Origin of the sequence: Phytobacter sp. V91, from assembly GCF_965644225.1 — a bacterium.
Taxonomy (GTDB): domain Bacteria; phylum Pseudomonadota; class Gammaproteobacteria; order Enterobacterales; family Enterobacteriaceae; genus CBFFRJ01.
The window spans coordinates 1-51,865 of the sequence record NZ_CBFFRJ010000020.1 but is presented as its reverse complement, the minus strand read 5'-3'; the positions used below and the strand labels follow the sequence as shown (position 1 = coordinate 51,865).

The 51,865-nt window shown below is 53.8% G+C and carries 46 protein-coding genes, 4 tRNA genes and 1 pseudogene; 14 read left to right on the top strand and 37 right to left on the bottom strand.

Translation table 11 applies throughout. The annotated features are described in order from the left end of the window. Positions 1-109 precede the first annotated feature (109 nt). A complete protein-coding gene (gene metE, locus ACSZO4_RS06390; RefSeq protein ID WP_437888022.1) occupies positions 110-2,371 on the bottom strand; it encodes a 5-methyltetrahydropteroyltriglutamate--homocysteine S-methyltransferase in 2,262 nt (753 codons plus the stop codon). Positions 2,372-2,607: 236 nt separating this feature from the next. On the opposite strand from metE, the gene metR reads away from it, so the two are divergent. After that, positions 2,608-3,561, top strand: coding sequence for an HTH-type transcriptional regulator MetR (metR, locus tag ACSZO4_RS06385; RefSeq protein WP_437888021.1), 954 nt, complete (start codon positions 2,608-2,610; stop codon positions 3,559-3,561). On the opposite strand, the gene ACSZO4_RS06380 is transcribed toward metR, so the two are convergent. From ACSZO4_RS06380 to pldB, 3 genes are all read right to left on the bottom strand, one after another. Beyond that, positions 3,449-4,348, bottom strand: a complete 900-nt coding sequence (locus ACSZO4_RS06380; protein WP_437888020.1) for a carboxylate/amino acid/amine transporter — start codon at positions 4,346-4,348, stop codon at positions 3,449-3,451. The two genes, metR and ACSZO4_RS06380, sit on opposite strands and share 113 nt — an antisense overlap. Positions 4,349-4,427: 79 nt before the next feature. Further along, a complete protein-coding gene (gene yigL, locus ACSZO4_RS06375; protein ID WP_437888019.1) occupies positions 4,428-5,228 on the bottom strand; it encodes a sugar/pyridoxal phosphate phosphatase YigL in 801 nt (266 codons plus the stop codon). 25 nt (positions 5,229-5,253) lie between these two features. Further along, on the bottom strand, positions 5,254-6,249 hold the full coding sequence (gene pldB, locus ACSZO4_RS06370) for a lysophospholipase L2 (RefSeq protein WP_437888018.1): 996 nt from the start codon (positions 6,247-6,249) through the stop codon (positions 5,254-5,256). 105 nt (positions 6,250-6,354) lie between these two features. Between pldB and rhtB the strand changes: the two genes are divergently transcribed. Then, positions 6,355-6,975 (top strand): homoserine/homoserine lactone efflux protein, encoded by a 621-nt coding sequence (rhtB, locus tag ACSZO4_RS06365; protein WP_437888017.1) that lies wholly within the window; start codon positions 6,355-6,357, stop codon positions 6,973-6,975. 38 nt (positions 6,976-7,013) lie between these two features. On the opposite strand, the gene rhtC is transcribed toward rhtB, so the two are convergent. The 3 genes from rhtC to pldA all read right to left on the bottom strand — a co-directional run bounded on the left by rhtC (position 7,014) and on the right by pldA (position 10,477). Beyond that, complete coding sequence (gene rhtC / locus ACSZO4_RS06360) at positions 7,014-7,634, bottom strand: threonine export protein RhtC (protein WP_437888016.1); 621 nt, start codon at positions 7,632-7,634, stop codon at positions 7,014-7,016. Between the two features lie 60 nt (positions 7,635-7,694). Continuing rightward, a complete protein-coding gene (gene recQ / locus ACSZO4_RS06355) occupies positions 7,695-9,521 on the bottom strand; it encodes an ATP-dependent DNA helicase RecQ (RefSeq protein ID WP_437888015.1) in 1,827 nt (608 codons plus the stop codon). Between the two features lie 80 nt (positions 9,522-9,601). Beyond that, entirely contained in the window at positions 9,602-10,477 is an 876-nt protein-coding gene (pldA, locus tag ACSZO4_RS06350) for a phospholipase A (RefSeq protein WP_437888014.1), read from the bottom strand. Positions 10,478-10,637: 160 nt separating this feature from the next. Here pldA and yigI point away from each other — a divergent pair, with 160 nt between their 5' ends. From yigI to ACSZO4_RS06335, 3 genes are read left to right on the top strand one after another with little or no spacing between them, the layout of a single operon-like run. Then, positions 10,638-11,105: an acyl-CoA thioesterase YigI gene (yigI, locus tag ACSZO4_RS06345; RefSeq protein ID WP_437888013.1), complete on the top strand. Its 468-nt coding sequence runs from the start codon at positions 10,638-10,640 to the stop codon at positions 11,103-11,105. A gap of 51 nt (positions 11,106-11,156) precedes the next feature. Next, on the top strand, positions 11,157-12,044 hold the full coding sequence (gene rarD, locus ACSZO4_RS06340; RefSeq protein ID WP_437888012.1) for an EamA family transporter RarD: 888 nt from the start codon (positions 11,157-11,159) through the stop codon (positions 12,042-12,044). 44 nt (positions 12,045-12,088) lie between these two features. Continuing rightward, positions 12,089-13,120 (top strand): LacI family DNA-binding transcriptional regulator, encoded by a 1,032-nt coding sequence (locus tag ACSZO4_RS06335; protein ID WP_437888011.1) that lies wholly within the window; start codon positions 12,089-12,091, stop codon positions 13,118-13,120. 126 nt (positions 13,121-13,246) lie between these two features. Here ACSZO4_RS06335 and ACSZO4_RS06330 read toward each other — a convergent pair whose 3' ends face one another. The 10 genes from ACSZO4_RS06330 to lptM all read right to left on the bottom strand — a co-directional run bounded on the left by ACSZO4_RS06330 (position 13,247) and on the right by lptM (position 22,828). Continuing rightward, positions 13,247-15,091: a sulfatase-like hydrolase/transferase gene (locus ACSZO4_RS06330; RefSeq protein WP_437888027.1), complete on the bottom strand. Its 1,845-nt coding sequence runs from the start codon at positions 15,089-15,091 to the stop codon at positions 13,247-13,249. Between the two features lie 11 nt (positions 15,092-15,102). Beyond that, positions 15,103-15,711 carry a hypothetical protein gene (locus ACSZO4_RS06325; RefSeq protein ID WP_437888010.1) on the bottom strand — a complete coding sequence of 203 codons (609 nt, stop codon included), beginning with the start codon at positions 15,709-15,711 and terminating at the stop codon, positions 15,103-15,105. 180 nt (positions 15,712-15,891) lie between these two features. Continuing rightward, on the bottom strand, positions 15,892-16,842 hold the full coding sequence (gene corA / locus ACSZO4_RS06320; protein WP_437888009.1) for a magnesium/cobalt transporter CorA: 951 nt from the start codon (positions 16,840-16,842) through the stop codon (positions 15,892-15,894). Between the two features lie 152 nt (positions 16,843-16,994). Next, positions 16,995-17,051, bottom strand: coding sequence for a YsgD/CorL family protein (ysgD, locus tag ACSZO4_RS06315; RefSeq protein ID WP_437888026.1), 57 nt, complete (start codon positions 17,049-17,051; stop codon positions 16,995-16,997). A 148-nt stretch (positions 17,052-17,199) separates the two neighbouring features. Beyond that, positions 17,200-19,362 (bottom strand): DNA helicase II, encoded by a 2,163-nt coding sequence (gene uvrD / locus ACSZO4_RS06310; RefSeq protein ID WP_437888008.1) that lies wholly within the window; start codon positions 19,360-19,362, stop codon positions 17,200-17,202. A gap of 78 nt (positions 19,363-19,440) precedes the next feature. Then, entirely contained in the window at positions 19,441-20,157 is a 717-nt protein-coding gene (gene yigB, locus ACSZO4_RS06305) for a 5-amino-6-(5-phospho-D-ribitylamino)uracil phosphatase YigB (protein WP_437888007.1), read from the bottom strand. Then, positions 20,157-21,059 (bottom strand): tyrosine recombinase XerC, encoded by a 903-nt coding sequence (gene xerC, locus ACSZO4_RS06300; protein WP_437888006.1) that lies wholly within the window; start codon positions 21,057-21,059, stop codon positions 20,157-20,159. Before xerC ends, yigB begins: the two co-directional genes overlap by 1 nt. Then, positions 21,056-21,763 carry a DUF484 domain-containing protein gene (locus tag ACSZO4_RS06295; RefSeq protein ID WP_437888005.1) on the bottom strand — a complete coding sequence of 236 codons (708 nt, stop codon included), beginning with the start codon at positions 21,761-21,763 and terminating at the stop codon, positions 21,056-21,058. The genes xerC and ACSZO4_RS06295 overlap by 4 nt, the downstream gene beginning before the upstream one ends. Then, entirely contained in the window at positions 21,760-22,584 is an 825-nt protein-coding gene (dapF, locus tag ACSZO4_RS06290; protein WP_437888025.1) for a diaminopimelate epimerase, read from the bottom strand. The genes ACSZO4_RS06295 and dapF overlap by 4 nt, the downstream gene beginning before the upstream one ends. 43 nt (positions 22,585-22,627) lie before the next feature. Next, positions 22,628-22,828 carry an LPS translocon maturation chaperone LptM gene (gene lptM, locus ACSZO4_RS06285; RefSeq protein ID WP_437888004.1) on the bottom strand — a complete coding sequence of 67 codons (201 nt, stop codon included), beginning with the start codon at positions 22,826-22,828 and terminating at the stop codon, positions 22,628-22,630. Positions 22,829-22,965: 137 nt separating this feature from the next. Here lptM and cyaY point away from each other — a divergent pair, with 137 nt between their 5' ends. Beyond that, positions 22,966-23,289, top strand: coding sequence for an iron donor protein CyaY (cyaY, locus tag ACSZO4_RS06280; RefSeq protein WP_437888003.1), 324 nt, complete (start codon positions 22,966-22,968; stop codon positions 23,287-23,289). A gap of 96 nt (positions 23,290-23,385) precedes the next feature. Here the strand turns inward: cyaY and cyaA are convergent, their stop codons facing one another. Then, on the bottom strand, positions 23,386-25,929 hold the full coding sequence (gene cyaA, locus ACSZO4_RS06275) for a class I adenylate cyclase (protein ID WP_437888002.1): 2,544 nt from the start codon (positions 25,927-25,929) through the stop codon (positions 23,386-23,388). A gap of 315 nt (positions 25,930-26,244) precedes the next feature. On the opposite strand from cyaA, the gene hemC reads away from it, so the two are divergent. The 4 genes from hemC to hemY are packed head-to-tail and all read left to right on the top strand — an operon-like array spanning position 26,245 to position 30,301. Further along, positions 26,245-27,186, top strand: coding sequence for a hydroxymethylbilane synthase (gene hemC, locus ACSZO4_RS06270; RefSeq protein ID WP_437888001.1), 942 nt, complete (start codon positions 26,245-26,247; stop codon positions 27,184-27,186). Beyond that, a complete protein-coding gene (gene hemD / locus ACSZO4_RS06265) occupies positions 27,183-27,923 on the top strand; it encodes a uroporphyrinogen-III synthase (protein WP_437888000.1) in 741 nt (246 codons plus the stop codon). Before hemC ends, hemD begins: the two co-directional genes overlap by 4 nt. A 21-nt stretch (positions 27,924-27,944) precedes the next feature. Beyond that, positions 27,945-29,102: a uroporphyrinogen-III C-methyltransferase gene (gene hemX / locus ACSZO4_RS06260; RefSeq protein WP_437887999.1), complete on the top strand. Its 1,158-nt coding sequence runs from the start codon at positions 27,945-27,947 to the stop codon at positions 29,100-29,102. Positions 29,103-29,104: 2 nt separating this feature from the next. Then, positions 29,105-30,301 (top strand): protoheme IX biogenesis protein HemY, encoded by a 1,197-nt coding sequence (hemY, locus tag ACSZO4_RS06255; protein WP_437887998.1) that lies wholly within the window; start codon positions 29,105-29,107, stop codon positions 30,299-30,301. Positions 30,302-30,856: 555 nt separating this feature from the next. On the opposite strand, the gene ACSZO4_RS06250 is transcribed toward hemY, so the two are convergent. The 18 genes from ACSZO4_RS06250 to trxA form a co-directional block, all read right to left on the bottom strand. Continuing rightward, positions 30,857-30,933 (bottom strand) — tRNA-Pro (locus ACSZO4_RS06250). Between the two features lie 38 nt (positions 30,934-30,971). Continuing rightward, positions 30,972-31,057 (bottom strand) — tRNA-Leu (locus ACSZO4_RS06245). Between the two features lie 43 nt (positions 31,058-31,100). Beyond that, a tRNA-His gene (locus ACSZO4_RS06240) sits at positions 31,101-31,176 on the bottom strand. Between the two features lie 67 nt (positions 31,177-31,243). After that, a tRNA-Arg gene (locus tag ACSZO4_RS06235) sits at positions 31,244-31,320 on the bottom strand. A 102-nt stretch (positions 31,321-31,422) separates the two neighbouring features. Beyond that, the gene (gene thrP, locus ACSZO4_RS06230) at positions 31,423-32,808 is read right to left on the bottom strand and encodes a bifunctional threonine/serine APC transporter ThrP (protein WP_437887997.1); all 1,386 of its coding nucleotides are present in this window, start codon (positions 32,806-32,808) and stop codon (positions 31,423-31,425) included. 232 nt (positions 32,809-33,040) lie between these two features. After that, positions 33,041-33,781, bottom strand: coding sequence for a lipopolysaccharide N-acetylmannosaminouronosyltransferase (gene wecG, locus ACSZO4_RS06225; protein ID WP_437887996.1), 741 nt, complete (start codon positions 33,779-33,781; stop codon positions 33,041-33,043). 12 nt (positions 33,782-33,793) lie between these two features. Beyond that, positions 33,794-35,134 (bottom strand): ECA oligosaccharide polymerase, encoded by a 1,341-nt coding sequence (gene wzyE, locus ACSZO4_RS06220; RefSeq protein WP_437887995.1) that lies wholly within the window; start codon positions 35,132-35,134, stop codon positions 33,794-33,796. Beyond that, entirely contained in the window at positions 35,131-36,210 is a 1,080-nt protein-coding gene (locus tag ACSZO4_RS06215) for a TDP-N-acetylfucosamine:lipid II N-acetylfucosaminyltransferase (protein ID WP_437887994.1), read from the bottom strand. The genes wzyE and ACSZO4_RS06215 overlap by 4 nt, the downstream gene beginning before the upstream one ends. Further along, positions 36,207-37,457 carry a lipid III flippase WzxE gene (gene wzxE, locus ACSZO4_RS06210; protein ID WP_437887993.1) on the bottom strand — a complete coding sequence of 417 codons (1,251 nt, stop codon included), beginning with the start codon at positions 37,455-37,457 and terminating at the stop codon, positions 36,207-36,209. The genes ACSZO4_RS06215 and wzxE overlap by 4 nt, the downstream gene beginning before the upstream one ends. Before the next feature lies 1 nt (position 37,458). Continuing rightward, complete coding sequence (rffA, locus tag ACSZO4_RS06205; protein WP_437887992.1) at positions 37,459-38,589, bottom strand: dTDP-4-amino-4,6-dideoxygalactose transaminase; 1,131 nt, start codon at positions 38,587-38,589, stop codon at positions 37,459-37,461. Between the two features lie 4 nt (positions 38,590-38,593). After that, positions 38,594-39,271 carry a dTDP-4-amino-4,6-dideoxy-D-galactose acyltransferase gene (gene rffC / locus ACSZO4_RS06200; protein WP_437887991.1) on the bottom strand — a complete coding sequence of 226 codons (678 nt, stop codon included), beginning with the start codon at positions 39,269-39,271 and terminating at the stop codon, positions 38,594-38,596. Positions 39,272-39,281: 10 nt separating this feature from the next. Beyond that, complete coding sequence (gene wecC, locus ACSZO4_RS06195) at positions 39,282-40,544, bottom strand: UDP-N-acetyl-D-mannosamine dehydrogenase (protein ID WP_437887990.1); 1,263 nt, start codon at positions 40,542-40,544, stop codon at positions 39,282-39,284. Then, positions 40,541-41,671, bottom strand: a complete 1,131-nt coding sequence (gene wecB / locus ACSZO4_RS06190) for a non-hydrolyzing UDP-N-acetylglucosamine 2-epimerase (RefSeq protein WP_437887989.1) — start codon at positions 41,669-41,671, stop codon at positions 40,541-40,543. Before wecB ends, wecC begins: the two co-directional genes overlap by 4 nt. A 54-nt stretch (positions 41,672-41,725) precedes the next feature. Continuing rightward, on the bottom strand, positions 41,726-42,772 hold the full coding sequence (gene wzzE / locus ACSZO4_RS06185; RefSeq protein ID WP_437887988.1) for an ECA polysaccharide chain length modulation protein: 1,047 nt from the start codon (positions 42,770-42,772) through the stop codon (positions 41,726-41,728). A gap of 13 nt (positions 42,773-42,785) precedes the next feature. Next, on the bottom strand, positions 42,786-43,889 hold the full coding sequence (gene wecA, locus ACSZO4_RS06180; RefSeq protein WP_437887987.1) for a UDP-N-acetylglucosamine--undecaprenyl-phosphate N-acetylglucosaminephosphotransferase: 1,104 nt from the start codon (positions 43,887-43,889) through the stop codon (positions 42,786-42,788). A gap of 242 nt (positions 43,890-44,131) precedes the next feature. Further along, positions 44,132-45,391 (bottom strand): transcription termination factor Rho, encoded by a 1,260-nt coding sequence (gene rho / locus ACSZO4_RS06175; RefSeq protein WP_064327923.1) that lies wholly within the window; start codon positions 45,389-45,391, stop codon positions 44,132-44,134. 89 nt (positions 45,392-45,480) lie between these two features. Continuing rightward, the gene (locus ACSZO4_RS06170; protein ID WP_437888024.1) at positions 45,481-45,564 is read right to left on the bottom strand and encodes a rho operon leader peptide; all 84 of its coding nucleotides are present in this window, start codon (positions 45,562-45,564) and stop codon (positions 45,481-45,483) included. A 162-nt stretch (positions 45,565-45,726) separates the two neighbouring features. Then, positions 45,727-46,056 carry a thioredoxin TrxA gene (trxA, locus tag ACSZO4_RS06165; RefSeq protein WP_039077011.1) on the bottom strand — a complete coding sequence of 110 codons (330 nt, stop codon included), beginning with the start codon at positions 46,054-46,056 and terminating at the stop codon, positions 45,727-45,729. A gap of 135 nt (positions 46,057-46,191) precedes the next feature. Between trxA and rhlB the strand changes: the two genes are divergently transcribed. Together rhlB and gppA are read left to right on the top strand one after the other, a co-directional pair. Beyond that, entirely contained in the window at positions 46,192-47,457 is a 1,266-nt protein-coding gene (gene rhlB / locus ACSZO4_RS06160) for an ATP-dependent RNA helicase RhlB (protein WP_437887986.1), read from the top strand. Positions 47,458-47,463: 6 nt separating this feature from the next. Beyond that, the gene (gene gppA, locus ACSZO4_RS06155; RefSeq protein ID WP_437887985.1) at positions 47,464-48,948 is read left to right on the top strand and encodes a guanosine-5'-triphosphate,3'-diphosphate diphosphatase; all 1,485 of its coding nucleotides are present in this window, start codon (positions 47,464-47,466) and stop codon (positions 48,946-48,948) included. 39 nt (positions 48,949-48,987) lie between these two features. Here the strand turns inward: gppA and rep are convergent, their stop codons facing one another. Continuing rightward, complete coding sequence (gene rep, locus ACSZO4_RS06150) at positions 48,988-51,009, bottom strand: DNA helicase Rep (RefSeq protein WP_437888023.1); 2,022 nt, start codon at positions 51,007-51,009, stop codon at positions 48,988-48,990. Between the two features lie 112 nt (positions 51,010-51,121). On the opposite strand from rep, the pseudogene ppiC (ACSZO4_RS06145) reads away from it, so the two are divergent. After that, a pseudogene (ppiC, locus tag ACSZO4_RS06145) lies at positions 51,122-51,402 on the top strand (peptidylprolyl isomerase PpiC). A gap of 51 nt (positions 51,403-51,453) precedes the next feature. Beyond that, positions 51,454-51,735, top strand: a complete 282-nt coding sequence (gene ppiC / locus ACSZO4_RS06140; RefSeq protein ID WP_039055076.1) for a peptidylprolyl isomerase PpiC — start codon at positions 51,454-51,456, stop codon at positions 51,733-51,735. The last annotated feature ends 130 nt before the right edge of the window (positions 51,736-51,865 follow it).

The following is a 51,865-nucleotide window of genomic DNA, read 5'->3' as shown; positions in this document are numbered from 1 at the left end:
GTGCGGGCATCGTGAAAAATCTATGGCAAAGAAAGCCTTATGTTCTCATAACTGACGATTAAATCGCACCTTCCCTAGGCGATCGCTTTTTATTAACAAGAAATAATCCTCACGCCTGACGCAAATTCTGCGCCGCTTTAACCATGTTCGCCAGCGCGCTTCGGGTTTCCGGCCAGCCGCGGGTTTTCAGGCCGCAGTCCGGGTTGACCCACAAACGCTCGGCCGGAATACGCAGCGCGGCTTTAGCCAGCAGGGTTTCAATCCACTCCACACTCGGGACGTTTGGCGAGTGAATATCGTAGACCCCCGGACCGATTTCATTCGGGTAGTCGAATGCTTCGAACGACTCCAGCAGTTCCATATCGGAGCGCGAGGTTTCGATGGTGATCACGTCCGCATCCAGTGCGGCAATGGCATCCATGATATCGTTGAACTCGCAGTAACACATATGGGTGTGGATCTGCGTCTCATCTTTCGCGACCGCAGCATTAATGCGGAAAGCTTCCACGCCCCAGGCCAGATACGCCTCCCAGTCGCTGCGGCGTAGCGGCAAGCCTTCGCGCAGAGCCGGTTCGTCGATCTGAATAATGCCGATACCGGCGGCTTCGAGATCGGCCACTTCGTCACGCAGGGCCAGCGCAATCTGTTTGGCGATGGTCTCACGGCTCACATCTTCACGCGGGAACGACCAGCACAGAATGGTCACCGGACCGGTCAGCATACCTTTTACCGGCTTGTCGGTCAGAGACTGGGCATATTTCGCCCACTCAACGGTGATAGCCTGCGGACGGCTGACATCACCGATCACCACCGGCGGCTTCACGCAGCGGGAACCGTAGCTCTGTACCCAGCCATTCTGGGTAAAGACGAAACCGTCCAGATGCTCGCCGAAATACTCCACCATGTCGTTACGCTCGGCTTCACCATGCACCAGCACGTCCAGCCCCAGCCGCTCCTGCTCAATAATCGCCTGTTTGATGTGTTCGGCGATACCGGTGCGGTAGTGGCTGGCATCGAGATTGCCTTTTTTGAAGTCCAGACGCAGGCCACGAATTTCGGTGGTTTGCGGGAAGGATCCAATGGTAGTGGTCGGCCAGGCAGGCAGATTAAAACGGGCTCGCTGGGCTTCTGCACGCAGCGGATAAGCGTTATGACGCTGGCTGTCCTGAGCGGTGATCGCCGCCAGACGTTGCGCCACCGCGCTGTTATGCACCCGGGTGGAATGACGGCGAGCCTGAATCGGCGCGCTCCAGGCCTCAATCGCGGCGGTCTCACCGCTGTTCAGCGCATCACGCAGCAGGGCAAGTTCTTCACACTTTTGCAGGGCGAAGGCAAACCAGCTTTTCACTTCGGCATCAAGACGGGTTTCCACACTCAGATCGATAGGACTATGCAGCAGCGAGCAGGAGGAAGCGACCCACAGCGGACGTTGGCCACCGATCGCTGCAATTTGCCGATATTTTTCCGTCAGATCGGCACGCCAGACGTTACGCCCGTTGACCAGTCCGGCAGAGAGCAGCCAGTCAGCGGGCAGACGTTTATGCAGTTCGGCAACATCATCTTTACCCTGCACCAGGTCCACATGCAGCCCCTGAACCGACAGCGCCGTGATGGTATCGAGATTCGGCGTGACCCCTTCGAAGTAAGTGGTCAGCAGCAGTTTCACCTGCCCGGTTAAGGCATCATAGGCGGGTTTAAAGGCCTCCAGCCAGATCTCCGGCAGTTCCAGCACCAGCGCAGGTTCGTCGATTTGCACCCACTCGATACCGCGTTTTGCCAGCTCGGCCAGCACCTGTTGGTAGACCGGCAGAATATCGTTCAGCAGACTCAGGCGATCAAATTGTTCACCCTTTACTTTTCCCAGCCACAGGTAAGTGACCGGTCCTAACAGCACCGGTTTGACCTGGTGGCCCAGCGCGAGCGCTTCGTCTACTTCATCGAGCAACTGGGTCCAGCTCAGCGTGAACTGCTGGCCTTTGACGAACTCCGGCACCATATAGTGATAGTTGGTGTTAAACCATTTGGTCATTTCCGCCGCCGCAGCCGGTTCACCGCCTGGCGCACGTCCACGCCCAATGCGGAAAAGGGTATCGATATCGATGGCGCCGTCGCTGTTCTGATGACGAGCCGGAACGTTACCCAGCAGCAGGCTGGTGGTCAGAACATGGTCGTACCAGGCGAAATCGCCCACCGGAAGCAGATCGATGCCCGCCGCTTTCTGCTGCGCCCAGTGACGGGCACGCAGCTCGCGCCCTACTGCCAGCAGTTCATCACGGGAGGTTTTCCCCGCCCAGTAGCTTTCTTGCGCTTTTTTCAGCTCGCGACGCAGGCCTACACGAGGAAAACCGAGGGTGTGATTTAAAATTGTCATATGTGCTTCCTCTAAGAAATTGTAAATCCAATGGATTTTGAATTTAGGGAAGGCGGCAAGTTTGCTCATTCCCGGAAGCTTACTGGAGTAAGTGACCGGGGTGAGTGAACGCTGCCAACGCACCATAAATTTAAAAGACGAAGGATTTTAGCCGTCCAGATGTTTACACCGCTATAATTCGCAAGTACTGTATATTCCTCAAGCGCAAATTGTTCACGCCGAAGTGAAGGACTTTCATGATCGAAATTAAACATCTGAAAACGCTGCAAGCGTTACGGAACTGCGGATCGCTCGCCGCGGCGGCGACGACGCTGCATCAGACGCAATCGGCACTTTCTCACCAGTTCAGCGATCTGGAACAGCGCCTCGGCTTTCGGCTCTTTGTGCGTAAAAGTCAGCCTCTGCGCTTTACCCCGCAGGGTGAAATTCTGCTGCAACTGGCAAACCAGGTGCTGCCGCAAATCACCAGCGCCCTGCAGGCCTGTAATGAACCGCAGCAAACCCGGTTACGTATCGCGATTGAATGCCATAGCTGTATTCAGTGGCTGACCCCGGCGCTGGAGAGCTTTCACACCCAGTGGCCGCAGGTGGAGATGGATTTCAAATCCGGCGTGACCTTCGATCCGCAGCCCGCGCTGCAACAGGGTGAGCTGGATCTGGTGATGACCTCCGATATTCTGCCGCGCAGCGGACTGTTCTATTCGCCGATGTTTGATTTTGAAGTCCGTCTGGTGCTCTCGCCTGACCACCCGCTGGCGGCCCGCACGCGGATAACGCCGGAGGATATCGCCACCGAAACTCTGCTTATCTATCCGGTACAACGCAGTCGTCTGGATATCTGGCGTCATTTCCTGCAACCGGCGGGCGTCAGCCCTCAGCTTAAAAGCGTGGATAACACCCTGCTGTTGATTCAGATGGTGGCGGCACGGATGGGGATTGCGGCATTACCGCACTGGGTAGTAGAGAGTTTTGAACGCCAGGGCCTGGTGGTGACAAAGACCCTGGGCGAGGGATTATGGAGTCGGTTGTACGCTGCCACGCGCGATGGCGAACAGCGTCAACCGGTGACCGAAGCCTTTATTCGCTCAGCGCGGAACCACGCCTGCGATCATCTGCCGTTTGTTCGGAGCGCGGAGCGACCCAATGCCGATGGACCCACAGCGAGGCCATTATTACCGCAGCACCAATAATAAAACTTGGCCAGTGGGGCTGCTCCTGCCAGATGGCAAGGTTAACCAGCAGCCCGGCCGGAACATGCACGTTGTTCATGATGCCAAGCGTTCCCGCATCCACCTGCGTTGCCCCGTAGTTCCACATAAAGTAGCCCAGGCCTGAAGCCACAACCCCCAGCCAGATAAGCACGCCCCATTGCAGGTTGGTGGTCGGCAGTTTTTGCGGGTTGCCAAGGGCAAACCAGGCCGTCACCGCCACCACAAATGCGCCGAGATAGAACCAGGCAAAGGCATTGTGCTGCGGCATCGGGCGGGTTTCCATCAGACGCTTATAGCCCACCATACCGATGGCGAAACTGATATTGGCAAGCTGGACAAACATCAACCCCATCCAGAAGTGTTCGCTGACTTTGTCATAGCGAATAATCGCCGCCCCCACCACCGCCAGCAATGCACTCAGCGCATAGCCCCAGCGCAGTTTGCGCTTGCTCAGCAGGTCATAAATCAGGGTGATATACAGCGGCGTAAAGACGGTGAACAGCAGGAATTCAGATACCGTCAGGTAGAGGTACGCCCGGAAGCTGAACAGGTACATGATACCCAGCTGTAACGCCCCCACCAGCATATACAGCCCGAGGGTTTTGAACGGCAGCCCGCGGGTGCGCAGGAAGGGTAAAAAGACCAGCGCCGCCAGCCCGACGCGCATCAGCACCGAAAAATAGCTGTCAACGTGCCCGGCGAGATACTCGCCAATCAGGCTAAAGGAAAAGGCCCACAGGATCGTGGTGATGATGAGAAGCGCCACAATGAATGTCTCTCTGGATAAGGAGCACTCATTGTAGCGAAGTCTTCAGTTGACGACTGGTCAATAATTGATCTTTAGATCAACTAAGGAACAGTTTGCGCAGATAGTCAGGGACGGCGTTGTCCCCGTTGGTGCCAATCACTTCCAGCTCCGGATACAAATCTTTCAGACGCTGATGGGCATTGCCCATAATGCAGCCTTTGCCCGCCATCGAGAGCATCTCAGCATCGTTCATGCCGTCACCAAAGGAGATACACTCTTTCAGGCTGTAACCCAGCGCTGCTGATACCGCTTCCAGCGCATGCCCTTTCGACACGCCGCCGGCCATCACTTCCAGACAGGTCAGGGTGGAGAAACTCACGTTAACACGATCGCCCCAGCGGGCATTGATCGCCTGCTCCAGCGGTAACAGGGTTTCATGCTTCTCGCAGGTAAAGAAGACCTTGCTGACCCCTTCCGGCTCCAGCAGGCCCGGCTCGTACAGGGAGTACTGGAAAATCGCCTCTTTAAAGAAACGCATTTCATCCGGGCGATGACGGTTCATAAACCACTCATCATCGCGATAAACGTTGGTGATGATATCCGGGTTGTTATGCACCACGCCGAACAGATCGGTGGCAATATCGCGGTCAAGGTTGTGGGTGAAAACCAGATTGCCGTCGGTATCATGTACCCGCGCGCCGTTGGAGGTGATCATCCAGGCCTTGATCCCCAGGTTGTCGCGAATCTGGCCGACATCAACATGGTGACGTCCGGTGGCGAAAACAAAGTTCACTCCGCGTTCAGTCAGGAGCTTAAGCGTCTCTTTCGCATACGGGGAGAGAGTGTGATCGGGGGAGAGCAATGTGCCATCTAAATCAGATGCAACAACCTGATACATAAGAACCTTATACCTCAATAATTCATTAGTTATGCCGATCGAAGAATTCGACGATGGCGCGAAGCGCGACCGAGCGCATAGCGTCCTCTTCAAAGAGGATCTCATGGTACGCGCCCTTTATGACAAGCGGCTTACCCCCTTCGCAAGGAAAGCCCGCTGCGGCGCGGATATCGCAGAAACGATCGTGCATGCGGTTATCCACAACACGCTCTTCTTCTGCCTGAATAATTAACATCGGCGGCGTATCTGAAGCCGCATCTGCCAGGACCTGCTCACCGGCCAGAATACCTTCCCGCACCCAGTGCAGGGTCGGGCCACCAACGCGTAACTGCGGCTCGTCGGCGTAAAAACGCAGGTTACGCCGATAACGTTCACGGCTGTGGGTCAGCGTATTGAGCGCAAAAGGCAGGGCATGCCAGCGCCCGGTGCCAATGGCATAGGTTTCGCGAATACGCGGATAGCCTTCCGCCCAGTCCAGCAACGGGCGAACCATCCAGTCAGGCAGATGAATAATAATGCCAAACATGGGGGCACAGAGGGCAATGGCGTCACAGCCAGCCTGCGGATGGCGCTGCACAAACAAGGTTGCGATAGCGCCTCCCATCGAGTGCGCCAGAATATAACGTTGCCGCCAGGGGCCTGGAGCGACCTCCTGCTGCCAGAACGCCGCCAGATCATCCACGTAATCACTGAAGTTAACCACGTGGCCCCGGTGCGTATCTTCCAGCATGCGCCCGGAACGCCCCTGACCGCGATGGTCGATGATGAGCACATCAAAACCAAGATGGAACAGATCATATGCCAGCTCAGCATACTTCACATAACTTTCAATACGACCCGGACAGACCACGATAACCCTGTCGTGCATGGCAGCATGGAAGCGGACAAATCGCACCGGAACATTGTCCACCCCGGTAAATTCAGCCTCTTCGCGCTGACGCCAGAAGTCGGTTAACGGCCCTGTCGCAAACGCAGCAAACGCGCTTTCTCTGGTTTCCCAGTCCTTGTTGTGCCGGAACATTGAGTACGCCCTCACTCGCGCAACAAAAACGTTTTTGTGACCTGTAGCTAATTCCGCTGACAATAGCGTATTGTGGCATAAAAACAGACAACCAGGGAGTTTCTCATGACCTTCGAGTGGTGGTTCGCGTATCTGCTGACATCCATGATCCTCAGCCTGTCGCCCGGTTCCGGGGCGATTAATACTATGACCACCTCCATCAGCCACGGCTATCGCGGCGCAGCGGCGTCCATCGCCGGGCTACAATCCGGATTAGCCATTCACATTGTGCTGGTCGGCGTCGGGCTGGGTACCCTCTTTTCGCGTTCGGTACTGGCTTTTGAGGTGCTGAAATGGGCGGGTGCGGCTTATCTTATCTGGCTGGGTATTCAGCAATGGCGTGCCGCAGGCGCGATTGATCTTAATACCCTGGCGCAAACGCAATCACGCAGCCGCCTGTTTAAGCGCGCCGTGTTTGTGAATCTGACCAACCCGAAAAGCATCGTCTTTCTGGCGGCGCTGTTTCCGCAATTTATTGTGCCAAATCAGCCGCAGGTCATGCAGTACGTGGTGCTGGGCGTAACCACCATCGTGGTGGATATTATCGTGATGATTGGTTATGCGACCCTGGCGCAACGTATTGCTGGCTGGATCAAAGGCCCGCACCAGATGAAGGCGCTGAATAAGGTATTTGGCTCGTTGTTTATGCTGGTGGGAGCGCTGCTGGCATCGGCAAGACATGCCTGAGGATATGACCGGATGGCAAACGCCATCCGGCACAAATATTAGCGAGAAATAATCAGATGGATGCCGAAGCCGGCGAACAGCGCTCCGGCAAAACCGTCAATCCATTTAGCAAGACGCTGATAGCCGCGACGCATGATCGGTAAGGCAAACAGGCTGGCCACTACCGTAAACCAGGCAAAAGTTTCCAGCGCGATCAACGCAAAAATACCCCAGCGCGCGCTGGCGCCGACGCTATCACCGACAAACAGTGAAAACACCGATCCAAAATAGATAATCGCTTTCGGGTTGGCGAGGTTAGTCAGCAAGCCTTTCATAAAGCTACGCCCGCTGGAAGCCAGTTCTACCTGCGGCGCGTCCGGCGTTGCGACGTCTTTCTTCAGCGCACCGCGCAGCATCTGGTAGCCCATCCAGCACAGATAGAGCCCACCGCCGACCATAATAATGCTGTGCAGCCAGGCCATTTTCGCGAGGATCAGATTGAGGCCAAGCAGCGCGACACCCGCCCACACCATAACCCCTGCGGTGATGCCAAGCACGCCCATCATCGCCTCTTTACGGGAACGACTGACGGCGGTTTGCGATACAAAAAAGAAGTCCGGACCGGGGCTCATCAGCGCGACGATGTGCACCAGGGCAACGGTAAGAAAAAGCATTAACATATTGACCCGCAGATAACGAATAAACCAGGTGGCTATCCTGGCACTTTTAGCCCGCGATGACTACTCATCATCACCATCAATGTGCGAGCGGATAAGCGCCATAAACTCCTGCCCGAAGCGTTCAAGTTTACGCACGCCAACGCCGTTCACACCGAGCATTTCGCCTGGCGTCACCGGCATCTGCTCCGCCATTTCGATAAGCGTGGCATCGTTGAATACCACGTACGGCGGGACATTGTTTTCATCGGCAATGGCTTTACGCAGTTTGCGCAATCTGGCGAACAGTTTACGATCATAGTTGCCGACCGCCGCCTTTTGCATTACCCGGGATTTGAGCGCCGCCATACGCGGCACCGCGAGTTGTAAGGGGACTTCAGCACGCAGTACCGGACGCGCAGCTTCGGTCAACTGAAGAGCGGAGTGCTGGGCGATGTTCTGCGTCACCAGACCTAAGTGGATCAACTGGCGGATCACGCTCACCCAGTGTTCATGGGTTTGCTCACGACCAATGCCGTAAACCGGTAATTTATCGTGAGCCAGCTCGCGGATACGCTGGTTATTGGCGCCGCGCAGCACCTCCACCACATAACCCATACCGAAGCGCTGATTGACGCGATAAATGGCGGAGAGCGCCTTTTGCGCATCCTGCAGGCCATCGTACTGGCGCGGCGGATCGAGGCAGATGTCGCAGTTGCCGCAGGATTCCTGTCGCCCCTCGCCAAAGTAATTGAGCAGCACCAGACGACGGCAGGTCTGCGCCTCGGCAAAGGCCCCCATCGCATTAAGCTTGTGGCGTTCAATATCCTGGAGCTGCCCGGCCGGTTTCTCTTCCAGGCAACGGCGCAGCCAGGCCATATCCTCTGGCGCATAAAACAGCATTGCTTCCGCAGGCAGCCCGTCACGCCCGGCGCGGCCCGTTTCCTGATAGTAGGATTCGATATTGCGTGGAATGTCGAAATGCACCACAAACCGCACGTTGGGTTTGTTGATCCCCATCCCGAAGGCCACCGTCGCCACCACTATCTGCAGGTCGTCACGCTGAAACTTTTCCTGCACGCTGGCGCGCACATCGTTTTCCAGCCCGGCATGGTAGGCTGCGGCGCTAAAGCCCCGGCTTTGCAGGCGGGCTGCGGTGTCTTCCACTTTCGCCCGACTGTTGCAGTAGATAATGCCGGATTTACCGCGCTGGTCGTGCACGTAGCGCAGAAGCTGATCGAGCGGCTTGAATTTCTCCATCAGCATGTAGCGGATATTGGGGCGATCAAAGCTGTTGATCTGGATAAGCGGGTCATTTAACCCGAGCAGACGCTCAATATCGGCACGGGTCGTATCATCCGCCGTGGCGGTCAGCGCCATAAAGGGAACGGCTGGCAGATAGTGACGTAACTGGCCCAGGGCGGCATATTCCGGGCGGAAGTCATGCCCCCACTGAGAAATACAGTGCGCTTCGTCCACCGCCAGCAGGGTGAGATTCCAGTGGCGAAGTTGTTCAAGGAAATTGTCGAGCATCAGGCGTTCGGGGGCAATATACAGCAGGCGGATTTGCCCGCTACGACACCCGCTCATCACCTCAAGCTGCTGCTCGCGGGTTTGCGTGGAATTCAGACAGGCTGCGGCCACGCCGTTGGCGAGCAGTTGATCCACCTGGTCCTTCATCAGCGAAATCAGGGGCGATACCACCACCGTTAAGCCGGTAAGGATCAGCGCCGGGATCTGATAACAGAGGGATTTTCCGCCGCCGGTGGGCATCACTACCAGGCTGTCGCGACCGGCCAGCGCCGTGTCGATGATATCCAGTTGGCCCGGACGGAATTGCTGGTAGCCAAAGATTTCACGTAAAACCTTTAACGCTGCCGATTCCAGATTTAAGACTTCCGCCTGCGCCACATGTACCCCATTCACCCGCCAAAAAACAGGCGCTATTTTCAGCGCCTGCTCATAAAACTGCAATGTTTAAAACAGATTGTTTAAAACAGATCGTTAAGCATGACGCCGACGCCGACGCGCGTCTGATTGAAATTGTAGTCAATCAACGATTCGCCATAACCACTGTATACCTGGGTGTAGAAACGCACATGTTTGGTCACCGGATAGCTGACACCAACCTCTGCGCCGCCGTAGCCGGTGTTCCAGTTGTACTGTCCTTTGACGCTGAAAATGGCATCGCCGTACTGATAGCCGATCCGCGCCTGGTAATAGCCCATATATTTGGTGATATCCGGATTATCATCCGTATTCCCGACCACATACCAGGGTTTCACCTCCACCAGCCAGTTGCCGTTTTGCGCCATCAGGCGCGTATAAAGGCGGTTCCAGCTACGTGACGTCGGGTCTGAGCGGCCGTTGGAATCATGATTGAAACCAAACTCCATATCACGCAGCGTCCAGCCCGCAAAGCGGTAGTCGGTGGCAAAACCGAGGAACAGCTGCGGCTCATAGTTGGTTTCACGAAAAGGTGAAGAAGCAGGCTCATCTGTGTTGGAAAGCTGCCACCAGGATTTTTGCGTATAAGACGCCCCCAGCACTGAATTCGGCCCAAGCACGCCGCGCCACAGTGGGAAAGCCAGACTGAGCTGGAACTTCACTTCGTCTTTGCGCGCTTCATCGGCCCAGCTGTAAGAGCGGATCGCTTCTTTGTTGAGGTCACTGGTCCAGGTGTAAAGCAGATAGTTTGATTCATACGGGTAGAGCGTGAACGGATTATCATGCTCCAGCAGCATATTGGCGATGATGCTACCGCGCACGGCTGGCACATCGTGAACTTCTTTGACTGTCGCTTCCTGCGCAAATGCTGCAAAGGGCAACATGCACACTGCCACAAACCAACCCAGAAACGTCCGCATCGGCTCACTTCCTCTGAACAATATTGTTGAATTGAGTATTTTAACGCCGTCCATTCTACAGATTTATTGAAGTACTGCGCAGGTATCCTGTCTGAAACTGGAAATCAACAATTTTGAGGCATAAAATCAACAATTCATTAACTTTATGGGTAGAACCTGTATGTCAGCCATCCTCACAGCCGAGGCCGCGTTAAAACTGGTAGGCGAAATTTTTGTTTATCACATGCCCTTCAATCGCGCCCTCGGACTGGAACTTATTCGCTACGAAAAAGACTACGCCCAGCTCAGCTTTAATAATCAGCCGATGATGGTCGGCAACTGGGCACAGAGTATTTTACACGGGGGCGTTATCGCTTCCGCACTCGACGTAGCCGCCGGACTGGTCTGCGTGGGCAGCACCCTGACCCGCCATGACACCCTTACCGAGGATGAACTGCGTACCCGCCTGTCAAGAATGGGCACCATTGATTTACGTGTCGATTATCTGCGACCTGGACGCGGAAACCGCTTCACCGCCAGCAGCAGTTTGCTGCGTGCAGGCAATAAGGTTGCCGTCGCACGGGTAGAGTTACATAACGAAGAACAGGTCTATATCGCCAGCGCTACTGCGACCTATATGGTGGGTTGAGTCACAAAATCAGGTAAAGTAGCCTTACTTTACCGTAATGAGTTTACCGACATGGATGCAAAACAGACGCGACAAGGGGTTTTACTGGCCCTCGCGGCTTATTTTATTTGGGGCATCGCCCCGGCCTATTTCAAGCTGATTGATTTCGTTCCTGCCGATGAAATTTTAACTCACCGCGTTATCTGGTCTTTTTTCTTTATGATTGCCCTGATAAGCCTCAGCCACCAGTGGCCCCAGGTGAAGCAACTGCTGCATACACCGAAAAAAATCCTGCTGCTGGCACTCTCTGCGGTATTGATCGGCGGTAACTGGCTGCTGTTTATCTGGTCGGTGAATAATCATCATCTGCTGGAAGCCAGCCTGGGTTATTTTATTAACCCGCTGGTGAATATTCTGCTGGGCATGATCTTCCTCGGTGAGCGTTTTCGTCGCATGCAATGGGTGGCGGTGATCCTTGCCGCGACGGGGGTGCTGGTGCAACTGTGGACCTTCGGATCGCTGCCCATCATTGCGCTCGCGCTGGCCTTTAGCTTTGCCTTTTACGGCCTTATCCGTAAGAAAATAGCGGTCGATGCGCAAACCGGCATGCTTATCGAAACCCTATGGCTGCTGCCTGTTGCCGCTGTCTGGCTGTTCGGTATTGCTGATACGGCCACCAGCCATATGGGGCAGAACAGCCTCTCGCTGAATCTGCTGTTAATGGCGGCAGGCGTGGTCACCACTATCCCGCTGCTGTGCTTTACCGGCGCTGCAACGCGCCTGCGCCTGTCGACACTCGGTTTCTTTCAGTATATTGGCCCAACCCTGATGTTCCTGCTGGCGGTAGCTTTCTATGGCGAGCATCCCGGCGCTGATAAAATGGTGACCTTTGCGTTTATTTGGCTGGCATTAGGCGTTTTCATTGCGGATGCACTGTATACGCAGCGTCGTGGCCGATAAGATAAGCCACTTTTCTCTAACACTTTCTCACTGGTGAACCTTGTATGGCACCCCGTAAACAGGCTGTTTCAGGACTCCGCATCGCCGACGTGGCAAAAATGGCTAACGTCGCGCCTATTACGGTATCTCGCGTACTGAACCTGCCGGAGCAGGTCAAGGAATCCACCCGCAACCGGGTGCTGAAGGTTATTGAAGAGACGGGCTTTGTCCCCAACCAGAACGCCGGGGCGCTGGCTTCAAACCGTAGCCGTCTGGTGGCGGTGCTGGTGCCAATGCTGACCAACCCTATTTTCTCGGATACCTTCCAGGCAATTGCCGAGCAGCTGGCGGCCAATGGCTACCAGGTGCTACTGGGAATTTCAGGCTATGAAGCCGAACAGGAACAGGAGCTGCTTGACGTTATCCTGAGCCGTCGCCCGGACGGTATTATCCTGACCGGTACTGTTCATACCGAGCCCAGCCGCAAGCGCCTGCGCGCAACAGGCGTACCGGTGGTGGAAACCTGGGATATCAGCGACGCGCCCATTGATATGCTGGTCGGGTTTTCTCATGCGCAGGTCGGCCATAGCGTGGCAAACCATCTGCTTGATCAGGGCTATCGCCATTTCGCGTTGCTCTCGGTTGACGACCCGCGCGGTAAATTGCGCGCCATGGCATTTTTGGAAACCCTGCAGGCCCGTGGCATTACAGACATTGTGCATCAGAGCTTTACGGATCTGCCGGCACTGGAGCAAGGTCGCGAGGGTCTGGCCCGCATTCTGGCGACAGACGACACGCCACGCGTGGTGGTCTGCACTTCGGATACCGTTGCCCATGGCGTGCTGACGGAGGCCGCCAGCCGCCAACTTTCGGTACCCGAGCAGCTCTCAGTCTTCGGCTTTGGCGATATGAACTTTGCCGCGCACACTTACCCGCCGCTCTCTACCGTTCGTATTGATGGCAAATATATCGGGCAGCGGGCGGCTACCGCGCTGCTGCGCCGCCTGAAAGAGGATAATTACGAACCCGTCAATGATGATATCGGCTTCACGCTCGTTGACCGCTGCTCGACCCGCCAGCAAACTCCGCACGAGTAACGCGCGAAAAAGAGTAAGGTTCAGCGATGATACTGAACCTTTTTTATTTCCGGACTTACAGCCAGTTGCGGCGTTTGAAATAGAGATATCGCGCAAGGCCAGCTAAATCACGGTACGTGCGGTGTATCAGTCAGCCACCAGCACGCTAACGGCAATAGCTTTATCACGCGCACCTGATTTTTCATATTTTACCTCCAGCCCCACATCAAATAATGCGATATAGGGGCTGCCAGCGGGCAAACCATCCAGCTCAGATAACCGTATGTCCTGAGGCAGGTTTGTGAAACCCTTCCCACACTGTTCATCAACATTCCCCACAATGACATACATCAATGGAGTTAATTTTTCATCCATGGGATATTTTTTTATTAACGCCTCTAATTGAACAGGTCCTTGTTTATTATCGCAGACGGGCAGCGCGCCAAGTGTCTCCACGCTATAGAGCACTGAGCTATAGTGCGCTTTCTCTTTATTACGTAACACATATTCCTGGTCCAGAGTGTAGCTCACTCGCGTCAGGTACAGACCCGGTTCTTTAAACTCAGCGCCCTGAACATACGACGACCCAACAATAGCATCTGTTCCCCCAGCCCGAACCATAATCAGCGAATTCTGTAGCCCTTCCTTAATCTTCAAATTCAGACTATCCCATTGCGCCATGTTTTTACTGAACAGGTTCTCGCGCAGAACATTCGCCCGGGCCGTGGAAGCCCCGCTCTGATTATCAAAGATAAGATTGACCGTAACACCTGAATCGGCAATAAAGCCTGATGAACCCTCTGCAGCCAACGAACCATTATAAAAGCAATTACTCTCACGATATTTTTGCAGTCCCGTCGCCAGAGTCGAAATATTACGGCAGCGATCCACCCACAAAAAAAGCTGATTATTGCTTATCATTTTAGTCAGGTAAAAAGCGCCACTAAAGACATCCTGTTCGGAAATCGTCTCGGTGGGATACCACACGCCTTCAACTTTTCCCTCAGGGGTATAGCTGAGTAAAATGGGATATCTGAGAGAGGTATTGCCTGTCACGACTTCCTGTTTTTCGGTCTCAACGCGCAGGCTACCCGTTAACGCCGGATAGCCACTGAAGGTCATATCAATAATGCTACGCCATGATAATATTTTCTCATTCAGTAGCGCATCAGATATAAAATGTTCCCGTAGGGTCGGTTCTTCACCATTCATGTCACGACCCAGACCGATGGGGTGAGAGCCATAACCCAGGTAATTCAGGAGGGTTGATGCGATATCCAGTGAAGTACCTTTACGTTCATTAACACCCGGAACCACGCCAGACCCCGTGAGCATCATAAAATTATGCCGTTCAGCTTTTTCCAGCGTGTTGTAGGGTTTGACCTTCACCGGAGATAAATGATCGGAAGCAAAGATAACGACGGTATCATCGAGTATCCCTTCCTCCTTCAGCATCCGGTACATTTTCCCTACCAGATAATCTGTACATTGCGCCGCACTGAGCAATTTATCACTGCCGTCGCCATACTGTATTCCCTGGCATTCCCGGGACATATGACCCTCAGGCTGGTGGGTGCCGATATTAATCGAAAACATTCCCCATGGTTTCGACGACTTTTGCAGCGTCCTGATTCTATCCAGAATCAATGTATAAAGCGTATCATCATAAAGCCCCCAGCTATTTACATAGCTTGCATCTGCATCCGGGTTACTCTGCAGCAACTCTTTTGCGCCCTGGACGTTGGCAAAACCGTGGCTTTGATAAAAGAGTCCTTTACCGGCGAATTCAGTCTCAGCTCCTCCCATAAACTCAAGATGGTAGTCTTTGGCACGTAGAATATCCCCCAGACAGACAACATCCGGCATGAAAGTCTTCATAAAAAATTCATTGTTAGTGAAAACCGTCAATAGCGGTAACCCACACTGGCTGGCGACCATTCCCGCCATCGTCCAGCTCGCACCAACAACCTGCTTAACGTCGGTAAAACTAATGCTCTCTTGCTTTATTTTTTTAACTCAGGCATTAAGCCAGGAAATAACTCATCATTAAAGTAATTACGTTCCAGACCTTCCAGATAAAAATAGATAATGTTTTTAGGTTTATCGACAGCATCCTGGACTTGCGCACGTTTAAAATAGATCGAGAAATCCGTCGATGAAGCATTATTAAATAACCAGGATGTCAGATTAATTGTTGCGGGATTACAAAAAAACAGCTGCGCTGACAGAAAAAAAACCATGAAGGTATATTTTATACTCCACTTTTTGTTGCCATTTTTTATAACGCCGCGCACATAAAATATCACGGCAATAATAAAAACAAGTTGGATGCAAACAAATAGCACAATCAAAGGAATAAACTCACCGATCCCCGCGCCTTCTGCACCAAAACGTAAATGATAGAAAACGGAGTCATCAAATCCTATCCCCGTAAACCAGTTTGCTACCAGATACCCTGCGGAAATCAGGCTAAAAATCACCGAGCAAATAACAACAAATACGACTAATGGTATTTTTTTATATTTACCACCACCAACTCTTATAAAGAAATAAAAAGAGAGTAAAAATAACACAATGGAGAAATATGACATATAACCACTGTCTATATTCATAGTTGAACCATCCCTTTCATGAATACTTTATTATCCTTTAAAGTATAAAAGCTCATTACTTTATCATTAATTATATTTTAAACCAGAGATATTTTTTACCTTAAAAATGATAAATATAGAATTAATATATTAGACAGGCAGGAAAAGGCGGGCGATATAGTTTTCGCCCGCAACAGAATGCTACAGCCAGTTACGGCGTTTGAAATAGAGGTAGGGAGCGAGGCCGGCAAGCAGCATCAGGATAATGGCGCCTGGGTAACCAAAGGTCAGATGCAGCTCTGGCATAAACTCGAAGTTCATCCCATAGCTGGATGCCACCAGCGTCGGTGGCAGGAACACCACGGATACCACTGAGAAGATTTTAATGATGCGGTTCTGCTCGATATTGATAAAACCCATCGCCGCCTGCATCAGGAAGTTAACCTTCTGGAACAGGGATTCGTTATGCGGCAGCAGGGATTCGATATCGCGCAGGATCTCACGCGCCTGCTCCAGTTGACCGCCAGGCAGACGCGCTTTGCGCACAAGGAAGTTCAGTGCCCGCTGGGTATCCATCAGACACAAACGTACTTTCCAGCCGATATCTTCCTGCTCTGCAAGCGTCGACAGGGCTTCGTCATACTCATCGCCCTGTTGACCTTCCATAATAACCCGGCTCAGTTTTTCCAGATCGCTGTAGATGTTCTCGATTTCGTCTGCCAATTGTTCAATTTTGGTTTCAAACAGATCGAGCAGCAGCTCAAAGGCATTGCCATCAACCATCTCCTGGTTTCGGGCGCGCATGCGATACAGACGAAAGGCGGGCAATTCACGTTCACGCAGGGTAAACAGGCGGCCTTCACGAATGGTAAAAGCGACGGTTGAGTTGCCCGCATGATCTTCCGCATCTTCAAAAAAGAAGAAGGAGTGGATGTGCAAACCGTCTTCGTCTTCGAAAAAACGCGCGGATGCTTCGATGTCTTCCAGCTCAGGGCGTGTTGCCAGATTCTGACCAAGCTCGGTTTGTACGCGCTGTCGTTCTTCATCGTCCGGTTCGACCAGATCAACCCATACGGAACTGGCGAGGTGCCTGATTTCATCAGCCTCGAGGCGAGTTAAACGATTATTTTCCAGTTGAAATGCGCTCAGCATGACCGGGACTCCCAATACAAAAATGTCTGGACGTTCGGTTGGGCACACAAGAAACATAAGGCGTTTCAGACCATTAAACAGCCTGACTCAGCGCGACGGGAATAAAACAGATCGCTGACAACCACTAAGGCCATCAGTAAGGGGAGATAGCCTTAGGAGTTGTTCCTGGATGACAGGGATTTGAGCCAGTATGTACTGGGTGTGTCCAAGGCGAATGTCCTCTTAGCGTGATCGTGCGCGCATGTTACGCCAGCAAAAATAAGGCGTCAACTCGCAACGGAACGCTAAAGGGTAATATTTACCCCTTAGCGTATAAGGCTAGCAGATTATTGCAAAAAGATGATATTTTTCTGAAAGTTACACTGTTTCAAGCCGGGCGTAAGCGGCAACCAGCCATTTAATACCCTGCCCCTGAAACGCCACCTGCAACCGGCTATGCTCGCCGCTGCCTTCGAGGTTCACAATAGTGCCCTCGCCAAATTTGGCATGGCGAACGCGCTGACCGAGTTTATAGCCGGTATCGTTTTCCGCCATCGGCGTACCCAGTTGCTTATGGCTTACCGGACGGCTGACCGTGGCACGTAAACGTACTTCTTCGACGCAGGCTTCCGGCAGTTCGCCGATAAAGCGCGACGGACGATGGTAAACCTCTTTACCGTAAAGCCGACGCGTTTCGGCATAGGTGAGCGTCAGCTTCTGCATCGCACGGGTCACGCCGACGTAAGCCAGGCGGCGCTCTTCTTCCAGACGACCGCCCTCATCCAGCGACATCTGGCTCGGGAACATCCCCTCTTCCATGCCGACGATAAACACCTGCGGGAACTCCAGACCTTTCGCCGAGTGCAGCGTCATCAATTGCACCGCGTCCTGCCAGGTGTCCGCCTGTCCTTCACCCGCCTCCAGCGCCGCGTGGGAAAGAAACGCCTGCAACGGCATCAAATCTTCATCTTCTTCGTTGTAGCTGAACTGACGGGTTGCCGTTACCAGTTCCTCTAAGTTCTCAATACGGGTCTGGCCTTTCTCGCCTTTCTCCTGCTCATACATCATGCGCAGACCCGAATCTTTGACGACCCGGTCAGTTTGCACGTGCAGCGGCATCTCCGCCGTTTCCTGCGCCAGCGCGTCAATCAGCTCCATAAAACGTTGCAGCGCGCTTGCCGCACGCCCGGCCAGCGCTTTTTCCTGTAACAGCTCACGGGTGGCCTGCCACAGCGTCAGCTGGCGATCGCGGGAGGCCTGACGCACCACATCCAGGGTTCTGTCGCCGATGCCGCGCGTCGGGGTATTTACCACACGCTCAAAGGCAGCATCATCGTTACGATTGGCGATAAGACGCAGGTAGGAGAGCGCATCTTTGATCTCCTGACGTTCGAAGAAGCGCATTCCACCGTAAATACGGTACGGCATACTGGCCTGTAACAGCGCTTCCTCCAGCACACGCGACTGGGCGTTGCTGCGGTAGAGAATGGCGCATTTCTCAAGCTGACCGCCGTTGTCCTGCCAGGTCTTAATGCGGTTGACCACAAAACGGGCTTCATCAAGTTCGTTGAAGGCGCAATAGAGGGAAATGGGTTCACCTTCGACCCCATCGGTCCACAGCTTTTTGCCCAGACGTCCGTTGTTGTTTTCAATCAGGGCGTTCGCGGCACTCAGAATATTGCTGGTTGAGCGGTAGTTCTGCTCCAGACGGATGGTTTCGGCGCCAGGGAAATCCTTAAGGAAACGCTGGATGTTCTCCACCTGCGCACCGCGCCAGCCGTAAATCGACTGGTCATCATCGCCGACAATCATCACCTTGCCGGAGTCGCCTGCCAGCAGACGGATCCACGCGTACTGAATGTTGTTGGTGTCCTGGAATTCGTCCACCAGAATGTTGGTGAAGCGTTCACGGTAGTGCTGAAGGATATGCGGCTTGTTGAGCCACAGTTCATGAGCGCGCAGCAGCAGCTCGGCAAAATCCACCAGCCCGGCGCGATCGCAGGCTTCCTGATAGGCCTGATAGACTTTCTGCCAGGTCTGCTCAACTGGGTTGCCATAACTTTGAATGTGATGCGGACGAATGCCCTCATCTTTTTGACCGTTGATGTACCACATCGCCTGGCGCGGCGGCCACTGCTTCTCATCCAGGTTCATGGCTTTAATCAGACGTTTGAGCAGGCGCAGCTGATCTTCACTGTCGAGGATCTGAAAATCCTGCGGCAGCCCGGCGTCCATATGATGGGCGCGCAGCAAACGGTGCGCCAGGCCATGGAAAGTGCCAACCCACATTCCGCCCTGGCTGGTGCCCATCAACTGGGCAATACGGTGGCGCATTTCCGCCGCCGCTTTGTTGGTAAAGGTCACCGCCATGATGGAATAAGGCGAGCAGTTTTCCACGCTCTGTAGCCAGGCAATGCGGTGGACCAGCACACGCGTCTTACCACTGCCCGCCCCTGCCAGCACCAGCATATTGGAACGCGTTGCGGCAACGGCATCACGTTGTTTGTCATTAAGGCTGTCGAGCAGGTAAGAAACGTCCATTGGCACCGCCGGAAGTCATTTGCCCGGCGGCGCGAAGCTTACCGGGCATACTGTGAATTTATACATTACTGCTGGTGATTATATCAGCGTGGTGAGGGATGCCAACCGCGAAATTTCCAGATGTGGCAGCAAACGGCTATCAGCCACCGTTAGCAGGTCTGCGCCTTCAGGTTTGATCCAGCAAGCCTGCATGCCACAGCGAATGGCGCCCGCCACATCGGTGGTCAGGTCATCACCCACATGCAGGATTTCACCCATTGGGATCCCTAAGCGTTCCGCAGCAAGGTGGTACATATCATTAAACGGCTTCGCCCGTCCGTCGGGGCCGGCACGCAGCACAAACTCAAAATAGCTATCCAGGCCGAACAACTCTGGCTGGGCATTGCCGTTGGTGATCGCCACCAGCGGCCACTTGCTGGCCAGTTTTGTAAGCGTGTCGTGGGTTTCCTGGGGGACATCAACCCGGCTACGCCAGCTGGCGAAGTGCAGCATCGCGGCTTCTGCGCCTGCCGTTGCCTCGAGGCGCGCCAGGCCGACATCGAGCATGGCACGCTCAACGGCACGTCGCCGCCACTCAGTAACATCGTGGTAAATGTCTGGTTCCGCTTCACGCAGAGACTGCCGAATACGTTGCAGGTCGCTGTTTTCCAGCCCATTAAGCGAAGGGTGATATTGCTGCACAAAGCGCAGAGACTCGTGTTCCGTGCGCAGAATGACCTGTCGGTTGTCGTAGAGCGTGTCGTCGAGATCGAACGTGAGAGCCGAAATCAGGCCAGTAGGTCGGTAAAATCGCATTATTTTCCCCGTTTGGCGCGTGGATGCGCTGCGTCATACACTGAGGCAAGGTGTTGAAAATCAAGATGAGTATAGATTTGTGTGGTGGACAGGTTAGCATGCCCAAGCAGTTCCTGCACACCACGCAGGTCGCCGCTGGACTCCAGCATATGCGTCGCAAAAGAGTGACGCAGTTTATGCGGATGAACGTGGCTGTTAAGCCCCTGCTTGATTCCCCACTGCGCAAAACGCTTTTGCACGTTACGCGCCGAGATCCGTTTTCCCAGTTTTGACAGGAACAGCGCCTCGTCGTCGGTGCCGAACAGGCCGCGCAAATCCAGCCAGTGCTCAATCCAGATAACCGCATTGCGCCCGATGGGCAGACGTCGCTCTTTGCTGCCCTTACCTGTCACCCAGACTTCACCACTTTCCAGATCCATATCTTTGATATCGATCCCCACCAGCTCAGACAGACGCAAACCGGCGCCGTACATCACTTCAAGCATTGCCCGATCGCGCACCGCCAGCGGATCGTTGAGATCGATATCCAGCAGGCGGTTTACGTCGTCAACATCAATATTTTTCGGTAAATGACGCGGGGCTTTCGGCGCAGAGATACCTTTAGCCGGGTTTGCAGGCAGCTCGCCCTGAGCCACCAGCCAGTCGAAGAAGCTACGCAGGGCGGAGAGTCGCAGCGCGAGGCTGGCGGCGCCAAGGCCTTTACGTCGGCTGCGCACCGCAATAGCACGGACCATGGCGGCGTCACATTGTTGCCAGCGCTGCAAGCGGAGTTCGCCGCTAAGGGCGATGATGGCATCAAGCTGACGCTGATAATTGAGTAAGGTGATGGGACTAAGCTGACGCTCCACGCCCAGATAGCGCAAAAACCGGGCGACAGCGTCATGCAGGGTTGAATCGGTCATACGCGCTCGATCCAGCGCTCCAGCAGATCCGGTAACATCATACCGAGCTCATCCAGCAACTGAGTCCCTTGATCAGGCTGATAGTGGTGCGGATCGCGGCTACTGAAGATGATCACCCCCAGGGAGGCATCACGCCCCATCATTGACACGGCCGAGGAGCCGATGGCTTTCGCGTCGGGTAATAACAGCAGCAGCTCCGGACCGTTGAGAGGCCCCAGATAGTGGTTTTTCTGACCCAGCCGCTGAATGCGGAATGGTTCAAACGCCTGACGAGAAATCGCAAGATGGGTGAAGCCGGAGGGCGCACCCAGACGCCAGCGGTCGGGGAAAAGACGCAGCGTCGCCCCCGCAAGGCCAAGGTCTTTCGCCCAGCGATGGAAGCGGTTAAGCATCTCATCCAGACTGGCGGCTGACGCCAGCCTGCTTTGCAAGCGGAGTAACTGGTAGAACAGGCCTTCGTTCGCACTGGCCTGCTCCATCAGCAGCGTCATATTATCCTCCAGCACGTTGATATGATTACGTGCCCGGGCCATATGCCATTCCACCAGGGAAACCGTACCGCGCACCGGATGTGGAAGCTGAATCTGTTCCACTGCGCGCGCATTGCGAATAAAAAATTCAGGATTACGCAGCAGATACTCCACAACCGCCCTGTCATCCAGTTCGCCGAGGGTCTCCTGCTGTTCTTCCCCAACTTGTTTCATAAATGAATAAACCCGTCGTAGACATGTGCCGCCGGGCCAGTCATAAACAACGGTTGGCCCGGGCCTTTCCAGGCGATATCCAGTCGACCGCCTGGCAGTTCCACTCGAACGTCTTCTGCCAGCAAACCTTGCTGAATGCCCACGGCAACAGCCGCACAGGCGCCGCTGCCGCAGGCCTGGGTTTCACCGGCACCACGTTCAAACACGCGCAGGCGAATATGATCAGGTTTAACCACCTGCATAAAACCAATATTGGCGCGTTCAGGAAAACGTTCATGGCTTTCCATCACCGGACCCAGCGTTTCGACCGGCGCGGTAGCCACATCATCAACCTGAATCACGCAATGCGGGTTGCCCATGGACACAACGCCACACATTATGGTTTGCTCCGCCACGCGCATAATATAGGTCTTTTCCGCTTTGTTTGCGCGAAACGGTACCTGGGCCGGTTCGAAGTTCGGCTCCCCCATATTCACGCGCACCAGCTCATCTTCCGTGACGCTCAGAACCATACGCCCGTTCGCGGTACTGACCCGAATATCACGCTTATTGGTTAACCCTTTCAGGCGCACAAAGCGGGCGAAACAGCGAGCGCCGTTGCCGCACTGCGACACTTCGCTGCCATCCGCGTTGAAGATGCGGTAGTGGAAATCCAGTTCAGGATCGTAAGGCGGTTCGACCACCAGCAACTGGTCAAAGCCAACGCCCAGATGCCTGTCCGCCATGCGACGAATAAGCTCCGGGGAGAAAAAAACATTCTGCGTCACCGCGTCGACGACCATAAAATCGTTGCCAAGGCCATGCATCTTCGAGAACTGCATCATCTACTCCAATTACCTGCGCGGGTACAGAATGGGACTGTTATTAGTTAACCTGACTCGGGCCGCCGGTATCACCACGATCGTTACGGTCCGGGGAGCCCGACTGAATAACAGGTGTTGTTTTTTGCGTTTCCGCAGGGGTGTTTTTGTCCGCCGGAGGGAAATACAACGGTCCTTTCAGACCACAGCCTGCCAGGCTAAGTAAGGTCGCTAATACGGCCAGTGTTCGACATACATCTTTCATTGTAGGTTGCCTGTTCATTCATCCTTTCTGTTATCTATCATCGCAGGAGAAGACACAAAAGCAAGAGTTTGCACACCCCCTGCATCGGGAAATGTTTCGCGTTATACTGCCGCCATCACTTAAAACGGGAAACGATAATGAACGACAGTGAATTTCATCGCCTTGCAGACCGCCTGTGGATGACCATTGAAGAGCGTCTGGATGAGTGGGACGGCGACAGTGATATCGACTGCGAAATTAACGGCGGCGTATTAACCATCAGCTTTGAGAACGGCAGCAAGATAATCGTCAATCGTCAGGAACCTTTGCATCAGGTATGGCTGGCAGCCAAACAGGGCGGCTATCATTTCTCGCTCAAAGAAGATGAATGGGTGTGCGATCGCAGCGGCGAAACCTTCTGGGATTTACTGGAACAGGCGGCGACGCAGCAGGCGGGCGAAGACGTCAGCTTTAGAGGTTAATAGCAAAAACCTTCGCAAGAAGGTTTTTTAGTGTTTGCTCCCTCTCCCCGTGGGAGAGGGCCGGGGTGAGGGCATCAGGCCACACCGAGAAAATTATCAGGATAAATACTGTTGCAGCAGCGGTGCGTCGTTATCCTGATTGGCTGGCGGCACGGGGTTGACCGCCTGATTGCGGAACGGGATCACCTGCACCCGATTGTCCACATTCACAATTTGATAGAACTGCGGCAGGTTGAAGTTAATAAAGCTGGAGCCGTAGGTAAACCGGTCGTGGGATGATGAGTAAAAGCGACTCACATCACGTACCAGTTCCTCTTTACTGCCCTCGCAATGGTGATAGACCTCAGCGCGGTTACTCTCATCAAGAATGTAGATATTGAAACCATCATCCCCTGTCTCTTCAAAGAAGAACTGAATAATCCCTTCGCTGGCAAAGCCGTCCACCACCTGAGGCAATTTAACGTGGTTGGTTTCGACCTGAACAGACAAGCCGTGCAGCTTGTTATGGGAAATCGCACCATAAAACTCGATGGCGTTTTCCAGTTTCTGTACCGACACGTTCAGACGTTCAAAGAACAGCCCCCAGGTCTGCCCGGCAACGCGTAACGCTTTAAAGCGTCCGGTTTCCTGGCGGGTGCTGGAGAGGCGCAGCTCAATACATTCGGACACCAGTTGCTGCACGCGTGTGCGGATAAGGCCACGTAAATGCTGGCTATAGCAGAACACTTCCACGCTGTCCGGCGGAGCCGCGTCCTGATGCATCTTACCGAGAATAGTTTTCAGCGCTTCAATCATCGCCTGCTCGCCGTTGAAGTGCAGGGTACGCACTTCATTCCACGAGTTGCGATACAGCAGGTCAACGCTGCCCACTAGGCAATTTTGCTGCTCACCGAAGCTGAAAACATCGAGCTTACGGAAGTCAAAATGCACGACCTGATTGCGGAACGCCGCCGTCGGGTCATATTCCAGATTGACGATGATCGCCAGATGACGAATTTCGCACGGGCTGTACAGCGCTTTCGGCGTTGGCGCAGGCAGGCGCAGTGGGAAATGGTGTGACACATTCGCCACCATCTCCTGTAATTTCGCCAGGTCGACAATACCATTACCCTTCACATACAAATGCGTACGTGAGGTTAGCAGACCATTGAACCACGCCCAGGCAACCAGCTTATTGAGGTAGCGGTTATATTCCAGCGGCTGATGGCTGACGATGGAATCCATGTTTGGCGCACGGTTGTACAAATACCAGCCGGTACGGTTAGCGCGCCCCGGTGGAACATGGATAAAGGTCAAATAGGGTTCAGAGAGATCGGGTGAAATCTGTGGATTCACCAGGGTAACTTTACCCGGCAAGGCTTCAAATGCGGCGTACAACTTACGGGTCAACACGCCGATGTCCTGCGGACTGGCTGAGACACTTAAGTTATTGCGACGGGCAAAACGAATCAGATTACGGTAGCTCTGCATCATCGCATCAAGCAACTCGTTGTGCGCTTCACGCACCTGATCGATTTTCCAGTTTGCGCGGTTATCAAGCATCGTGAGGCGCGCGTCGTCCCAACCCCACTCTTTGACCAACTGACTGACCACTTCCCGCCGCCAGCCCACACAGGCACGCTCACGGCTCAGTTTCTCACACACTTTTAAGTAGAAACATCGACGCACGAGATCAAGACGGGTGAAGTCTTCAATGGCGGTCAGATACTGGGTCACACGCTCCAGCATCATGCAGTAGTGATCGAGACCAAACGAGACGATTTCGCCATCGTGCAGACGCTGTTTAATATCTTTCGCCAGCAGGCGGGTGTCCGGGTACTCCCAGGAATAGGCTTCCAGCAGCAGCGTTTTCAGTACAGCTTTATATGGGGAGTCGATACTTTTGTAGAGCTGCCACAGGCTGGCGCCGAAATATTCTTCAGCAGAGAGTGAGCTCAGGCCACCCAGATCCAGCCATTCGTTTGGCGTCAGTACGCCCTGCGCATAGAGGGTCATGACATAATCGTCATAATGCTCTTCTTCGTCGCACGGCACCATATTCCACAGAATACGCTTACCGGCCAGGCGCACAGCGGTACGATAAAATTCGTCGAGCAGCAAAATATGCTGCGTTGAACCACAGTCTTCACCACCCAGGCTGCCGCTTTCATTGTGACGGAAGCGGTTTTCATCAATTAAGAAGAAACTGACTTCCACGCCCAACGATGCCGCCCAGCTTTCAAGCAGGCTGCATTTACGTTGCAGCAACTGACGCTCTTCATTATCCAGCCAGGACTGATGACAGACCCAGATATCGAGATCGGAAGAGCAGCTCTGCCCGACCGAAGAGGTGCTCCCCATGGAATAGACGCCAGTGATCGGCAGTTCGCCTTTTGGCGACACCTGCGGAGGCATTCCACGATAAAGCTCGAGTTCGCTAAGATAGTGCAGTTGGGTTTCATCAGGCGTGTAAAGGCAGATGCCTTTTGGAACGTTACCCTCAAGGTAACCCGGCATCAGCGGATGATGATGGTGCAACAATGTCGGCAGCAGACTGTAAACCTGCTGGAAAGCAGGCCCCATGGCAGCAAGCGCGCGATCCACACGCAGTTGATTAATGGCATCCAGTCTCTGTTTCAGAGTCTCAATATAGAGGTACAAGACATATCGCCTGATGGTTGCAGAAAAGCCACAATAGCCGTCACCTTTTTCGTCAGGTCAGAATCTTAATAATCGTGGTGCAGACGAAAAAATGGTCTAAAACGTGATCAATTTAACACCTTGCTCATTGACCGTAAAGAAAGATGCACTACATACCAGTGTGGCACCATTCACTGCGTGTAAATTCCCACTTACGGCTTAGGCGAGTCTTGTTGTGATAGTTAAGCCTGCCCATTGCCAGCCATTCACCGCAAACCTGACACCCCATGACAACAATGTTAGGATGGTCATCAGACGATAATGACGGTAACAAGCATGTTAGACAATGTTTTAAGAATTGCCACACGGCAAAGCCCTCTTGCGCTCTGGCAGGCACATTATGTTAAGGAGCGCCTTGAGGCGCACCATCCAGGCCTTAGGGTTGAACTGGTGCCGATGGTCACCCGTGGCGATGTCATTCTGGATACGCCACTGGCAAAAGTCGGCGGTAAGGGCTTGTTTGTTAAGGAGCTGGAGCTGGCGTTACTTGAGAACCGCGCAGATATTGCCGTGCATTCGATGAAAGATGTGCCAGTCGAGTTTCCTGACGGTCTGGGACTGGTGACCATTTGCGAGCGTGAAGATCCGCGCGATGCTTTTGTCTCGAATCATTTCAGCGACCTGGACGCCCTGCCTTCGGGAAGCGTGGTTGGCACGTCAAGTTTACGCCGTCAGTGTCAACTGGCCGCCCGTCGCCCTGATCTGGTGATCCGCTCCCTGCGCGGCAATGTCGGCACACGCCTGGGTAAACTGGATAACGGTGACTATGACGCCATCATCCTTGCTGTCGCCGGTCTGAAACGTCTCGGTCTGGAATCGCGCATTCGGCAGGCGTTGCCCGCTGAAATTTCTCTCCCGGCGGTAGGCCAGGGCGCCGTTGGTATCGAGTGTCGACTGGCAGATGATCACACCCGTGCACTGCTTGCGCCGCTCAATCATGATGACACCTCTCTGCGGGTTGCAGCAGAACGCGCCATGAATACCCGACTCGAAGGCGGCTGTCAGGTGCCCATTGGCAGCTATGCTGAATTAATCGATGGCCAGCTCTGGTTACGTGCGTTAGTCGGCGCGCCGGACGGTTCAACCATCATTCGCGGCGAGCGGCGTGGCGCCCCATCAGACGCTGTTCAGATGGGTATCTCACTTGCCGAAGAGCTGCTGGAACAGGGCGCCCGGGAAATCCTGGCGCAGGTTTACAACGGAGACGCTCCCGCATGAGTATTCTTGTCACTCGCCCGTCCCCTGCCGGGGATATTTTAGTGAGCCGGTTGCGCACACTGGGGCTGGTGGCATGGAGTTTTCCGCTGATCGAGTTTTCGCCCGGTCGGGAGCTAAATACACTGGCAGGCAAGCTGGCCTCGCTCACCGCAGACGACATGGTTTTCGTTCTCTCACAACATGCGGTGACTTTCGCCCACGCCCATTTGCAGCAATCGGCTAAAAGCTGGCCCTCTCGGGCGCAATACTTTGCAATTGGTCGCACCACGGCGCTGGCGCTCCATCAGGTCAGCGGTATTGATGTGTACTATCCCCGGGGCCGGGAAATCAGCGAAGTCCTGGTACAATTACCTGAATTACAAAACATTCAAGGCAAACGTGCGCTAATCTTACGAGGCAACGGTGGCCGTGAATTACTGGGCAAAACTCTTGAGGCACGCGGTGCTCTTGTAGAGTTTTGCGAATGCTATCAACGTGGTATGAAATATTACGACGGCGCGGAGGAAGCCATGCGCTGGCATACCCGTGGCGTTACCACCCTTGTGATTACCAGCGGCGAGATGTTGCAGCAGCTTTTTTCGCTTATTCCACCCTGGTATCGTGAAAACTGGTTACTTCATTGTCGATTGATTGTCGTCAGTGAGCGTCTGGCGAACCTCGCCCGGGAATTGGGCTGGCAGGATATTCAGGTCGCTGATAACGCAGAAAACGATGCGCTGATCCGCGCATTACAATAACACTCATAATGGGAAGCCATAATGACGGAACAACAACACTCCTCTGCCGTGGTTGAAGAGACCAAACAGGTGGATGGCAACACGCCGCTGCCCGAAAAAGCCGAGAAGAACAACCGCGCTGGCAAGACAAGTCTTGCTCTTAGTGTGATTGCCATTGCTATCGCACTGGCCGCAGGCGTCGGTCTTTATGGCTGGGTCAAGCAACAGACCACCGTTATACGTGCCACGAATGATGCACTGGCAAATCAGGTTATTGCCCTGCAACAAACGCAGGATAAGCAAAAAGCCGGTCTGGAAGAGATCATCAGGCAGCAGGCAACCCAGCTTGATGATGCTAAACGCGAGCAATCAGCCCTCACAAAAGAGCTTGATGAGCTACAGCAAAAAGTGGCGACAATTTCAGGTTCTGATTCCAAAACCTGGCTGCTGGCGCAGGCTGATTTTCTGGTCAAACTGGCGGGGCGTAAACTGTGGAGCGATCAGGATGCGACCACCGCCGCAGCCCTGCTAAAAAGTGCGGATATCAGTCTGGCTGAAATGAACGATCCGAGCCTGATCGTTGCCCGTCGCGCCATTACTGAAGATATCACCAGCCTGTCAGCCATTACCCAGGTGGACTATGACGGTATCATCCTGAAGCTGAACCAGCTGGCGAACCAGATTGATAATCTGCGTCTGGCAGACAATAGCGATGATGACTCCCCGATGGATGCGGACAGCAACGAGCTTTCCGGCTCCATCAGCGAGTGGCGAGTGAACCTGCAAAAAAGCTGGCAGAACTTTATGGACAGCTTTATTACCATTCGCCGTCGTGATGAAACCGCCGTTCCGCTGCTGGCGCCTAACCAGGATGTCTACCTCCGCGAGAATATCCGCTCACGTCTGCTCGTGGCGGCCCAGGCCGTACCGCGTCACCAGGAAGAGACTTACAAACAGGCGCTGGATAACGTATCGACCTGGGTTCGCGCCTATTACGATACTGACGATGCCACCACCAAAGCCTTCCTTGAAGAGCTTGATAAGCTCGATCAACAAAGCATCTCCATGAATGTGCCAGAAACACTGCAAAGCCAGTCGATCCTGGAGAAACTGATGCAAACCCGCGTGCGCAATTTACTGACGCAACCCGGTGCAGAGGCTGAACAAGCCGCACCCGCTAACGCACCGCAGGGAGAATAATCATGCTGAAAGTATTATTGCTCTTTGCACTGTTGCTTGCGGGTATCGTACTGGGTCCAATGATCGCTGGTCATCAGGGTTACGTGCTTATCCAGACGGATAATTACAACATTGAAACCAGCGTCACGGGTCTGGTGATCATTCTGGTGCTGGCCCTGGTGGTGCTGTTTGCCCTTGAATGGCTGCTACGCCGCATTTTCCGGACTGGCGCGCATACCCGTGGCTGGTTCGTGGGTCGCAAGCGTCGCCGCGCGCGCAAGCAGACGGAACAAGCCCTGCTTAAACTGGCTGAAGGTGACTATCAGCAGGTTGAGAAGCTGATGGCGAAAAACGCCGATCATGCAGAGCAACCGGTGGTGAACTACCTGCTGGCCTCTGAAGCCGCCCAACAGCGTGGCGATGAAATCCGCGCTAATCAGCATCTGGAGCGCGCGACTGAACTGGCAGGCAACGATCTGATCCCGGTTGAGATCACCCGCGTTCGCTTGCAGCTGGCGCGTAACGAAAACCACGCGGCCCGCCACGGGATCGACAGATTGCTGGAAATTACGCCTCGTCATCCTGAAGTCCTGCGCCTTGCGGAACAGGCCTATATCCGTACCGGCGCATGGAGTTCGTTGCTGGACATTATTCCGTCCATGGCAAAAGCGAATGTGGGTGATGAAGCGCAGCGAGATGCCCTTCAGCAGCAGGCGTGGATTGGTTTAATGGATCAAGCGCGTGACGATCAGGGCAGCGAGGGGCTGAAAGTCTGGTGGAAAAACCAGAGCCGTAAAACCCGCCATCAGGCTCCACTCCAGGTGGCGATGGCAGAGCATCTGATTGAATGCGACGATCACGATACCGCGCAGGAGATAATCCTCAATGGTCTTAAACGCCAGTATGATGACCGCCTGGTCGTGGTGCTCTCGCGCCTGAAAACCAATAATCCTGAACAGGTTGAGAAGGTTCTGCGCCAGCAGATTAAAACCCAGGGCGATCGTCCACTACTCTGGAGTACGCTGGGCCAGTCATTGATGAAGCACGGGGAGTGGAAAGAGGCCAGCCTGGCCTTCCGTGCCGCAATCAAACAGCGACCTGACGCCTTTGATTACGCCTGGCTTGCCGACTGCTTCGACAGGCTCCATCAGCCGGAAGAGGCAGCCACCACACGCCGGGACGGGTTGCTACTGACATTACAGAACAACCCACCTTCCTGAAATCACGGGGCCATCTGGCCCCGTTTTTTTTGTCTACAGATAAAAAAACGCCTGCTAAAAAGCAGGCGTTAAAACAGGTCTGTATGACAACATAAATGGGTGCTTCACTCAACGTAATGTCCATGGTGTCTGATGAGGCCGAAGCGACATCTGTCAGTGGACGATAAGCACCGTAAACGGCTCTGCATCATTCCTGAGTTTATGAGGCCTGAAGGCGAACATAAGAGATGGAATGAGCATCTACACAAACATTATTGCACATAGTGTGCCAGGTTGGCATTAGCAAATCCACTTTGCCGTAACCTTTTAGGAATTCAGGTAATTAGGGCGACTGGCAGCTAAAAGTGGCCTTGTCAGATGCGCGCCAGCCCTGAGATTGTCGCCAGCAAGAGACAAACAAAACGATGGCTGAGTAATGCACTGAAAATCAGTATGTTACGCGTCACCCAATGGCGACAGTGACCATTCGGGTTGTCGTTGATTTGCAACAGGGCAGAAATGAAGGACAGGTAATACGCAGAAAACAAAAAACCCCGCCGAAGCGGGGTTCAAAATTGGTCGGCGAGAGAGGATTCGAACCTCCGACCCACTGGTCCCAAACCAGTTGCGCTACCAAGCTGCGCTACTCGCCGATGTACTGCTTTTTGACTTTTTTGTTCAATCTAAGTTGTGGTGCGAGGGGGGGGACTCGAACCCCCACATCCTAAGGACACTAACACCTGAAGCTAGCGCGTCTACCAATTCCGCCACCTTCGCATTCCACGAAACTTTTAAAACAAAACTTTTTACTACTAAATAATGGGGTGGCTAATGGGACTCGAACCCACGACAACTGGAATCACAATCCAGGGCTCTACCAACTGAGCTATAGCCACCACTACAAATTTTTTCACGCGGCCCTGTCTTAACAGTCCACCGCAGCTCATCAAGCACCGGGTTTAATGGTGCGCCCGACAGGATTCGAACCTGAGACCTCTGCCTCCGGAGGGCAGCGCTCTATCCAGCTGAGCTACGGGCGCTTAGCGCCGTTGCGGGGCTGGATATTACGGACTTCCCCTCCCTCTGTCTAGTGCCTTTTTAAATAAAATGCGCGTTTGGTTATGCTTTGCGCATTTTGGTGATTATTCCCTCACTTTACGGCTTTCAACATGGCGCCCAAAGCCCAAAAGCTTATAAGCGACGCTGACAACCGCCATAAAGAGGATGCCGACAAACAGCGACATACGCGTATCGTCGTTAAATGCCATACCAATAAGCACGCACACCAGGAAGGCCATAGTGGCGTAATTGGCCCACGGGAAGAGGATTGAGCGGAACGGATGGCTGGCAATCGCCTGCCGGTGCGCAATGCGGAACCGGAGCTGACTCACCAGAATCACAAACCACGGCACCATCCCGGGCAATACGCTGGCGCTGTAGACATAGACGAACACCCGTTGAGGGTTAGGAATGATGTAGTTCAGGCAGGAGCCAATCAGCAGGATAACAATAGAAATGCTGACCCCCGCTACCGGCACACCGCTTTTCGATACTTTAGCGACCGCGGCGGGTAACTGGCGGTTTTTCGCCAGCGCGTAAAGCATACGCCCGCAGCTGTACATTCCGCTGTTACAACCAGACAGCGCTGCCGTCAGTACCACAAAGTTGATAATACCGGCCGCCGCAGTAATCCCAATCTTCGCGAAGGTCAGGACAAAGGGGCTACCGTTGGTACCAATCTCATTCCACGGGAAAATGGTGACGATGACAAAGATCGCGCCCACATAGAAAATCAGGATGCGCCACAGTACTTTGCTGACTGCGCTACGCAATGTGACCTGCGGGTTTTTAGCTTCGCCGGCCGTGATCCCGATAAGCTCTACCCCCTGATAGGAAGCCACCACGATACATAACGCCGTCAGGAAGCCTTTCCAGCCACCGGCAAAGAAGCCGCCATGGTCTGTCAGATTACCGAAACCAATAGCATGACCGCCATTGCCTAAGCCAAAGAAGATAACCCCCAGCCCCACGACGATCATCACGATGATAGTGGTGACCTTAATCATCGCAAACCAGAACTCAATCTCGCCGTACAGGCGCACGGCGGCGAGGTTGGCCAGCGCAACCAGCCCGACGGCGATAAGCGCGGGTATCCACTGTGCCATCTCCGGGAACCAGAACTGGACATACACCCCAATCGCCGTTATCTCCGAGATCCCCACCGCCATCCACATAAACCAGTAGGACCACGCGGTGAGATAACCAAAGAATGGGCTCATATAGCGGTGCGCATAAACCGCGAAAGAGCCGGCAACAGGCTCCAGAAACAGCATTTCGCCCATGGAGCGCATAATGAAAAACACAAAAATCCCGGCGATGATGTACGCCAGCAGCACGGATGGACCGGCCCATTTCAGGGTGCTCGCGGCCCCCATAAACAGGCCAACGCCTATCGTGCCGCCAAGGGCAATGAGTTCGATGTGACGAGACTCCAGTCCACGCTGGAGCTCAGGTTTGTTTTCGGCCATATAACCTCTGTTGTGATTGCTTCTTCCCCGCCTGGCGGGTTGTTTTTATGAGAGTAACGTGCAAAAACTCAGCAACAATGGCGTTAAATGTGCAAATAACACCATGCAAATGCATTGAGCGAGCGAATGGTTTCTTAAAATGAGGAAAATGGCAAACGCTGGATAAAAAAAACGGTGCTGAGCACAAGAAAACAGCGAATGTGCCGCATCAGGATGATGCGGCAGCCAGGAATTACAACTGCCCCCGGTAATGCCAGGACAAATAACGCAGCAAACGCAGCTGTCGGGTGATACGGCTGGGTTGGGAAAGCAGACGATAAAGCCACTCCAGCCCCATTCGCTGCCAGATTGCTGGCGCACGTTTAACGTGGCCGGTGAAAACGTCGTACGTGCCTCCCACGCCCATATAAAGGGCATGCGGATGAACAGCCCGGCAGTCGCGCATCAGAATTTCCTGGCGCGGCGATCCCATGGCCACGGTGACAATCTTCGCCCCGCTGGCGCGAATGCGTTCAAATAATGCCTGCCGATCCTCGGCGCGAAAATAACCGTCCTGACTATCGACGATATTGACCTGCCACTGGCGGTTCAGTTTCTCTTTCGTTTGCGCCAGAACATCAGGTTTGCCGCCCAACAAAAAGACCGGTGTACCTTCACGACCGGCTTTTTCCATTAGCGCTTCCCACAGATCGGCACCCGCTACTCGTTCAACGTCAGCATGGGGATATTTCTTGCGCACCGAACGCACCACACTGATGCCATCTGCATATTTGAATTCTGCGTCAGTGATGAGCGTGCGCACCTGCGCAGCGTCCTCAATGGTCAGCATTTTCTCGGCATTGATCGCCACCAGCGTACCTTCTTTGATAACGCCATCGGCATATAAATAATCCATGGCATGCCGCATATCGCGCCAGCCGATAAGCTTCAGTCCTCGCAGCTCATACACCGGAGCCACTGTGTTGTCAGTCATTCGCATCCTTATTCAGACCTGAGACAGAGGAGCGCCGCGCTTATGAATAAGCCCGGCAACATCAAAGAGCCAGTACAGCAATTTCGCCATCAGCAGACAGGCGCCGAATATGACAATGAAAAAGACCACCCGCGAAGCAAAAGCATCCAGTCCCTCGCGCGCGAGGACAATCATATTGAAGATGGCGCCAAAGCAGAAACTATGCAAAATGGCCGATTTATAGCGGTTTGTCTCCCGATTGCCGAGGGTATAGATCCAGTCAAACCATTTGATAATCAGCCCCACCAGCACCGCGCCGAACGGAATAAACCACACTCCACCCATCACCACCAATGAGCCTATCAGCGTTGGCGATATAGCCAGCCCGGAATGGTTATTCAACACTTCCCAGGTAAAGTAGTTCGCCGAGTTAAGCACAATGCCAGGCCGCGATGGCCACAGCCAGCTGGGAATGAAAACATAGAAGTCGCGCACAACAGGCGCCAGCCCCTGAAAATCGATTTTGTCGTAGTTTTGCAATAGAAGCGACAGATTCTCCCATGGCGAAAAGGTGTCACGGGTGAGATACAAGAAGGTGTAAAAGGCTTCATCGCCGCTGACGTTCAGCCCGTAACGCTTAAGCGCCAGCCAGAACATACCGACAATCCCCATAACGCCTGCGGCGGCCAGCATCCACAGCGAGATCCAGCCACGAATAATGCCAATAAACAGGAAGATAGCGAAGGCGATAATAATATTGGCGCGCGTACCGCCGACAATCATGTAAGTCAGAAGCCCAAAAGCCACCGTGCTGACGAGGAAAAACAGCCATGCTTTAGCGTCCTGGCGCAGGAAGTAGACAACCAGCATGGCCGGAATGAAGAAATAGAAGAACCGCTTGAGCGCCACACCTGAGACTTCGCTGGAAAAAATCTGGCTGTAGGACTGGAGCCGGAACAGCAAAAAGCCGTTGTGCATAAAGAAGATGCCCACGCTCACCAGCGCAATAGCCATTAGCATCGCACAGGTTAGATGGGCCTCAACCCGGTTCACCCTGAACAGCGGGCGTCGGGGCGTCAGGTGCGAAGAGGCGCGTAGACGGGTTTTATAGCTCACATAATAAATGCCATAGAAACAGGTCGCGGCCAGCAGCGATTGCATCATGATAGCGGGGGGCGCCACACTCACGTCGAAGCGGAATACCAGAATGCTGGTTAACGGGAAGCCAAAGAAAAAGGTGAGCAAGAATAGCAACGAAAAGAAGACGTTGAAGTTAAAGCGCACACGACGGAACTCAAACCAGGTCAGGGTGGCGATAAACAGCGACGCCAGCAACCACAGGATCAGTAAGCCGCAAAATTCGAGTGGACTCATCGACGCTCCCCGGCGGCAATACGCAGCGCCTGATGCCAGGGGGAAATGTAGTTGGGGCTAAAGAAAGTGATAGCGTCTTTATCCACCGCCAGCAGCTGACGCTGGGCCTCACGGACAATCCCCTCATTAAGAGGATCGTCGGTAAACAGCACCGGAACGCCCTCTTCCACCATATCGCGCCAGAACGGATTTTTGCGATTCAGTACGCAGGGGATCCCCGCCTGTATCAGCAGACACAGCGTACCAATACCCTGTTGACGGGCAAAAATGAAATAGCCCAGATCGCACTGACTGAGCAGAGCCAGATAATCGTCGAAGGCCATTTTTTCATCGAGAATACGCAGGTTATCCGGGCTAAATAAGGCCTGGCCGGCCTGACGTACCTGCGCAATATAGCTTTCGTTATTCGCCGGGTAGCCCATAGGCACAATCACATTAACGTTATCGCCAAACTGCCGGTGAATGGCATTCAGCGCGGCAATATGCTCATTACTGGGATCGCCAGAGTTACCCACCAGCAGCGTCAGTTTTCCCTGACGTTCAATTTCATACCCCAGGGTATTTAACGCCGGATCCATTCGCGTCGGGAAGTACAGCAGTTCGCCACGCACGTAGGGGTGAACTTTTTTAAACCAGGCCAGATCGCCCCGGGTAGCAAAAATGGCCCCGATCCGCCCTTGAGCAAGACGCCGCAATGGGTAAAACAGGCGGAATTTCAGGCTGTGGGAGACCTCATAAAGATCCGCGCCCCAGGCATGCCACCAGAACTGGGATGATTTAATCGCCCCACGCAGCAGCGCCAGCCAGATGCCGGTATTAAACTGGCCGTGAAAAAAGAAGCGCTGCTGTCGGTCGGCCTTCGCTTTGGCGATCACCGCCTGCGCCAGCGACTGCTTGGAACCGTAAAAATGCAGTTGTAACGCGGGATAAGCGGCACTCATCCCGTCATCCTGCCCGGCCAGCATAAACTCACGGGCAAGCTCACCCGATGCCGCGAGATTATCATTGAAGAATCGCAGCACGGTGTGGTTATGGTGTGGGATATCCGATCCCAGAACGTGAATAAGTGCAGTCATTGCCGTCTACGCCATAGTAAAAAAACGCCGCAACAGAGGGCGAAATAAATAATGTAGGTTGCCATGTACGCCTGTGCTGCGCCCGCCGCGCCATGAGCCGGGATCAGCAAATGGGAAAACAGCGTCAGCAACGCAAACTGGCTCAATTCCGCCAGAATATAGAAGCGCAGCGATGCTTTCGCGATAACCAGATAACCAAATACGTAAGCGCCTACTTTCAATACATCCCCGATCAGCTGCCAGGCAAACAAATCACGCATGGCGGTGAATTTGTCAGAGAACAGAACCCAGATAGCAAAATCCCGCAGTAACCAGACGCAGAAACTCGCCGCCGCCACCGCCGGTAACACAAACTTCAGCGACCTGACGATTTCACGGGTAATGTCCTGCTTTGCGGTTAACCGCGACAATGTCGGAAGCAGGTACACACTGAACGAGGCGGTAATAAATTGTAGATAAGCATCAGAGATACTGCTTACCCCTTGCCAGATCCCGACATCATCCCAGCTGTAATGCGCCGCCAGCTGGTTTCGCATCATCACATAAGCCAGAGGTAAGGTCGCGGAGGTGATCAGCGCCATTAAGGTAAATTTACTGAGCTGCCCGGCAAGGCCATTATCCCAGACCGGCATAAAATAGCGCAGCGGAACGTGACGGCGGCGAAGCAGCATACCCAGCGCCGGGATAATCACCAGGGCGGGCACCAGCGCCATCCCCAGCAAAGCGCCCTGATAGTGCCCGACTTTATAACAGAGATACCAGGCGATAACCCCAATCACGCTGCCCATAATCAGCGATAACGCGTTACCGGCTGCATCACGAAAACCTTTCATTACCGCCAGCAACAGGTTTGCCCAGGCAATCCCCATTTGTACCAGCGCCACCAGCCTGACCAACCCCTGGTAATCCTGATGACCGAATAATCCCTGGCTGATGGGTGCCGCCGCAAGCAGAAACACCAGTGCCATTAACGTAGAAAAACCCAGCACCATTGCCGAAGAGGTGCCAACGACCCTGCGCAGGGACTGCGGATTATCATGATGCTGGGCGACAAATTTCGTTACGCCATTGAAGATCCCGGCCCCCGCAAGGACACCCAGCACGGTAATTAACTGACGGAAGTTTCCCGCCTGGCCAACCCCTGCCGGGCCATAGGCCAGCGCCAGCAGTTTGACCACCAGTAAACCCGCGCCGATTTTGACGAGGGTACTTGCCGCCGTCCAGACAGATGCTTTTGCCAGCGACATGTCAGTTGAAATAGCTCAGCAAGGTGTTAATTACGGTACGCTGGTTAACAGGAGCCAGATTGTAGAACAGAGGCAGACGAAGCAAACGCTCACTTTCCTCAGTCGTATGCCGATCGTCACCGTGGAATTCGCCGAATTTCTCGCCCGCAGGAGAAGCATGCAGCGGGATGTAATGGAAGACCGACAGAATTTCGGCCTCTTTCAGGAAAGCGATCAATTTGCTGCGATCGTCTTCATCACGCAGCTTGATATAAAACATGTGCGCATTGGGACCACAGTCTTTGGGGATCGACGGCAAGGTAATCCGCCCGGCCCGCGCCAGGGGCGTCAACGCATCGTAGTAGGTCTGCCATAGGGACAAACGCTGCTGATTAATCCTGTCCGCGGCTTCCAGTTGCGCCCACAGATAAGCCGCCTGCAAATCCGCCATCAGGTAGCTGGAGCCGATATCGCGCCAGGTGTATTTATCTACCTGACCACGGAAGAACTGGCTGCGATTCGTTCCTTTCTCGCGGATAACTTCCGCCCGCTCAATCAACGCGCGATCGTTAATCAGCGTCGCACCGCCTTCGCCTCCAGCGGTGTAGTTTTTGGTCTCATGGAAGCTAAAGCAGCCAATGTGACCGATAGTGCCTAACGCCTTCCCCTTATAAGTGGACATCACGCCCTGGGCGGCATCTTCCACCACAAACAGGTTATGCCGTTTGGCAATCGCCATGATGGTATCCATTTCGCAGGCAACGCCTGCGTAATGCACCGGCACAATGGCGCGGGTTTTATCAGTAATGGCGGCTTCAATACGGGTTTCATCGATGTTCAGCGTATCCGGACGAATATCAACAAAGACGATTTTCGCGCCGCGCAGGACAAAAGCATTGGCCGTCGAGACGAAGGTATAGCTTGGCATGATCACTTCGTCGCCGGGCTTTATATCCAGCAACAGTGCCGCCATCTCCAGCGATGCCGTACAGGACGGCGTCAGCAGGACTTTCGGGCTATGGAAGCGTTGTTCCATCCACTGCTGGCAGCGACGGGTAAAACCGCCGTCGCCGCAGAGCTTGCCGCTGCCCATTGCCGACTGCATATAGTCGAGTTCCGTTCCCACTACCGGAGGCGCATTGAAAGGGATCATAGAGTCACCTGTATAGCCAGTAAGCGGCGCTGTCCATTACTGCGCCGCTGCGTGTATATCGTTTGATGGCGGCCAGATTGCTTATCTGCGTCGCCACCCGAAGCGTGGTTATCTGGTGCTGTTGCGCCCAGTAACATGCTGCCTGCATTAACTTTTCCCCGGCGCCATAGCCGCCAAGAAGACCAATACGGGCTTCGTGGGTACTAAGCTGGCGCAGGGAAACAAAAGCCGTAATCTCGCCACGCCCGTCGCGGAACAGTAAACACAGATGGTCGAAAAGGCCTTTCACGGCATTTTCAATCCACTGCGCATAGAAGCGCCCCCCAGCGTCAGCCGGATACCAGGGCGCACGGAAGCGACTTTGCGTGAACAGTTGCGCCGCCATCTGACGCAAAGGGGCAATATCCACTTCCGTCGCCGTCTGCGCCTGCGGATCGATAACGCCGGCAGGCACCGACAGCACAAAATCCGCTTCCCCTTCGACAAGGCGAAAACCGAATTGTTGCAGCGCATCAAGCTGGCGGGTATTTGCTGCCGGGATCTTCACCTGCACACGGGACCAGGCGTCAAAGTCGGCGATATTAAGTGCGGGAGCATCATCCTGCAAACGCAGGATGGCGCTGGGAAGACCAAAAAAGTGACTTTCCCACGCCAGCTCTTCAATGAGGCCGTTTATCGCCATTTGTCAAACCTCAGCGCCAGACGCCTTTGGTATCCACAACGTATTGCTGGCGCACGCTGTCGCCTGCAATCGCTTTGAATTCTTTGTGATCGACCAGCATGACCAGCACATCGGCTTGCGCCAGCGCATCCTGCAGGCTCGCCAGCGTGCAGTTATCCGCAAGACGCGGCGGCAACTGGTGAATATTCGGCTCAACCACCTGCGTTTCACCGCTGTGCCAGGTCGCGATGCTATGGGCAATTTCCATCGCCGGGCTTTCACGTAAATCATCAATATTGGGTTTAAACGCCAGCCCAAAGCAGGCGATCTTCAGCTCACTGGCCCGCTTGTTGGTGGCCGCCAGGCAATCAGCCACGGTGGCTTTCACCTGGTCAAGCACCCAATGGGGTTTGCTGTCATTCACTTCACGCGCGGTGCGAATCAGTCGCGCCTGCTGCGGGTTTTGCGCCACGATAAACCAGGGATCGACCGCGATACAGTGGCCGCCGACGCCGGGACCCGGCTGCAAAATATTCACCCGTGGATGGCGATTCGCCAGACGCACCAGCTCCCAGACGTTGATCCCCTGCTCGGCACAGATCAGCGACAGTTCGTTGGCAAACGCAATGTTGACGTCACGGAAGCTGTTTTCCGTCAGTTTGCACATCTCAGCGGTACGGGAGTTGGTCACCACACATTCGCCTTCAAGGAAAATGTTATACAGCTCGCTCGCGCGTGCAGAGCAGACCGGCGTCATCCCGCCAATCACACGGTCGTTCTTGATCAGTTCAACCATAACCTGCCCCGGCAGCACACGCTCCGGGCAGTAGGCGATGTTGATATCGGCCTGTTCCCCGGCCTGCTGCGGGAAGGTCAGATCCGGGCGAGCATCAGCCAGCCATGCGGCCATTTGCTCGGTTGAACCCACCGGCGAAGTTGACTCGAGGATAACCAGCGCGCCCTTTTTCAGCACCGGCGCAATGGACTTCGCCGCCGCCTCGACAAATTTCATGTCAGGTTCATGTTCGCCTTTAAAAGGCGTTGGGACGGCGATTAAATAAGCATCGGCCTCAACAGGCGTGGTGCTGGCGCGCAACCATCCGCCTTCCACTGCGGTTTTGACCACTTTGTCCAGATCCGGCTCGACAATGTGAATTTTTCCCTGGTTGATGGTGTCCACCGCATGGGCGTTAATGTCGATCCCCACGACCTGTTTTTGCCGGGAGGCAAAAGCCGCTGCGGTTGGCAGTCCAATATAGCCAAGGCCAATGACGGAAATGGTTGTGAAGCTCATAGCGTTACCCGATTATTTTTCAATGCATGCAAAATTCGACCACAGGCCTGCCCGTCTCCATACGGATTATGTGCATGGCTCATGGCTTGCCAGGCGTCGTTGTCATTCAGCAGCCGCGAGACCTCTTCAACAATACGCTGACAGTTTGTTCCAACCAGTCTGACCGTTCCGGCATCCACCGCTTCCGGGCGTTCCGTGGTATCGCGCATCACCAGCACCGGTTTCCCCAGTGAGGGCGCTTCCTCCTGAATCCCACCGGAATCAGTGAGGATCAGCCAGGCGTGGTTCATCAGCCACAGGAACGGCAGATAGTCCTGCGGCTCGATCAATACGATGTTGTTAACATGGCCAAGGATCCGGTTCACCGGCTCGCTGACGTTCGGATTGAGATGGACGGGATAGACTATCTGCACATCATCATGCTTTGCCGCAATTTCAGCCAGCGCATGGCAGATCTCTTCAAACCCACGCCCAAAACTCTCCCGGCGATGGCCGGTGACCAGAATCAGTTTCTTGTTGCTATCGAGGAACGGATAGCGTGACGCCAGTTCTTCCCGGATAGACGGCGTATTGAGAATGGTGTCACGCACCCAGAAAAGCGCGTCGATCACGGTATTGCCGGTGACAAAAATATGCTTATCCGCGATGTTTTCCCGCAGCAAATTAGCGCGTGAGTTTTCCGTTGGCGCGAAATGATAAAGCGCCAGATGCCCCGTTAACGTTCGGTTGGCCTCTTCCGGCCAGGGTGACGAGAGATCGCCGGTTCGCAACCCGGCTTCAACATGACCGACCGGGATACGCTGATAGAATGCCGCGAGGCTTGCCGCGACCGTTGTCGTGGTATCACCATGTACCAGCACCACGTCCGGGCGGAAAGATTCAAGGATCGGCTTAAGGCCTTCCAGAATTCGACAGGTGATTTCTGTCAGCCCTTGTCCGGGCTGCATAATGTTCAGGTCGTAATCCGGAACGATGGAAAAAAGATTCAACACCTGATCGAGCATCTCCCGATGCTGCGCAGTAACGCATACCTTTGCGTCGAAATCAGGATCCTTTGCCAGCGCATGTACCAGTGGCGCCATCTTAATGGCTTCCGGGCGTGTGCCAAATACGGTGAGTACTTTCACAACGTTTCTCTTCGATTAGGTGATGAAGGCCAGGGCCTTCATCTTAGACAGCTGTTAGTGAGTGCGGCGGCGCGCTAAGGCAACACCTGCGCCTGTCAGTGCCCCCACAACCCCCCACATGATCATCAGGAAAGCACGACGCGGACTGTCGCGTTTTACCGGTTCTTCCGGCGTGCGCAAATAACGATATGTCTGAAAACGCGGGTCGAGTGTGGGGCCTACGTTTAAGGTGTTCAGCATGGCCCGGTTCTGGAAGTAGTCCAGACCGAATTCAGGCCCAACTGCCTGCAAATTCTCCAGCCGCGCCTGAAGCATCGGGCGACCTAACAAAAAGAGTTCTGAATCCGGCAGCTCAGCGGCAGGGACTTCCGTTTCACTACGGGAAATATTGTGCGCTTCCGCGACCTTCAGCGCGCGCTCAACGCTGCTTACCTGACGGCTGAAGATGGCCTTCGCCACCTCTTCCTGCCGCTTCACTTGCGCTTTCGTCTGAATAGTACGTGCAGCCCAGGCGCCTTTTAGCTCATCGTTCAGATGTATCGCCGCGCGCTGGCTGGCGAAAGCGACATACTGGCGCAGTAAATTATTGGCGTCAGGCGCGGTTTCCGCCGTCAGCTTCACGTTGTCATTCAGATTTTTAAGCGCATCGCCCGCCGTGTACTGAATATTGGTTATCAGTTCATCCAGCATGGCGGCATCTGCTTTGCTGTTGCCTACTTTCCGCTGCTTGAAGTAATCCGTCTGCGACCAGAAATCGCGGCGCGTATCCCAGGAGGCAAGTTGCATTACAAACTCTTTATACGCCTCATCCATGACGGAAAGCTGATCAACGGGTGCGAGGCTGGCTTTGACATCCAGATTACGCAAAAACTGCTGTTGGGAGTAAAAGCCCCCCAACATATTCACCGTGGGTCTGTCGGTAATGGCCGTTGCGCTCCACTCCTGGCGAGCAAAAAACGTCCAGGTTAAGGCGACTAACGCCAGCAGTAGCGCAATCCCCCCAATCCACAATTTTCCAGCCCAAAGGGTACGAAACAAACCACGAATATCCAGCTCATTTTCTGTACCCGCTAAAGGTGCTCCCGATAATGGTTGAGTCATCGCTTTCCCGGATTTACTTAGTTAGTGTTGGTTTGTTACCACTGTTACGGCGGATTCTGCGCTTCACCCGCTTGATGAAACGCGCCACTTTCCAGGCGCGTTTAATGCAGTAGCCATATAAGAAAAAAGATAGCAAAAATAATGCCAGCATCACCCATTCAGGGACGAAGTGGGTATATTCCGTGACTACCCCGATAGAGGCCAGTAAAGCAGCGGCGAAGGTTATCAAAACAAAGGCCTGACGGGAGGTAAACCCGGCACGCATAATGAGATGGTGAATATGCTGGCGATCGGCAGAAAACGGGCTCATGCCTTTACGCAGACGACGATACATAATCGCCACCATGTCCATTAATGGGATGGCGATAATCCACAGCGCCGTCACCGGGCTGATGGGGTGCGTTTTCCCCTGGGTCGTTTCCAGCAAAATCCAGATCAGGGTAAAGCCGATAAAGGTGCTGCCCGCGTCACCCATAAAGACTTTATAGCGACGCCCGAGCACACCGAGGTTTAGCAGGATATAAGGCAGGATGGCGGCAATCATGGCAAAGCACCACATGGCGAGGCTGATTTGCCCGTCGAACCATAAAATGATGCCTATCGCGGCGAAAGAGACGCACGACAGTCCCCCTAAAAGCCCGTCGATACCATCGACCATATTAAATGCGTTGATCGCCGCCCAGACGGCAAACAGCGTCAGCAGGTAACCAAAGGGGCCCAGCACCATTTCCCAGGTACCGAAGATATAGCCGAGGCTGCTCAGATAGAGTTTACCGACGGTCATCATCACAATGGCGATAAGCGCCTGAATCAACGCGCGAATTTTAACGCTGATATCGAAACGATCGTCCATCACGCCAACGAACACCAGTACCCCAGCGCAGGCGAGGTAAAGGGCGGCATGAGGAATGTAATAATTGGCGATACCGAAGGTGAAGCAGATACCCGCGTAGACTGAAATTCCCCCAACCAACGGAATCAGACCCTGATGCCGTTTGCGGAAGTTGGGCTTATCCACCAGACCGACGCGTTTTGCCACTTTACGGGCAAAGAATAAAAAGACGGTCGTGAATAAGAAAACACTGAATAATTCAGTAAACGCAGTGAGTAAATTCACAATGCAAGCTCTCAGCGAATGTTAATCCTGGCAGTATAACGACGATGCCCCTCTCCAAAAAGGAGAAAGCAAGTCATTCACAGGCGTTTTAGTATATTTCTCAAGCAACCAGGGCATTGATTGCCTTGATATTTGAGTGGGGATGGCCTGCGGCGGACGATGCCTGTCCCAATGCATATAGCGTATAGCCCATAAATAAAAAACGCCACGTAAAAACGTGGCGTTTCGGAGCTTTATTTGTATTAAGAGCGCTTCATCATGTCGAAGAACTCATCATTCGTCTTCGTCATTGCCAGCTTATTGATAAGGAACTCCATTGCGTCGATTTCACCCATCGGATGAATGATTTTGCGCAGGATCCACATTTTTTGCAGCTCTTCCTGAGTGGTGAGCAGCTCTTCTTTACGGGTACCGGAACGGTTGTAATCAATGGCCGGGAAGACGCGTTTTTCAGCGATCTTACGTGCCAGATGCAGTTCCATATTACCGGTGCCTTTAAACTCTTCGTAGATAACTTCATCCATTTTAGAGCCGGTATCGACAAGCGCAGTGGCGATGATAGTCAGGCTACCACCCTCTTCAACGTTACGCGCAGCACCGAAGAAACGTTTTGGACGATGCAGAGCATTCGCATCCACACCACCGGTCAACACTTTACCGGAAGCCGGAACCACGGTGTTATAAGCACGCGCCAGACGAGTAATGGAGTCGAGCAGAATGATAACGTCTTTCTTATGTTCAACCAGACGTTTCGCTTTCTCGATAACCATTTCAGCCACTTGCACGTGGCGGGATGCCGGTTCGTCGAAGGTTGAAGCAACAACTTCACCTTTCACCAGACGCTGCATCTCGGTTACTTCTTCCGGACGTTCGTCGATGAGCAGAACCATCAGCACGCAATCCGGGTGATTGTAGGCAATGCTCTGCGCAATGTTTTGCAGCAGCATGGTTTTACCCGCTTTCGGCGGCGCCACAATCAGACCACGCTGGCCGCGGCCAATCGGCGATGCCAGATCCAGAACACGGGCAGTTAAGTCTTCGGTCGAGCCATTACCACGCTCCATACGCAGACGGGAGTTTGCGTGCAGCGGCGTTAAGTTCTCGAACAGGATCTTGTTACGCGAGTTTTCCGGCTTATCGTAGTTAACTTCGTTAACTTTCAACAGCGCAAAGTAACGTTCACCTTCTTTCGGCGGACGAATCTTACCTGAAATGGTATCACCAGTGCGGAGGTTGAAACGGCGGATTTGGCTGGGGGAAACGTAGATGTCATCAGGACCGGCGAGGTAGGAGCTGTCTGCTGAACGGAGGAAACCAAATCCGTCCTGCAATATCTCCAGTACACCGTCACCAAAGATATCCTCGCCACTCTTTGCGTGCTGCTTCAGGATGGCAAAAATAATGTCCTGCTTGCGCATACGAGCCTGGTTTTCCAGTCCCATATTTTCGCCGAGAGTGATCAGCTCAGAAACCGGCGTATTCTTTAATTCGGTAAGATTCATAATGGTGTGGGTTCTTAAACTCGGGGTAGAACTCGAACTTAATGTTGTGAATGGTATGGCAGGGTCACATCCATGCCTGTTAACGGCCATCAACTTATGTCCAATCGCTGCCTGGTCACAGGAGAGTACGCAGAACTGAAACGATAAGACGGAAAAAGTGATAAGCCCGGAATCTATCCACTTCAGTTCTTAGCGGGAAGTATCGGGGTAATACAAGATTCAAACTACAAGGTATGTTCAAAACGAAGTCAAAACTAAATTAGCACGACTGAAGCCGGGCGTCCAGCGATCCACATAATTTAGGATTACTGTCGCACCGGCTGAGATTCGAGGAATTACGCCAGATTCGCGTCCAGGAACTCTTTCAGTTGACCTTTGGACAGTGCGCCGACTTTAGTCGCAGCCACTTCGCCGTTTTTAAACAACAGCAGGGTCGGAATACCACGGATGCCATACTTAGGCGCAGTACCAGGGTTCTGGTCGATATTCAGCTTCGCGACGGTCAGTTTACCTTCATACTCGCTAGCGACTTCATCCAGAATCGGGGCGATCATTTTACACGGACCGCACCATTCGGCCCAGAAATCGACGAGAACCAGCCCGTCCGCTTTGAGTACATCCGTGTCAAAACTGTCGTCAGTCAGGTGAATAATTTTATCGCTCATATTTACTCCACAGGATTATGTCTACCTTGTTAAGGTATGTAGCATAACCTTACTAAAGGTTGACTTTATTTCACCCCGTTTATTTGAACGGATGTGCTTTCGTAAAGCAATAGTAAACTGATATTCTACCACACTATGAGCAAAACACATTTAACTGAACAGAAGTTTTCCGACTTCGCCCTGCACCCTAAGGTGATTGAAGCCCTTGAAACTAAAGGGTTTCATAATTGTACGCCCATACAGGCACTGGCCCTCCCGCTAACGCTGGCTGGTCGTGATGTTGCAGGGCAGGCGCAAACCGGTACCGGCAAAACGATGGCGTTTTTAACGTCAGCGTTCCATTATCTGCTTTCTCATCCTGCTATTGATGATCGCAAGGTGAATCAACCGCGCGCCCTTATCATGGCTCCAACCCGTGAATTAGCAGTACAAATTCACGCCGATGCTGAACCGCTGGCACAAGCGACCGGCCTGAAACTGGGTCTCGCCTACGGTGGCGACGGTTACGACAAGCAGCTAAAAGTGCTTGAGAGCGGTGTCGACATTCTGATCGGTACAACCGGTCGCCTCATTGATTATACCAAGCAGAATCACATTAACCTTGGCGCTATCCAGGTAGTGGTTCTTGATGAAGCCGATCGTATGTACGACCTGGGCTTTATCAAAGATATCCGCTGGTTGTTCCGCCGTATGCCTGCGGTAGATCAGCGCCTCAATATGCTGTTCTCCGCGACCCTCTCATACCGGGTGCGTGAGCTGGCATTTGAGCAAATGAATAATGCTGAATACGTGGAAGTCGAACCGGAACAAAAAACGGGCCACCGTATTAAAGAAGAGCTTTTCTATCCGTCTAACGAAGAGAAAATGCGTCTGCTGCAAACCCTGCTTGAAGAAGAGTGGCCGGATCGCGCCATTATTTTCGCCAACACCAAACACCGCTGTGAAGATATCTGGGGCCACCTTGCCGCAGATGGTCACCGTGTCGGATTGTTGACCGGCGACGTTGCGCAGAAAAAACGCCTGCGTATCCTCGAAGAATTCACCCGTGGCGATCTGGACATCCTGGTGGCAACGGACGTTGCGGCTCGTGGCCTGCACATCCCCGCAGTGACACACGTCTTTAACTACGATCTGCCGGACGATTGCGAAGACTACGTTCACCGTATTGGCCGTACCGGTCGTGCTGGGGCAAGTGGGCATTCCATCAGCCTCGCCTGTGAAGAGTACGCCCTGAACCTGCCGGCAATTGAAACCTATATCGCGCACTCTATTCCGGTCAGTAAATACAATCCGGATGCGCTGTTAAGCGAATTACCTCCAGCAAAACGCCTTGTTCGCTCGCGTTCAGGCAACGGCCCGCGTCGTAACAGCGCGCCGCGTAACCGCCGTCGCTCAGGTTAGAAAAATATGCTCGCTTCCACCTCGCTGTATGCGGCGATTGATTTAGGTTCAAACAGTTTTCATATGCTGGTTGTTCGCGAGGTGGCTGGCAGTATTCAAACGCTAACCCGCATTAAGCGTAAAGTCCGTCTGGCGGCGGGCTTAAGCCGGGAAAATGTCCTTTCGCAGGAAGCGATGGAACGCGGCTGGCAGTGCCTGCGTTTATTCTCAGAACGCTTGCAGGATATCCCTCACGAACAAATTCGTGTGGTGGCGACCGCAACCCTGCGGCTGGCGGTGAATGCGAGTGATTTTATTGCCAAAGCCCAACAGATCCTCGGCTGCCCGGTGCAAATTATTAGCGGCGAAGATGAAGCCCGCTTGATTTACCAGGGCGTAGCGCACACCACCGGCGGATCCGATCGCCGCTTAGTGGTCGACATCGGCGGCGCCAGTACTGAGCTCGTCACCGGCACCGGCGCTCAGGCCACATCCCTGTTTAGTCTCTCTATGGGTTGCGTCACCTGGCTTGAGCGATTTTTTACCGATCGCAATCTTGGCCAGGAGAATTTTGACGCTGCCGAACAGGCCGCACGAGAAGTCCTGCGTCCGGTTGCCGATGACTTACGTCGTCATGGCTGGCAGGTCTGTGTCGGTGCTTCTGGGACGGTGCAGGCGTTACAGGAAATCATGATGGCGCAGGGGATGGATGAACGCATCACCCTGACTAAACTCCAGCAGTTAAAACAGCGGGCCATTCAATGCGGCCGCCTGGAAGAGCTTGAAATCGAAGGTCTGACGCTGGAGCGCGCGCTGGTTTTCCCCAGTGGTCTCGCCATCCTGATCGCCATTTTCACCGAGATGAACATTCAGAGCATGACGCTGGCTGGCGGTGCGCTGCGTGAAGGTCTGGTCTACGGCATGCTGCATCTGACTGTCGATCAGGACATTCGCAGCCGCACGCTGCGCAATATTCAGCGCCGTTTTATCATTGATGCCGATCAGGCTCGTCGTGTCTCCACGCTTGCAGTCCTGTTCGCTGATAGCGTATCTGAAGCATGGGAGCTTGATGCCTGGAGCATTGAAATCCTCGAAGTCGCCAGTGAGTTACACGAGATCGGTTTAAGTATTGAATTCAAACAAGCGCCGTTGCATGCGGCCTGGCTGGTAAGAAATCTGGATTTGCCAGGCTTTACTCCGGCACAGAAAAAGCTGCTGTCGACCCTGCTGTTAAACCAGACCAACCCGGTCGATCTGTCGTCTCTTCATCAGCAAAATGCCGTGCCGCCGCGCGTAGCGGAACATATCTGCCGTCTGCTGCGGCTGGCCATCATTTTCGCCAGCCGTCGTCGCGATGATCTGTTGCCTGACATCAGAGTCGTGGCCGAAGGCGAGAAACTGACGCTGCGCTTACCGGAAGGCTGGCTGGAGAACCACCCGCTGGGCGCTGAGCTTATCGAGCAGGAAAGCCAGTGGCAAAGCTATGTCCACTGGCCGATAGATGTGATTTAACGCTGAATGCCCGATGAGTTTCCCTCAGCGGGCTATTTTTTATGACTTCCCTTTTGCCCGTTCCAGCATCGCTTTGATACTGGCGACGTTAGCCTGGCCTTTTTGCATCCGCTCCTGCGGGCTGACGACCTTCCGCTCCTGCTCCCAGACCACATCATCCTGCGGCAGTTCCAGCAGAAAACGACTCGGTTCGGGGCGGACAAGCTCACCGTACTGCCGTCGTTCCTTACAGAGCGTAAAGGTCAGCTCTTTTTGCGCGCGCGTAATACCGACATACGCGAGACGACGCTCCTCATCGATGTTTTCCTCATCAATGCTGCTCTGATGAGGCAGGAAGCCCTCTTCCATGCCCACCATAAAGACGTAGGGGAATTCGAGCCCTTTTGACGCATGTAACGTCATCAACTGCACCTGATCCAGCTCTTCATTACTTTCGCCGCGCTCCATCATATCGCGGAGCGTAAAGCGGGTGACGACCTGATCCAACGCCATCGGCTCGTTCAGTTCATCGCCCTCCAGCATTTCCGTCATCCATGAAAACAGCGTATTCACGTTTTTCATGCGCATTTCTGCGGCTTTTGGGCTGGGAGAGGTTTCATACAGCCAGGATTCGTAATCAATGCCATGGATCAGATCGCGCACCGCCGAAAGAGGTTCGCGTTCCGCCAGTCGCTGAACGTCGCCCAGCCAGTGGGTAAATCGGGTGAGCGATTCATAGCCGCGGCCGGTGAGCGTCTGGTTGAGCCCGACATCGAAGCTGGCAGCGAACAGGCTTTTATTGCGCACCATTGCCCACTCGCCCAGTTTTTGCAGGGTGGCAGCGCCGATTTCACGCCTTGGCGTGTTCACAATACGCAAGAAAGCGCTGTCATCATCCTGATTGGTCAGGACCCGCAGATAGGCCAGCAGGTCTTTGATCTCCGGACGTGAAAAGAACGAAGTGCCGCCGGAAATTCGGTAGGGGATGCGGTTTTGCATCAGGAATTTTTCAAATACGCGGGACTGATGATTGCCGCGATAAAGAATGGCGTAATCCTTGTATTGCGTCTTATTGATAAAGTGATGGGCAATCAGCTCCCCGGTGACCCGCTCCGCTTCATGTTCCTCATTGTTGGCGCTCAGCACCTTCAGTTCAGCACCATAGCCCAGCTCAGAAAAAAGTCGCTTTTCAAACACATGGGGGTTGTTGGCAATCAGGATATTCGCCGCTTTCAGAATACGCCCGGATGAGCGATAGTTCTGCTCCAGCTTGATGACCTGCAATGCCGGAAAATCTTCGTTCAGCAGAACCAGGTTTTGTGGCCGCGCGCCACGCCAGGAGTAGATGGACTGGTCGTCATCGCCAACTACCGTAAACCGCGCCCGGGGGCCGACCAGCAATCTGACCAGCTCATACTGGCTGGTGTTGGTATCCTGGTATTCATCCACCAGCAGATAGCGAATTTTGTTTTGCCAGCGCTCGCGAACCTCTTCATTACGTTGCAGTAACAAGGTGGGCAGCAGAATCAGGTCATCAAAATCCAGCACGTTACAGGCCTTCAGATGCGTGTCATACAGGCTGTAACAATGCGCAAAAATGCGGTCACGTTCGCCGATAGCCCGCGCCGCGGCCTGAGAAGGCGTCAGCAGATCGTTTTTCCAGTTGGAGATCGTTGAGATCAGCTGTTGCAGCACCACTTTGTCGTCGATCAACCCTTCGGTCAGATCCTTGAGCAACGCCACCTGATCCGTGTCATCGAACAGAGAAAAGTTAGATTTCATCCCCAGTGCCGCGAATTCCCGTTTGATGATATCCAGACCCAGGGTATGGAAGGTCGAAATCATCAGTCCCCGCGCCTCTTTGCGCCCCAACGTCTGCCCGACACGCTCTTTCATCTCGCGCGCAGCTTTGTTGGTAAAGGTCACCGCCGCAATGTGCCGCGCCTGATAGCCACAAACGCGGATCAAATGAGCAATTTTATTGGTGATAACGCGGGTTTTACCGGAACCGGCACCCGCCAGCACCAGGCAAGGACCGGTGACAAATTCTACGGCTTGTTGTTGGCCGGGGTTCAGACGCATGGACATAGTGCTCAATCTTCGAACGGGGGAAGGATTGTAGCAGAAAGCCAGAGGGAGATTTACCTGCGGATGGTAAAGTGTGGCGACATGTATAAATTACAGGGCAGGAAAAATGGCGAAGACCGCAGCAGCACTGCATATTCTGGTAAAGACAGAAAAACGGGCACTGGAGATCCTGGAAAACTGGAAAAGGGATCCAGCTTTGATCATCTGGCAAGACTTCATTCCAGCTGTCCGTCGGCACGCAACGGCGGCGACCTGGGGGAATTCAAACAGGGCGTGATGGTTGGCCCCTTCGACAAAGCCGTTTTCAGTTGCCCGCTGCTGACTCCTTTTGGGCCCGTGAAAACGAAGTTTGGTTACCACATCATCAAGGTGCTGTATCGCCGCTAACGCATGGTAAGATTGCGGCCAGATTTATCCCCATTCTATTAAGGCACAATCATGGCAAAAACAGCGGCAGCAATGCACATTCTGGTGAAAGAAGAGAAACTGGCACTCGACCTTCTGGAACAACTGAAAAACGGCGGCGATTTTGAAAAGCTGGCGAAAAAGCATTCCACTTGCCCGTCAGGCAAAAAAGGCGGTCATTTAGGTGAGTTCAGACAGGGCCAGATGGTACCGGCGTTTGATAAAGTCGTGTTCTCCTGCCCGGAGCTGGAGCCTACCGGCCCGCTGCATACGCAGTTCGGTTACCACATCATTAAAGTGCTGTACCGAAAATAAACAACAAAGCCTTCTCCAGGAGAAGGCTTTTAGTGTTTGCTCCCTCTCCCCGTGGGAGAGCAGCTGTGTTTAAAGTCAATGGGTGGCAGCTAACCTGCCGCCCATTTTGTATTGTCACGCACCATGGCGT

Excerpts from the sequence above, each read along its gene's own strand:
- hemC (WP_437888001.1), top strand. The coding sequence starts at position 26,245 with ATGTTAGACAATGTTTTAAGAATTGCCACACGGCAAAGCCCTCTTGCG.
- xerC (WP_437888006.1), bottom strand. The coding sequence starts at position 21,059 with ATGACCGATTCAACCCTGCATGACGCTGTCGCCCGGTTTTTGCGCTAT.
- wecC (WP_437887990.1), bottom strand. The coding sequence starts at position 40,544 with ATGAGCTTCACAACCATTTCCGTCATTGGCCTTGGCTATATTGGACTG.
- ppiC (WP_039055076.1), top strand. The coding sequence starts at position 51,454 with ATGGCAAAAACAGCGGCAGCAATGCACATTCTGGTGAAAGAAGAGAAA.
- rhlB (WP_437887986.1), top strand. The coding sequence starts at position 46,192 with ATGAGCAAAACACATTTAACTGAACAGAAGTTTTCCGACTTCGCCCTG.
- yigI (WP_437888013.1), top strand. The coding sequence starts at position 10,638 with ATGTCAGCCATCCTCACAGCCGAGGCCGCGTTAAAACTGGTAGGCGAA.
- rffA (WP_437887992.1), bottom strand. The coding sequence starts at position 38,589 with ATGATCCCTTTCAATGCGCCTCCGGTAGTGGGAACGGAACTCGACTAT.
- ACSZO4_RS06325 (WP_437888010.1), bottom strand. The coding sequence starts at position 15,711 with ATGAATATAGACAGTGGTTATATGTCATATTTCTCCATTGTGTTATTT.
- yigB (WP_437888007.1), bottom strand. The coding sequence starts at position 20,157 with ATGCGATTTTACCGACCTACTGGCCTGATTTCGGCTCTCACGTTCGAT.
- ACSZO4_RS06335 (WP_437888011.1), top strand. The coding sequence starts at position 12,089 with ATGGCACCCCGTAAACAGGCTGTTTCAGGACTCCGCATCGCCGACGTG.
- pldB (WP_437888018.1), bottom strand. The coding sequence starts at position 6,249 with ATGTTCCGGCACAACAAGGACTGGGAAACCAGAGAAAGCGCGTTTGCT.
- thrP (WP_437887997.1), bottom strand. The coding sequence starts at position 32,808 with ATGGCCGAAAACAAACCTGAGCTCCAGCGTGGACTGGAGTCTCGTCAC.
- metR (WP_437888021.1), top strand. The coding sequence starts at position 2,608 with ATGATCGAAATTAAACATCTGAAAACGCTGCAAGCGTTACGGAACTGC.
- gppA (WP_437887985.1), top strand. The coding sequence starts at position 47,464 with ATGCTCGCTTCCACCTCGCTGTATGCGGCGATTGATTTAGGTTCAAAC.
- wecG (WP_437887996.1), bottom strand. The coding sequence starts at position 33,781 with ATGACTGACAACACAGTGGCTCCGGTGTATGAGCTGCGAGGACTGAAG.
- pldA (WP_437888014.1), bottom strand. The coding sequence starts at position 10,477 with ATGCGGACGTTTCTGGGTTGGTTTGTGGCAGTGTGCATGTTGCCCTTT.
- ACSZO4_RS06215 (WP_437887994.1), bottom strand. The coding sequence starts at position 36,210 with ATGACTGCACTTATTCACGTTCTGGGATCGGATATCCCACACCATAAC.
- rhtC (WP_437888016.1), bottom strand. The coding sequence starts at position 7,634 with ATGTTAATGCTTTTTCTTACCGTTGCCCTGGTGCACATCGTCGCGCTG.
- metE (WP_437888022.1), bottom strand. The coding sequence starts at position 2,371 with ATGACAATTTTAAATCACACCCTCGGTTTTCCTCGTGTAGGCCTGCGT.
- hemY (WP_437887998.1), top strand. The coding sequence starts at position 29,105 with ATGCTGAAAGTATTATTGCTCTTTGCACTGTTGCTTGCGGGTATCGTA.
- wzyE (WP_437887995.1), bottom strand. The coding sequence starts at position 35,134 with ATGAGTCCACTCGAATTTTGCGGCTTACTGATCCTGTGGTTGCTGGCG.
- rhtB (WP_437888017.1), top strand. The coding sequence starts at position 6,355 with ATGACCTTCGAGTGGTGGTTCGCGTATCTGCTGACATCCATGATCCTC.
- rep (WP_437888023.1), bottom strand. The coding sequence starts at position 51,009 with ATGCGTCTGAACCCCGGCCAACAACAAGCCGTAGAATTTGTCACCGGT.
- wzzE (WP_437887988.1), bottom strand. The coding sequence starts at position 42,772 with ATGACTCAACCATTATCGGGAGCACCTTTAGCGGGTACAGAAAATGAG.
- rho (WP_064327923.1), bottom strand. The coding sequence starts at position 45,391 with ATGAATCTTACCGAATTAAAGAATACGCCGGTTTCTGAGCTGATCACT.
- hemD (WP_437888000.1), top strand. The coding sequence starts at position 27,183 with ATGAGTATTCTTGTCACTCGCCCGTCCCCTGCCGGGGATATTTTAGTG.
- lptM (WP_437888004.1), bottom strand. The coding sequence starts at position 22,828 with ATGAAAGATGTATGTCGAACACTGGCCGTATTAGCGACCTTACTTAGC.
- trxA (WP_039077011.1), bottom strand. The coding sequence starts at position 46,056 with ATGAGCGATAAAATTATTCACCTGACTGACGACAGTTTTGACACGGAT.
- hemX (WP_437887999.1), top strand. The coding sequence starts at position 27,945 with ATGACGGAACAACAACACTCCTCTGCCGTGGTTGAAGAGACCAAACAG.
- ACSZO4_RS06295 (WP_437888005.1), bottom strand. The coding sequence starts at position 21,763 with ATGAAACAAGTTGGGGAAGAACAGCAGGAGACCCTCGGCGAACTGGAT.
- cyaY (WP_437888003.1), top strand. The coding sequence starts at position 22,966 with ATGAACGACAGTGAATTTCATCGCCTTGCAGACCGCCTGTGGATGACC.
- corA (WP_437888009.1), bottom strand. The coding sequence starts at position 16,842 with ATGCTGAGCGCATTTCAACTGGAAAATAATCGTTTAACTCGCCTCGAG.
- dapF (WP_437888025.1), bottom strand. The coding sequence starts at position 22,584 with ATGCAGTTCTCGAAGATGCATGGCCTTGGCAACGATTTTATGGTCGTC.
- rffC (WP_437887991.1), bottom strand. The coding sequence starts at position 39,271 with ATGGCGATAAACGGCCTCATTGAAGAGCTGGCGTGGGAAAGTCACTTT.
- wzxE (WP_437887993.1), bottom strand. The coding sequence starts at position 37,457 with ATGTCGCTGGCAAAAGCATCTGTCTGGACGGCGGCAAGTACCCTCGTC.
- uvrD (WP_437888008.1), bottom strand. The coding sequence starts at position 19,362 with ATGGACGTTTCTTACCTGCTCGACAGCCTTAATGACAAACAACGTGAT.
- yigL (WP_437888019.1), bottom strand. The coding sequence starts at position 5,228 with ATGTATCAGGTTGTTGCATCTGATTTAGATGGCACATTGCTCTCCCCC.
- rarD (WP_437888012.1), top strand. The coding sequence starts at position 11,157 with ATGGATGCAAAACAGACGCGACAAGGGGTTTTACTGGCCCTCGCGGCT.